Origin of the sequence: Paraburkholderia sp. CNPSo 3281 (assembly GCF_024206515.1) — a bacterium.
Classification (GTDB): Bacteria; Pseudomonadota; Gammaproteobacteria; order Burkholderiales; family Burkholderiaceae; genus Paraburkholderia; species Paraburkholderia nodosa.
In genome coordinates, this window is the sequence record NZ_JAMBPS010000052.1 from 1 (window position 1) to 54,574 (window position 54,574).

47 protein-coding genes, 2 pseudogenes and 1 riboswitch are annotated in these 54,574 nt (G+C 67.0%); of the genes and pseudogenes, 35 read left to right on the forward strand and 14 right to left on the reverse strand.

What is annotated here, in order from left to right; translation table 11 throughout:
• The 5 genes and pseudogenes from M3I56_RS32580 to M3I56_RS32600 all read left to right on the forward strand — a co-directional run.
• Nucleotides 1-241: pseudogene (locus M3I56_RS32580) on the forward strand (hopanoid biosynthesis associated radical SAM protein HpnJ); the annotation flags it as partial.
• The gene (gene hpnK, locus M3I56_RS32585; RefSeq protein ID WP_254357545.1) at nucleotides 241-1,140 is read left to right on the forward strand and encodes a hopanoid biosynthesis-associated protein HpnK; all 900 of its coding nucleotides are present in this window, start codon (nucleotides 241-243) and stop codon (nucleotides 1,138-1,140) included. The pseudogene M3I56_RS32580 and the gene hpnK, both read left to right, overlap by 1 nt.
• Entirely contained in the window at nucleotides 1,137-2,225 is a 1,089-nt protein-coding gene (locus M3I56_RS32590) for a lysylphosphatidylglycerol synthase domain-containing protein (protein WP_254357509.1), read from the forward strand. The genes hpnK and M3I56_RS32590 overlap by 4 nt, the downstream gene beginning before the upstream one ends.
• Nucleotides 2,226-2,303: 78 nt before the next feature.
• Nucleotides 2,304-2,885, forward strand: a complete 582-nt coding sequence (locus M3I56_RS32595) for an outer membrane protein assembly factor BamE (RefSeq protein ID WP_254335794.1) — start codon at nucleotides 2,304-2,306, stop codon at nucleotides 2,883-2,885.
• A 34-nt stretch (nucleotides 2,886-2,919) separates the two neighbouring features.
• Nucleotides 2,920-3,957 (forward strand): patatin-like phospholipase family protein, encoded by a 1,038-nt coding sequence (locus M3I56_RS32600; protein WP_254357510.1) that lies wholly within the window; start codon nucleotides 2,920-2,922, stop codon nucleotides 3,955-3,957.
• A 22-nt stretch (nucleotides 3,958-3,979) separates the two neighbouring features.
• Here M3I56_RS32600 and M3I56_RS32605 read toward each other — a convergent pair whose 3' ends face one another.
• The 3 genes from M3I56_RS32605 to M3I56_RS32615 all read right to left on the reverse strand — a co-directional run bounded on the left by M3I56_RS32605 (nucleotide 3,980) and on the right by M3I56_RS32615 (nucleotide 5,420).
• The gene (locus M3I56_RS32605) at nucleotides 3,980-4,318 is read right to left on the reverse strand and encodes a type II toxin-antitoxin system PemK/MazF family toxin (RefSeq protein WP_254357511.1); all 339 of its coding nucleotides are present in this window, start codon (nucleotides 4,316-4,318) and stop codon (nucleotides 3,980-3,982) included.
• 7 nt (nucleotides 4,319-4,325) lie between these two features.
• Entirely contained in the window at nucleotides 4,326-4,670 is a 345-nt protein-coding gene (locus M3I56_RS32610) for an AbrB/MazE/SpoVT family DNA-binding domain-containing protein (protein ID WP_254357512.1), read from the reverse strand.
• Nucleotides 4,671-4,799: 129 nt separating this feature from the next.
• Nucleotides 4,800-5,420, reverse strand: a complete 621-nt coding sequence (locus M3I56_RS32615) for a histidine phosphatase family protein (protein ID WP_254357513.1) — start codon at nucleotides 5,418-5,420, stop codon at nucleotides 4,800-4,802.
• Between the two features lie 57 nt (nucleotides 5,421-5,477).
• Nucleotides 5,478-5,623: riboswitch (cobalamin riboswitch) on the forward strand.
• Nucleotides 5,624-5,662: 39 nt separating this feature from the next.
• Here M3I56_RS32615 and M3I56_RS32620 point away from each other — a divergent pair.
• The 14 genes from M3I56_RS32620 (at nucleotide 5,663) to M3I56_RS32685 (ending at nucleotide 20,484) form a co-directional block, all read left to right on the forward strand.
• A complete protein-coding gene (locus tag M3I56_RS32620; RefSeq protein WP_254357514.1) occupies nucleotides 5,663-5,881 on the forward strand; it encodes a CbtB domain-containing protein in 219 nt (72 codons plus the stop codon).
• A 13-nt stretch (nucleotides 5,882-5,894) separates the two neighbouring features.
• Nucleotides 5,895-6,647, forward strand: a complete 753-nt coding sequence (locus tag M3I56_RS32625; RefSeq protein ID WP_254357515.1) for a CbtA family protein — start codon at nucleotides 5,895-5,897, stop codon at nucleotides 6,645-6,647.
• Between the two features lie 317 nt (nucleotides 6,648-6,964).
• Nucleotides 6,965-7,654: an ABC transporter permease gene (locus M3I56_RS32630; RefSeq protein ID WP_028204762.1), complete on the forward strand. Its 690-nt coding sequence runs from the start codon at nucleotides 6,965-6,967 to the stop codon at nucleotides 7,652-7,654.
• A 13-nt stretch (nucleotides 7,655-7,667) separates the two neighbouring features.
• Nucleotides 7,668-8,381, forward strand: a complete 714-nt coding sequence (locus tag M3I56_RS32635) for an ABC transporter permease (RefSeq protein WP_028204763.1) — start codon at nucleotides 7,668-7,670, stop codon at nucleotides 8,379-8,381.
• Nucleotides 8,382-8,401: 20 nt separating this feature from the next.
• Entirely contained in the window at nucleotides 8,402-9,193 is a 792-nt protein-coding gene (locus tag M3I56_RS32640) for an ABC transporter ATP-binding protein (protein ID WP_375541829.1), read from the forward strand.
• 160 nt (nucleotides 9,194-9,353) lie between these two features.
• Nucleotides 9,354-10,325, forward strand: a complete 972-nt coding sequence (locus M3I56_RS32645; protein WP_254357546.1) for a GlxA family transcriptional regulator — start codon at nucleotides 9,354-9,356, stop codon at nucleotides 10,323-10,325.
• A gap of 230 nt (nucleotides 10,326-10,555) precedes the next feature.
• The gene (locus tag M3I56_RS32650; RefSeq protein ID WP_254357517.1) at nucleotides 10,556-11,773 is read left to right on the forward strand and encodes an aspartate aminotransferase family protein; all 1,218 of its coding nucleotides are present in this window, start codon (nucleotides 10,556-10,558) and stop codon (nucleotides 11,771-11,773) included.
• 42 nt (nucleotides 11,774-11,815) lie between these two features.
• A complete protein-coding gene (gene aruF / locus M3I56_RS32655; RefSeq protein WP_254357518.1) occupies nucleotides 11,816-12,895 on the forward strand; it encodes an arginine/ornithine succinyltransferase subunit alpha in 1,080 nt (359 codons plus the stop codon).
• Nucleotides 12,892-13,926 carry an arginine N-succinyltransferase gene (gene astA / locus M3I56_RS32660; protein WP_254357519.1) on the forward strand — a complete coding sequence of 345 codons (1,035 nt, stop codon included), beginning with the start codon at nucleotides 12,892-12,894 and terminating at the stop codon, nucleotides 13,924-13,926. Before aruF ends, astA begins: the two co-directional genes overlap by 4 nt.
• Nucleotides 13,927-13,928: 2 nt before the next feature.
• Nucleotides 13,929-15,392 carry a succinylglutamate-semialdehyde dehydrogenase gene (gene astD / locus M3I56_RS32665; RefSeq protein WP_254357520.1) on the forward strand — a complete coding sequence of 488 codons (1,464 nt, stop codon included), beginning with the start codon at nucleotides 13,929-13,931 and terminating at the stop codon, nucleotides 15,390-15,392.
• A 9-nt stretch (nucleotides 15,393-15,401) separates the two neighbouring features.
• Nucleotides 15,402-16,742 carry an N-succinylarginine dihydrolase gene (gene astB, locus M3I56_RS32670; protein WP_254357521.1) on the forward strand — a complete coding sequence of 447 codons (1,341 nt, stop codon included), beginning with the start codon at nucleotides 15,402-15,404 and terminating at the stop codon, nucleotides 16,740-16,742.
• Nucleotides 16,726-17,778 (forward strand): succinylglutamate desuccinylase, encoded by a 1,053-nt coding sequence (astE, locus tag M3I56_RS32675; RefSeq protein ID WP_254357522.1) that lies wholly within the window; start codon nucleotides 16,726-16,728, stop codon nucleotides 17,776-17,778. The genes astB and astE overlap by 17 nt, the downstream gene beginning before the upstream one ends.
• Nucleotides 17,779-17,976: 198 nt before the next feature.
• Nucleotides 17,977-18,777 (forward strand): ABC transporter substrate-binding protein, encoded by an 801-nt coding sequence (locus M3I56_RS32680; protein ID WP_028204772.1) that lies wholly within the window; start codon nucleotides 17,977-17,979, stop codon nucleotides 18,775-18,777.
• Between the two features lie 321 nt (nucleotides 18,778-19,098).
• A complete protein-coding gene (locus M3I56_RS32685; RefSeq protein WP_254357523.1) occupies nucleotides 19,099-20,484 on the forward strand; it encodes an EAL and HDOD domain-containing protein in 1,386 nt (461 codons plus the stop codon).
• Between the two features lie 64 nt (nucleotides 20,485-20,548).
• Here the strand turns inward: M3I56_RS32685 and M3I56_RS32690 are convergent, their stop codons facing one another.
• A complete protein-coding gene (locus tag M3I56_RS32690) occupies nucleotides 20,549-21,991 on the reverse strand; it encodes an HDOD domain-containing protein (protein ID WP_254357547.1) in 1,443 nt (480 codons plus the stop codon).
• Nucleotides 21,992-22,039: 48 nt separating this feature from the next.
• Nucleotides 22,040-24,013: a bifunctional diguanylate cyclase/phosphodiesterase gene (locus M3I56_RS32695; RefSeq protein WP_254357524.1), complete on the reverse strand. Its 1,974-nt coding sequence runs from the start codon at nucleotides 24,011-24,013 to the stop codon at nucleotides 22,040-22,042.
• 318 nt (nucleotides 24,014-24,331) lie between these two features.
• On the opposite strand from M3I56_RS32695, the gene M3I56_RS32700 reads away from it, so the two are divergent.
• From M3I56_RS32700 to M3I56_RS32720, 5 genes are all read left to right on the forward strand, one after another.
• Nucleotides 24,332-25,714, forward strand: a complete 1,383-nt coding sequence (locus tag M3I56_RS32700; protein WP_254357525.1) for an EAL and HDOD domain-containing protein — start codon at nucleotides 24,332-24,334, stop codon at nucleotides 25,712-25,714.
• Between the two features lie 162 nt (nucleotides 25,715-25,876).
• Nucleotides 25,877-26,440 carry a peroxiredoxin gene (locus M3I56_RS32705; RefSeq protein ID WP_028204776.1) on the forward strand — a complete coding sequence of 188 codons (564 nt, stop codon included), beginning with the start codon at nucleotides 25,877-25,879 and terminating at the stop codon, nucleotides 26,438-26,440.
• Nucleotides 26,441-26,577: 137 nt separating this feature from the next.
• Nucleotides 26,578-27,045: a hypothetical protein gene (locus M3I56_RS32710; protein ID WP_254357526.1), complete on the forward strand. Its 468-nt coding sequence runs from the start codon at nucleotides 26,578-26,580 to the stop codon at nucleotides 27,043-27,045.
• An 83-nt stretch (nucleotides 27,046-27,128) separates the two neighbouring features.
• Nucleotides 27,129-27,671: an outer membrane protein assembly factor BamE gene (locus M3I56_RS32715; protein WP_254357527.1), complete on the forward strand. Its 543-nt coding sequence runs from the start codon at nucleotides 27,129-27,131 to the stop codon at nucleotides 27,669-27,671.
• Between the two features lie 43 nt (nucleotides 27,672-27,714).
• Nucleotides 27,715-27,978 carry a hypothetical protein gene (locus M3I56_RS32720; RefSeq protein ID WP_254357528.1) on the forward strand — a complete coding sequence of 88 codons (264 nt, stop codon included), beginning with the start codon at nucleotides 27,715-27,717 and terminating at the stop codon, nucleotides 27,976-27,978.
• A 51-nt stretch (nucleotides 27,979-28,029) separates the two neighbouring features.
• Here the strand turns inward: M3I56_RS32720 and M3I56_RS32725 are convergent, their stop codons facing one another.
• From M3I56_RS32725 to M3I56_RS32745, 5 genes are all read right to left on the reverse strand, one after another.
• The gene (locus M3I56_RS32725; protein ID WP_254357529.1) at nucleotides 28,030-31,329 is read right to left on the reverse strand and encodes an efflux RND transporter permease subunit; all 3,300 of its coding nucleotides are present in this window, start codon (nucleotides 31,327-31,329) and stop codon (nucleotides 28,030-28,032) included.
• 4 nt (nucleotides 31,330-31,333) lie between these two features.
• Nucleotides 31,334-34,456, reverse strand: a complete 3,123-nt coding sequence (locus M3I56_RS32730; RefSeq protein ID WP_254357530.1) for an MdtB/MuxB family multidrug efflux RND transporter permease subunit — start codon at nucleotides 34,454-34,456, stop codon at nucleotides 31,334-31,336.
• Nucleotides 34,457-34,462: 6 nt separating this feature from the next.
• A complete protein-coding gene (locus M3I56_RS32735; RefSeq protein WP_254357531.1) occupies nucleotides 34,463-35,827 on the reverse strand; it encodes an MdtA/MuxA family multidrug efflux RND transporter periplasmic adaptor subunit in 1,365 nt (454 codons plus the stop codon).
• 399 nt (nucleotides 35,828-36,226) lie between these two features.
• Nucleotides 36,227-37,063 carry an IclR family transcriptional regulator gene (locus tag M3I56_RS32740; RefSeq protein ID WP_254357532.1) on the reverse strand — a complete coding sequence of 279 codons (837 nt, stop codon included), beginning with the start codon at nucleotides 37,061-37,063 and terminating at the stop codon, nucleotides 36,227-36,229.
• 473 nt (nucleotides 37,064-37,536) lie between these two features.
• On the reverse strand, nucleotides 37,537-39,084 hold the full coding sequence (locus M3I56_RS32745; RefSeq protein WP_254357533.1) for a class I adenylate-forming enzyme family protein: 1,548 nt from the start codon (nucleotides 39,082-39,084) through the stop codon (nucleotides 37,537-37,539).
• A gap of 276 nt (nucleotides 39,085-39,360) precedes the next feature.
• Between M3I56_RS32745 and M3I56_RS32750 the strand changes: the two are divergent.
• Nucleotides 39,361-39,766, forward strand: a pseudogene (locus tag M3I56_RS32750) (LysR family transcriptional regulator).
• Nucleotides 39,767-39,906: 140 nt separating this feature from the next.
• Nucleotides 39,907-40,656, forward strand: coding sequence for an SDR family oxidoreductase (locus M3I56_RS32755; RefSeq protein WP_254357534.1), 750 nt, complete (start codon nucleotides 39,907-39,909; stop codon nucleotides 40,654-40,656).
• Between the two features lie 69 nt (nucleotides 40,657-40,725).
• On the opposite strand, the gene M3I56_RS32760 is transcribed toward M3I56_RS32755, so the two are convergent.
• A complete protein-coding gene (locus tag M3I56_RS32760) occupies nucleotides 40,726-41,928 on the reverse strand; it encodes an ammonium transporter (protein ID WP_254357535.1) in 1,203 nt (400 codons plus the stop codon).
• Nucleotides 41,929-42,334: 406 nt separating this feature from the next.
• On the opposite strand from M3I56_RS32760, the gene M3I56_RS32765 reads away from it, so the two are divergent.
• Nucleotides 42,335-44,116, forward strand: coding sequence for an ATP-binding protein (locus M3I56_RS32765; protein ID WP_254357536.1), 1,782 nt, complete (start codon nucleotides 42,335-42,337; stop codon nucleotides 44,114-44,116).
• Between the two features lie 43 nt (nucleotides 44,117-44,159).
• Here the strand turns inward: M3I56_RS32765 and M3I56_RS32770 are convergent, their stop codons facing one another.
• Together M3I56_RS32770 and M3I56_RS32775 are read right to left on the reverse strand one after the other, a co-directional pair.
• Nucleotides 44,160-44,489 (reverse strand): hypothetical protein, encoded by a 330-nt coding sequence (locus tag M3I56_RS32770; RefSeq protein ID WP_254357537.1) that lies wholly within the window; start codon nucleotides 44,487-44,489, stop codon nucleotides 44,160-44,162.
• Nucleotides 44,490-44,634: 145 nt separating this feature from the next.
• Nucleotides 44,635-45,216 (reverse strand): DJ-1/PfpI family protein, encoded by a 582-nt coding sequence (locus M3I56_RS32775; protein WP_028204790.1) that lies wholly within the window; start codon nucleotides 45,214-45,216, stop codon nucleotides 44,635-44,637.
• A 59-nt stretch (nucleotides 45,217-45,275) separates the two neighbouring features.
• Between M3I56_RS32775 and M3I56_RS32780 the strand changes: the two genes are divergently transcribed.
• The 5 genes from M3I56_RS32780 (at nucleotide 45,276) to M3I56_RS32800 (ending at nucleotide 50,227) form a co-directional block, all read left to right on the forward strand.
• Nucleotides 45,276-45,812, forward strand: a complete 537-nt coding sequence (locus M3I56_RS32780; protein ID WP_254357538.1) for a GNAT family N-acetyltransferase — start codon at nucleotides 45,276-45,278, stop codon at nucleotides 45,810-45,812.
• A gap of 2 nt (nucleotides 45,813-45,814) precedes the next feature.
• Nucleotides 45,815-46,267, forward strand: a complete 453-nt coding sequence (locus M3I56_RS32785) for a hypothetical protein (RefSeq protein WP_254357539.1) — start codon at nucleotides 45,815-45,817, stop codon at nucleotides 46,265-46,267.
• Between the two features lie 125 nt (nucleotides 46,268-46,392).
• Nucleotides 46,393-46,848, forward strand: a complete 456-nt coding sequence (locus M3I56_RS32790; protein ID WP_254357540.1) for an Rrf2 family transcriptional regulator — start codon at nucleotides 46,393-46,395, stop codon at nucleotides 46,846-46,848.
• Between the two features lie 105 nt (nucleotides 46,849-46,953).
• Nucleotides 46,954-47,598 (forward strand): NAD(P)-dependent oxidoreductase, encoded by a 645-nt coding sequence (locus tag M3I56_RS32795; protein ID WP_028204794.1) that lies wholly within the window; start codon nucleotides 46,954-46,956, stop codon nucleotides 47,596-47,598.
• Nucleotides 47,599-47,704: 106 nt separating this feature from the next.
• Nucleotides 47,705-50,227 carry a mechanosensitive ion channel family protein gene (locus M3I56_RS32800; RefSeq protein WP_375541828.1) on the forward strand — a complete coding sequence of 841 codons (2,523 nt, stop codon included), beginning with the start codon at nucleotides 47,705-47,707 and terminating at the stop codon, nucleotides 50,225-50,227.
• Between the two features lie 23 nt (nucleotides 50,228-50,250).
• On the opposite strand, the gene M3I56_RS32805 is transcribed toward M3I56_RS32800, so the two are convergent.
• Nucleotides 50,251-51,507, reverse strand: a complete 1,257-nt coding sequence (locus M3I56_RS32805; RefSeq protein WP_254357541.1) for a CaiB/BaiF CoA-transferase family protein — start codon at nucleotides 51,505-51,507, stop codon at nucleotides 50,251-50,253.
• Nucleotides 51,508-51,693: 186 nt separating this feature from the next.
• On the opposite strand from M3I56_RS32805, the gene M3I56_RS32810 reads away from it, so the two are divergent.
• The 3 genes from M3I56_RS32810 to M3I56_RS32820 all read left to right on the forward strand — a co-directional run.
• Nucleotides 51,694-52,647, forward strand: a complete 954-nt coding sequence (locus M3I56_RS32810) for an IclR family transcriptional regulator (RefSeq protein ID WP_254357542.1) — start codon at nucleotides 51,694-51,696, stop codon at nucleotides 52,645-52,647.
• A gap of 34 nt (nucleotides 52,648-52,681) precedes the next feature.
• Entirely contained in the window at nucleotides 52,682-53,872 is a 1,191-nt protein-coding gene (locus M3I56_RS32815; protein WP_254357543.1) for an acyl-CoA dehydrogenase family protein, read from the forward strand.
• 36 nt (nucleotides 53,873-53,908) lie between these two features.
• Nucleotides 53,909-54,574, forward strand: a 666-nt coding sequence (locus M3I56_RS32820) for a nitronate monooxygenase (protein ID WP_254357544.1), incomplete at its 3' end; no start/stop codon positions are given.

Here is a 54,574-nt window from a genome sequence, read left to right on the forward strand (position 1 = left end):
AGAGAACAAGACCATCAACCTGGTGAGCAAGGAAGGGGTGCAGCTCGCGGCGATCGGCTATGCGCATCTGTCGCGCGACGAGATCTATCACCACCTGGAGCAGTTCTATCGGCAGTTCTATTTCCGGCCGTCGAAGATCTGGGAGATCGTGCGCGAGATGCTCACGAGCTGGGACATGATGAAGCGGCGTCTGCGCGAAGGCGTGGAGTTCTTCCGCTTCCTGCGCGCGCACGAGGCATGATGGACCGCTCCTCTCACGATGCGCGCGCGCTCATCTTCACCGCCGACGACTTTGGCCTGCACGAGCGGGTCAATGCGGCGGTGGAGCGTGCGCATCGCGAGGGTGTGCTCGACTGCGCGAGCCTGATGGTGGCCGCGCCCGCCGCGCTTGATGCCGTGGCGCGGGCGCGCCGCACGCCGGGTTTGCGCGTGGGGCTGCATCTGGTGCTGGCCGATGGCGCGGCGATGCTGCCGCGCGCGCAGATTCCCGCGCTCGTCGATGCGCAAGGGCGTTTCGGCGACAACATGGTCCGTGACGGCGTGCGTTTCTTCTTCCTGCCGCATGTGCGCAGGCAGCTCGCGAAGGAAATACGCGCGCAGTTCGACGCGTTCGCGGCGACCGGGCTCGCGCTCGATCACGTGAACACGCACAAGCATTTTCATCTGCATCCCACGGTGCTCGCGCTGATCCTCGAGATCGGCCGCGACTATGGTTTGCGCGCGATGCGTCTGCCGCTCGAGGCAGGCGCGCCGTTCGCGCTCAAGCCCTGGCTCGCGCTCGTGCGTGCGCGGCTCGCGCGTGCGGGCGTCGCGCACAACGACTACGTGGTCGGCATCGCGAAGACGGGCGCAATGGACGAGGCCGCCGTGCTCGACGCGCTCGCGCATCTGCCCGCGCAGGGCGTGGGCGAGATCTACTGCCACCCGGCGCTCGCCGATGAAGCGCACGACGGGCCCATCACGCCGTCGATGCAGACGTATCGCCACGCCGACGAATTCGGCGCGCTGATCTCGCCGCGCGTGGCCGCAGCGCTCGCGCAGTCGGGCGTGCGCCGGGGCGGCTTTGCCGACGTGTTCTTCGGCGCGGCTTCAGGCTGCGACCCCTCCGCGTCACGCGGCCCCGAGGTGCAGGTGTCATGAAGTGGCTGAAATGGCTGGGCCTGCCGGTCGGGATCGCCATCCTGATCGGTCTCGTCGTCCATAACGGCGCGCACGACGTGCTGCGCGTGATTGGCACGGCAGGCCCCATGCTGCTCTGGCTCGTGCCGTTCCACGCGCTGCCGCTCCTGCTCGACGCTCATGCGTGGCGCCTCCTGCTCGACAAGCGCGCACCGCTCAGCTTCCTCTGGTGGACCGCGACCGTGCGCGAGGCCGTGAACCGGCTGCTGCCCGTGGTCGGCGTGGGCGGCGAGCTCGTCGGCATTCGCCTCGCGCGCTGGAAGGTGCGCAATGCGAGCGAGGTCACGGCTTCGGTGATCGTCGAGGTGTTCGTGACGATCGCCGTGCAATATGCGTTCTCGGCGCTGGGCGTCGTGTTGATCGTCGCCGCAACCGGCGACGGCGGTTCGCTGCGCACCATCATCGCGATCTCGCTAGCGCTCGTGCTCTCGGCGCCGCTGCCCGTGCTCGCCGTGTTCCTGCTGCGTCGCGGCGGCGTTTTCCATGCGATCGAACGCTGGGCCGCGCGGCTGCTCGGCACCGAAAATCCGCTCATGCTCGGCCTCGACGGCAAGCAGCTCGACGCCGATCTCGACGCGCTGATGTCGCGCACGGGCCTCATGTTTCGCGCTTTCTTCTGGCAGCTTGGCGGCTACATGCTCGGGGCGTTCGAGACGTGGTGGGCGCTTGCGCTGCTCGGCCATCCGGTGACGGTCGGCGACGCGCTCGCCATCGAGGCCATCACCCAGGCCGTGCGCCATGCCGCCTTCATGGTGCCCGCCGGCCTCGGCGTGCAGGAAGTCGCCGTGGTGCTGCTCGCGCAGCTCTTTGGCGTGAGCCAGGACGTGGCGTTCTCGCTCGCGCTCGTCAAGCGCATGCGCGAAGTGGTGTTCGGCGTGCTCGCGCTGCTTTCGTGGCAGGCCGCGGAAATCGTCCGCACGCGTCGCGCAGTGCGCCACGGTGTGCAGCCCGCCGCTCAGCCCGCCGATGCGCCGCCCGCCGTGGCGAGCGTGTCCGCAAGTGCGGGCCGCCCGAAGCAGGACTCACAGCACGACCCGGTCCATTGACGGTACATTGTGGGCATGTCGATGCGCGCCGGATCGGCGCGCGTAGACGCAAGCCCATGTTGATGCGTTAGCAAGGACATGAAGCCCACGTTTTCACTCACGCGTTCGCTCGCGCTCGCGTGCGCCGCCACGGCGGCGTTCACGCTTTCCGGCTGCGACGATCGCCAGTTCGATGCCATGCTCGACACCATCCGGCAGGGATTCAAGGCGTTCTTCGATTCCGTGAAGCCCGACGCGCTGCTGCTCAAGGGCCTCACGCCCGGCGTTTCCACGCTCGAGCAGGTACGCGAGCAGATGGGCAAGCCCGAGACCGAGCGCGTGTTCGACGATGGCTCGCGCCGCCTCGAATATCCGCGCGGCCCGCAGGGCCTCAAGACCTGGATGGTCGACATCGGTCCGAACGGGCGGCTCGTGGCCATTACTCAGGCGCTTACGGCGGAAAACTTCGCGAAGATCCGTGTCGGCATGAGCGAGGACGAGGTGCGGCGATTGCTCGGTAAGCCCGGGCAAGTGGCCGGCTACCGCTTGAAGAAGGAGACGGTGTGGAGCTGGAAGTGGCTGGAAGGGGGCGTGACGCCCGAAGCGTATTTCAACGTGCATTTCGGACCGGACGGGCGGGTCACGACGACCTCGCGCTCGGACATCATCCGCGGTCGATGACTCAGTTGACCCAGAACCACGCAAGGAGGCGCGCATGATGAACCGGCGACGGCCCAAGCGCTTGGGACTCGTGCTCGGCGGCGGCGCGGCGCGCGGCTGGGCGCATATCGGCGCGATTCGTGCGCTCGAGGAAGCGGGCATCAAGCCCGACGTGGTGTGCGGTACGTCGATTGGCGCGCTGGTCGGCGCCGTGTATGCGAACGGCGATCTCGACTGGCTCGAGGACTGGGTGGGCAAGCTCACCTGGCAGACCGTGGTGCGCTTGCTCGACTTGCGTTTTTCGGGCGGCCTGCTCGGCGGGCGCAAGGTGATCGACCTTTTTGCGCACCGGTTCAACGGCCGCTCGATCGATGACCTGAGGCTGCCGTTCACGGCGGTCGCCACCGAACTCGACACGGGGCGCGAGGTCTGGCTGCGCGAAGGCGGCGTGGTGGACGCCGTGCGCGCTTCGATCGCGATTCCCGGCATTTTCACGCCGATCTGGCATGACGGCGTGTGGCTCGTGGATGGCGGACTGAGCAACCCGGTGCCGGTGTCCGCCGCGCGCGCGATGCGCGCGGACACCGTGATCGCCATCGACCTCAATCACGACATTCTCAACGGCCGCGACCTGGGCGGCGCGATCGACACGATGCCGCGCGAGTTGCCCGTGGAGGCGAGCGACGCGGCGAGGGCGGCATCGGCCGCCGGGGCGCTCGGCAGCGTCGCCAATGGTGCTGACAGCAGCGAAGCGGCGCTTGAACCGCTCCTGCGCCGCAACGGCAAGCGCTTCCCGCGCTGGCTGCAGCCAGCAGGCCCCGGCGCGGCTGGCGGGCCGGACGTACGCGTGGCGCCGCCGCCTAGCACGCGCGTGCCTTCCGTGTTGAGCTCGGTGGCCCAGAGCATCGACATCATGCAGGTGCGCATTACGCGCAGCCGCCTTGCAGGCGAGCCCGCCGACCTGCTGATCCAGCCGCGCCTGGGCGGCATGGGGATCTTCGACTTTCATCGCGCCGCGCCCGCCATCGAGGAAGGGCGCGCGGCCGTGCAGTACATGATGCCGGCCATCAAGGCGCAGCTAGGGCTGGACTAGGGCGCTTCTCGTGCGCTGCTGGCTACAGGTCGAGAATGCCGGCGACGGCGAATTTCGCCGCCTCCAATTCTTCGGCTGTCGCCGTTTCTCCTTTGTGCCGCCAGACTCTGCCAGCCAGCGACAGCGTGGTGATCTGGTCGGCCATCGCGACGCAGGGTCTGGCAAGGCCGCTGATGGGGATTTCCGACTCCCACCCGTGAATCGTGCTGGTGATGGGCAGCCCGACGAAGCGGCCAGTGAGTTCGTTGAACTCCGCGTCGGTGAGGACGAGGGCAGGGCGGTAGCCGTCCTGCTCGCTGCCTGCACGCGGCCCGACGTTGAGCCAGAGGATGTCGCCTGCGTCTGGTGTTCCATTCTTCATGCGTTCCTTACCATGGGTCGAAACGCGTGGGGTCATCGGGTCCGCCGATTTCGGTCCCTTGCGGCTGGCCGAAGTCGACGAGCGGGTGCGGCTCAAGCTTCCTCTCGCGCAACTGCTGCAAATAGCGCTCGCGCGAGAAGCGCCGGATCGCCGTGTGCGGGCGAACCGTGAGCGACCCATCTTCGACTTCCATCTCGACCTCCTGCCCCTCCGCCAGAGCAAGCTTGCTGGCAAGGCTGGCCGGAATGCGCACCGCAAGGCTGTTGCCCCAACGCTTCAGGGTTTGTATCGCCATTTCGTCCTCGTACTGAACTAGCCGTCTGGCCAATAACGTATTGAGCTTGATGTCCATACCTGATCGCGGTGTATCTACGTAGTTGATACATTTCCGATGCTAGGCCTCGAATAGGCGTGTGTCAACGTGTTGATACGCGTAGCTTTGCGGCGCATGGACGTAGATCAAGGAATGGTGTCCCCAACCTCAATCCACCACGGCGAGCCACACCCAGCCGTGCTGCATGCGGCGTAGCGCCGTCATGGAAAGCGGCGCGATTTCGATCGAGCGAAAACTTGATGACAGCGCGCCCAGCGCGTGAAGAATCGCCGCCCGGATCACGCTTGCGTGCGTGAAGGCGATCAGGTTGTGGCCCGAGTCGGGCACCGCGTCGAGCCAGGCGCCGACGCGCGTGCGGACATCGTCGAACGATTCGCCGCCGCCTGGCGGCCGAAAGCCTGGATCACGCGTCCAGGCCGCAAGGGCTTCGGGCACTTCGCGCGCGAGATCCGTGAGGCGCTGGCCTTGCCACGCGCCGAAGGCGGTTTCGGCGAGCGCGTCAGCTGGCGTTGCCCCCGCGAAGCCTGCCGCGTGTGCGCTCGCGCGGGCGATCGCGGCGGGACTCGTGAACGCGCGCGGCACCTCGGCGTTGCGATTGCCACCGGCCAGCCGCGCGTGCCAGCGTTCGCGCCAGGCGGCAAGCGCCTCGAGTGCGCGCGCATCGAGCGCTTCTTCGGCGTCATCGCCCGCTACAGGCGCTTGCGGGAATGTTCCCGAGCGCAGCGCGGCACTCGCCGCATGGCTCACCAGCCAGACTGTCGTCGGCATGCTTTTCCTTATGCTTCACTACTCTGTGGCTGACCTATCCAGGTGACATCCGGGCCGCGGCCAGCCGTCGCAGCGCGTAGAATACAGGCTCCACGACACGCGGAAGCCGGTGCAAGTCCGGCGCGGTCGCGCCACTGTAACTGGTTGCCGTCGATTGAATCGAAGCAACGGAAGTCAGACCTGCGCGTCGTGAACCACTCTTTCAACGACTAGCGGGGCGCGTAACCCCAGGAGAAGTCAGCATGTCCGAAACCTCATTCCCCTTGCAGCACGCACCGGCCGCGCCGGCGCCCATTCCGCTGCGAGAGATCCTGCCCTGGGCGATCTTCGGCGGCCTCATGCTGCTGCTGGCCTTGTACTTCGTGGGCGCCGAGCAGGGCGCCACGTCGATCTTCCCGGGCATGTACGTCCACGAATTCGTTCACGACGGCCGCCATCTGCTCGGCTTTCCCTGCCACTGACCGGGAGCCGGATATGGTTGGCAAGTTGCTGTTACGCGGCATGCTCGCAGGCATCGCCGCGGGACTCCTTACGTTCGGCTTCGCGAAGATCGCGGGCGAGCCGCAGGTCGATCAGGCGATTTCCTTCGAAGAGAAAGCCGACGCCGCGAAGGGTGAGGCACCCGAGCCCGAGATCGTGAGCCGCAAGACCCAGGCGAGCATCGGTCTCTTCACTGGCGTGATGGTCTATGGCGCGTCGATCGGCTGCCTCTTTGCGCTCGTCTTCGCATATGCGAACGGTCGCGTGGGGCGTCTTGCGCCGCGTGCGCTCTCCGCCTGGCTCGCGCTCGCGGCGTTCGTCGCGATCTACCTGGTGCCGAACATCAAATATCCGGCGAATCCGCCCTCGGTCGGCGACCCGGAGACAATCGGCTATCGAACCGGGCTCTTCTTCCTGATGATCGCGATCTCGATCGCCGTGTCGGTGTTCTCGCTCAAGGTGCGCGCCGCGTTCGTGCCGCGCCTTGGCGTCTGGAACGCTTCGATCGTGGCGCTCGTGCTGTTCGTCGTCGTGATCGGCGCGATCCAGCTCGCGCTGCCGACGATCAACGAGGTGCCCGCCGCCTTCCCGGCCGTGCTGCTGTGGAAGTTCCGCACGGTGTCGATCGGCATGCAGGTCATTCTCTGGACCACGATCGGCCTGCTGTTTGGCGCACTCGCCGAAAAGCTGCCTGGTGCGAATGCCCGTGCGGGCGGCGCACGCGGCACGCAAACGCGCGCCGCTTAAGCTCCGCCGGGTCGCAGCGCGCACGCCGCGCACCTATCGAAAAAGCGACCCCAAACTTGCGTAAATGCCCCGCGCGCCTCGCGTGCCGGGGCATTTTTTTTCGCCTTTCAAAAGCATCGCGCCCGCGGCTGCGTGGGCCCGATCCGCCCGCATCCGTGCGTCGCGTCGCAATGCTGCACTGCAATATCCGCGCCGCGCGAGTTTGAGCAATCCATTTTGCACTGAGACGATCCGCGCCAGTTCATCGGTTTCGACGGCGCTCAGGTGCCGCGCGAGGCCGCCCGAAACGACAAAACGAATATGTTCCGGAGACGCGCGTGATCCTTTACGGCTTTGGCCCGGTGCTGCTCGCCGGCACGATCCAGACCATCGAGCTTTCGCTGCTCTCGCTCGGCGTGGCTGTGCTGCTCGGCCTGGCCGGCGCGGCGGCCAAGCTCTCGTTCAACCGGCCGCTCGCGGCCGTGGCGACCGCCTACACGACACTGATCCGCTCGGTGCCCGACCTCGTGCTGATGCTGCTGCTCTTCTACAGCATCCAGATCGGCGTGAACGAGGCCACCGACGCGCTCGGCATGGCGCAGATCGACATCGATCCGTTCGTGGCCGGCGTCGTCACGCTCGGCTTCATTTACGGCGCGTACTTCACCGAAACCTTTCGCGGCGCGTTTCTCGCGGTGCCGCGCGGCCAGCTCGAAGCGGGCCATGCCTACGGCATGAGCGGCGCGCGCGTGTTCGCCCGCATCCTCTTTCCGCAGATGATGCGTTTTGCGCTGCCCGGCATCGGCAACAACTGGCAGGTGCTCGTCAAGGCGACGGCGCTCGTCTCGATCATCGGTCTCGCCGATGTCGTGAAGGCCGCCCAGGACGCGGGCCGCAGCACCTTCAACCTGTTTTTCTTCCTCGTGATTGCGGCGCTCATCTATCTCGCGATCACCACGCTCTCGAACTTCGCGCTCGTCTGGCTCGAACGCCGCTATTCGGTGGGCGTGCGTCACGCGCAACTCTGAGGAAAAGGCCGTCATGAACGAAATCATTCAGCAATTCGGCCGCGCGTTCCTCTACTGGGACGGCGAGCATGTCTCCGGCCTCGCGATGACGCTGTGGCTGCTTGTGATCTCTGTCGCCTTCGGCTTCGTGTGCGCGGTGCCGCTCGCCGTGGCGCGCGTGTCGAGCCGCCGCTGGCTCTCGCTGCCGGTGCGCTTCTACACCTACGTGTTTCGCGGCACGCCGCTCTACGTGCAGTTGCTGCTCATCTACACGGGCGTGTACAGTCTCGCGTTCATCCGTTCGGAGCCGCTGCTCGACGCGTTCTTCCGCAGCGGCCTGAACTGCGCGGTGCTCGCGTTCGCCCTCAACACCTGTGCGTACACGACGGAGATTTTCGCGGGTGCGATTCGCGCCACCTCGCATGGCGAAGTGGAAGCGGCGCGCGCCTACGGTATGAGCCCGTTCACGATGTACTGGCGCGTGGTCCTGCCTTCGGCGCTGCGCCGCGCACTGCCGCTGTACAGTAACGAGGTGATCCTGATGCTGCACGCGACCACGGTGGCCTTCACCGCGACGGTGCCCGATATCCTCAAGGTCGCGCGCGACGCCAACTCGGCGACCTACCGCTCGTTCGAGTCGTTCGGCCTCGCTGCGCTGATCTACTGTGCGGTATCGTTCGTGCTGGTGGCCGCGTTCCGCCGCGCCGAAAAACGCTGGCTCGGCCATCTCGCCGTGCGCACCCGCTGATTCATCGCAAACCGGAGACCATCTTGGCTCAGACGCAATCCTCAGATAGCAAGCTCGTCGCGCGCGACATCCATAAGCGTTACGGCGACAACGAGGTGCTCAAAGGCGTCTCGCTCGACGCGAAGAAGGGCGACGTGATCAGTATCATCGGCGCGAGCGGCTCGGGCAAGAGCACCTTCCTGCGCTGCATCAATTTCCTCGAGAGGCCGAACGCGGGCGAGATCGTCGTCGACGGCGAGGTCGTGCGCACGAAGGCGGGCCGCAACGGCGACCTGGACGTGGCCGATCACAAGCAATTGCAGCGCATCCGCACCAAGCTCGCGATGGTGTTCCAGCACTTCAATCTCTGGTCGCATATGAACGTGCTCGAGAACGTGATGGAAGCGCCCCTGCACGTGCTGGGCGTGCCGCGCAAGGAAGCCGAGGACCGCGCGCGGCAGTATCTGGAGAAAGTGGGTCTCGCGCCTCGCGTGGAGAAGCAATATCCCTCGCATCTTTCGGGCGGTCAGCAGCAGCGGGTGGCGATCGCGCGCGCGCTCGCCATGCATCCCGACGTGATGCTGTTCGACGAGCCCACCTCCGCGCTCGACCCCGAACTCGTGGGCGAAGTGCTCAAGGTGATGCAAAAGCTCGCCGAAGAGGGCCGCACGATGATCGTCGTCACCCACGAAATGGGCTTTGCGCGCAACGTCTCGAATCATGTGATGTTCCTGCACCAGGGGCGCACGGAGGAAGAGGGCGCGCCCGGCGATGTGCTCGGCGCGCCGAAGAGCGATCGTCTGCGCCAGTTCCTCTCGGGCAGCCTCAAGTAAGCGGCGCGGTTCGCATCGCGCTTTCGTTTTATTGCCTTCGATGGTTCGTCAAGCCGTTCCCCCCTCTGCTTCCGTTCCTGCCGCGCCCGGCGGCCAGGCGCCGCTCGCGCGCGCCGGCCGCACGACCCAGGTGGCGATCGTCGCGCTGCCGCCCGTTTCGATGTCGGGCGTGGGCCCGATTGTCGACGCGCTCAATCTCGCCAACGAGATTGACGGCCGCGCGCTGTACCGCTGGCAGATGTGCTCGTGGAACGGCCGCCCCGTGCCGCTTGCGGGCGGCGCGCAGTGGCCCGCCGACTGCGCGTTCGGCGACGCCGTTTCAGCCGACTGGCTCATCGTCGTCACCGAGCGCTACCAGCAGTTCGCCGACTACCGGCTCTTTCTCGCGAGTCTCGCGCGCGTGGGGCAGCGCACGCCACTCGTCACGGGCATTCACCATGGCATCTGGTGGCTCGCGATGGCCGGACAGTTGCAGGGTTATCGCGTGGCCGCGAACTGGGAGACGTTCCAGCAGTTCGCCGAGCAGTTCGAGCGCACCATCGTCACACAGCACATCTACGAAATCGACCGCGACCGCGCGACTTGCGCGGGCGGCCAGGCCACGCTCGACTTCATGCTCGCGATGATCGGCCGCGACCACGGCCCGGAACTCGCCGAGCGCATTGCCGACGCGCTCGGCGCAAGCACGCTGCGCAGCGGCGACGAGCGCCAGCGTATTCCGTTCGTGACCGCGCCCGGCGAGCGGCACCCGCGCCTGAACGACGCGCTCAAGCTGATGGAGGCGAATATCGAGGACCCGCTCACGACCGACGAGATCGCGAATCTCGTGGGCGTGTCGCGGCGGCAGCTCGAGCGGCTCTTTCGCCAGTACCTCGGCGCGATGCCGTCGAAGTACTACCTGGGCCTGCGCCTTGCCAAGGCGCGCTCGCAGTTGCAGCGCACCAGCAAGTCGGTGGTGCAGATCAGTCTCGCGTGCGGGTTTTCTTCAGCGGCGCATTTTTCGAATGCGTACCGCGAGCGCTTCGGCGTGACGCCGCGCGAGGATCGCCGCAACTGGATCGAGCGCCTGCACGGCGGGGCCGCCGCCGAGCCGCGCGCGGGCGCGCTCGTCGAGCCGCCGGAAGTTCAGTGAACCTGGCCGCGGCGCAGCAAGCGTCCGGACCTTGCAGGTTCCGTACGAAAAAACGCGTCGCGCCTGCGCAAGACGTTTGCGCCGAGCTTGCCTACACTGCACAAGTGTCGACGGGACTTGGCGCTTGAGCGCTTAGTCCCGTCCCATGCAAAGCCACCTGAGCGAAAGGGCACGGCCCCAACGCACACCGACCCCGAATTCGACACGCACTGAGTAATAGAGGAATCGCCATGAACGACCAGACTGTGAGCCGCAAGACCTTCGACGAAGTGATGGTGCCGTGTTTCTCGCCCGCGCCGTTCGTGCCGGATCGCGGGGAAGGCTCGCGCGTGTGGGATACCGAGGGCCGCGATTACATCGACTTCGCCTGCGGCATCGCCGTGACCTCGCTCGGCCACGCGCACCCGGAGTTGCTGCGCGTGCTCGAGGAGCAGGGCAGCAAGCTTTGGCACATCGGCAACGGCTACACCAACGAGCCGGTGTTGCGTCTTGCGCGCCAGCTCGAAGCACTTACGTTCGCCGACCGCGCGTTCTTCGCGAACTCGGGCGCGGAGGCCAATGAGGCGGCGCTCAAGCTCGCGCGCCGCGTGGCGTTCGATCGGCACGGCGCCGACAAGTTCGAGATCATCTCGTTCACCCAGTCGTTCCACGGCCGCACGTTCTTCACCGTGAGCGTGGGCGGCCAGCCCAAGTATTCGGAAGGCTTCGGCCCCGTGCCGGGTGGCATCACGCACTTGGAGTACAACGATATCGAAGCGGCGAAGCGCGCCATCGGCGCGCAGACCTGCGCTGTGATCGTCGAGCCGGTGCAGGGCGAGGGCGGTGTGATTCCCGCCGATCCCGCGTTCCTGCGCGCGCTGCGCGAAGCGTGCGATGCGCACGGCGCGCTGCTGATTTTCGACGAAGTGCAAACGGGCGTGGGCCGCACGGGCCACTTCTACGCTTACGAAGATACGGGCGTCACGCCCGACATCCTCACGACGGCCAAGGCGCTCGGCAACGGCTTCCCGATCGGCGCGATGCTCACGACCGAAGCGATTGCGGCGCACTTCAAGGTGGGCGTGCATGGCACGACCTATGGCGGCAATCCGCTGGGCGCCGCGATTGCGGGCAAGGTGGTCGAGTTGGTGAGCGATCCGGCGCTGCTGGCGGGCGTGCGCGCGCGCGGCGAAGCGATTCGCGGCAAGCTCGCGAAGCTCAACGAGCGTTTCGACATGTTCAAGGAAGTGCGCGGCAAGGGGCTTCTGATCGGCGCCGAACTGAATGCGCGCTTCGCGGGCCGCGCCAAGGACTTCAACGGGGCGGCCGCGAATCGCGGCGTGATGATGCTGATTGCCGGGCCGGACGTGCTGCGCTTCGCACCCTCGCTCATCATTCCCGAAGCGGACCTCGACGAAGGCTTTGCGCGCTTCGAGCAGGCCTGCGCAGATGTGATCGGCGCACGCTAAATCGTAACCCAGCCGCAACCCAGCGCACACACAGGACCGACGATGCTATTCGTTCGCCCCGCCAGGCTTTCCGATCTCGACGCGATCGCCCACATGGCGCACACCGCGCAGCCGGTGCTGCATTCGCTGCCGCACGACCGCGCGGCGCTGGAAGCGCGCATCGCGCTTTCAGAAGATTCGTTTCGCGCGGACGTGGACTTTCCCGGTGAGGAGTTCTATCTGTTCGTGCTCGAAGATTCCGCCACGGGGCGGCTCGTCGGCACCTCGAGCATCGTGGCGGCGGCCGGCTACGCCGAGCCGTTCTACGCGTTTCGCAACGACGCGCTCATTCATGCGTCGCGCGAGCTGCACGTGAACCGCAAGATTCACGCGCTGACGATGTCGCACGAACTCACGGGCAAGAGCCGCCTCGCGGGCTTCTACATCGAGCCCTCGCTGCGCGGCGACGCGGCCGCGCATCTCATGTCGCGCGCACGCATGATGTACGTCGCGATGAACCGCCGGCGCTTCACGCCCGAAGTGTTCTCGCTGCTGCTCGGCGTGACCGACGAGACGGGTGCCTCGCCCTTCTGGGAGGCCGTGGGTCGCAAGTTCTTCGGGCGCGATTTCAAGGACATCGAACTGGCCTCGGGCGGACGCAGCCGCACCTTCATCGCCGAGGTCATGCCGGCTTATCCGCTCTATGTGCCGCTGCTGCCGGAGCCGGCGCAGCGCGTGCTCGGCGAGCCCGATCCGAGCGCCTTGCTCGCTTACGAGATCCATCTGGAAGAAGGCTTCGAGCCGGATCGTTACGTCGATATTTTCGATGCGGGCCCGGTGCTGACCGCGCAGGTGGACCGCACGGCCTCGGTCGCCGGCAACGAGACGCGCACGGTGCGCGAAGTGGCGCTCGCAACGAACCTGGAAGGCGCGGCGTATCTGGTCGCGAGCCAGCACGCGGGCGAGTTCCGCTGCGTGCTCGCGACGCTGCCCGAAAGCGAGAAGGGCGCGGGCATCATCGCGCCGCTCGACGCGAGCGCGCGCGCCGCGCTCGGCGTGCAGGACGGCGAGCCGGTGCGCTGTGCGCCGCTATATCGCGCCACCCCGCAAACAGAGGATGCCTATATGGGAGACGCACAATGATCGTGGTACGCGTCGTGCAAACGGGCGACGTGGACGCGCTCGTCTCGCTCGCTCAGGAAACGGGCCCCGGCCTCACCACCTTCAAGCCCGATCGCGAGGCGCTCAAGGCGCGCATCGAGCGCGCGCGGCGCACGCTGGCGGGCGAGGCCGAACTGCGCGAAGCCGGCTACTTCTTCGTGATGGAAGACACGGCCACGGGCGACGTGGCCGGCGTATGCGGCATCGAATCGGCCGTGGGACTGGAGCAGCCGTTCTACAACTACCGCGTGAGCACGGTGGTGCACGCAAGCCAGGAGCTCGGCATCTGGACGCGCATGCGCGCGCTCAATATCTCGCACGATCTCACGGGCTATGCCGAGGTGTGTTCGCTCTTTCTTTCGCCGCGCTATCGCACGGGCGGAATGGGCAGCCTGCTTTCGCGATCGCGCTTCATGTTCATCGCGCAGTTTCGCGAGCGCTTTCCCGAGCGCCTGTGTGCGGAATTGCGCGGCCATTTCGACGCTCAAGGCACGTCGCCGTTCTGGCGTGCGGTCGGTTCGCACTTCTACCAGATCGATTTCAACGCTGCCGACTACCTCAGCTCGCACGGGCGCAAGTCGTTCCTCGCGGAACTGATGCCGCGTTATCCGGTGTACGTGGAGCTGCTGCCCGAGGAAGCGCAGGCTTGTGTCGGCCTCACGCATGCCGACACGATTCCCGCGCGCCGCATGCTCGAAGCCGAGGGGCTGCGCTACGAGAATCACGTCGATATCTTCGACGCGGGCCCGGTGCTCGAATGCCATATCGGCGACCTGCGCACGGTGCGCGAGAGCGTGGTCGTGCCGGTCGAGATCGGTGAGGCGCATGCCGAAGCGGGTGTGCGCTCACTCGTATCCAACACGTCGCTCGGCGATTTCCGCGTGGGATTCGCGCCGGGCGTCGTCTACGACGGCGTGTTCACGCTGAGCGCCACGGAAGCGGCGGCGCTGAACGTCGCGGCGGGCGATCCGGTGCGCGTGCTCGGCCCCGCGCAAAAGCATCAAAAGGGATGACCATGAACGAGCTTTACATCGATGGACAATGGTGCGCGGCCTCGGGCCCCGCGTTCGCTTCGCGCAACCCTGGCACGGGCGAGACCGTGTGGAGCGGCAATGCCGCGAGCGCCGAAGATGTCGATCGCGCCGTGAATGCCGCGCGCCGCGCGTTCGCCGCGTGGGCGCAAACGCCGCTCGAAGTGCGCTGCGAGTTCGTGAAGCGCTTCGCCGCTCTCGTCACCGAAAAGAAGGAAACGCTCGCCCAGGCCATTGGTCGCGAGACCGGCAAGCCGCTCTGGGAAGCGCGCACCGAAGCGGCGTCGATGGCCGCGAAGGTCGCGATCTCGATCACCGCCTATGGCGAGCGCACCGGCGAGAAGCGCGCGCCGATGGCCGACGGCGTGGCGGTGCTGCGCCATCGCCCGCACGGCGTCGTCGCCGTGTTCGGTCCGTACAACTTCCCGGGCCATCTGCCCAACGGCCATATCGTGCCGGCGCTGATCGCGGGCAACGCCGTCGTGTTCAAGCCTTCGGAACTCGCTCCCGAAGTGGCGCGCGTAACGGTCGAACTTTGGCGCGAAGCGGGCTTGCCCGCGGGCGTGCTCAACCTCGTGCAGGGCGAGCGCGACACCGGCATTGCGCTTGCGAATCACAGACAGATCGACGGGCTCTTTTTCACGGGCAGCTCGGACACGGGCACGCTGCTGCATCGCCAGTTCGGCGGCCGGCCCGAGATCGTGCTCGCGCTGGAGATGGGCGGCAACAATCCGCTCGTCGTCGCGCCGGTCGAGGATATCGATGCCGCCGTGCATCACACGATCCAGTCGGCGTTTCTTTCGGCGGGGCAACGCTGTACGTGCGCGCGCCGCATTCTCGTGCCCGCAGACGCATTCGGCGAGCGCTTCCTTGCGCGCTTCGTCGAAGTGAGTGCGCGCATTACCGTGGGTGAGTACGACGCCGAGCCGCAGCCCTTTATGGGCGCCGTGATTTCGGCGCGCGCGGCGGGCAAGCTGATGAGCGCGCAGGCGCAGTTGCTCGAGCGCGGCGCACGCGCCTTGCTGCCGATGGAGCAACGCGATCCGGCGCTCGGTTTCGTGACGCCGGCGATTCTCGACGTGACGGGCGTGGCGGACCTGCCCGACGAAGAGCACTTTGGCCCGCTCGCGCAGGTGATCCGCTACGCGGGTTTCGACGACGCCATTGCGCAAGCCAACAACACGGCGTACGGCCTCTCGGCGGGCCTGCTCGCCGACGACGAAGCGCTGTGGCAGCGCTTCACGCGCGAGATCCGCGCGGGCGTGGTGAACTGGAACCGGCCGACCAACGGTGCGTCGAGCGGCGCGCCGTTCGGCGGCGCGGGCCGCTCGGGCAACCACCGGCCGAGCGCGTTCTACGCCGCCGACTACTGCGCCTACCCGATGGCCTCGGTCGAAAGCGCGCAACTGCAGATGCCCGCGAGCGTTTCGCCGGGTCTTCACTTCTAAGGAACGACGATGCAAACCCTTGAAGCCAACTTCGACGGACTCGTCGGCCCCACGCACAACTACGCCGGGCTGTCGTTCGGCAACGTCGCCTCGCAGAGCAACGACAAGTCCGTCGCGAACCCGCGCGCCGCGGCGCAGCAGGGCTTGCGCAAAATGAAGCGGCTCGCCGACCTCGGCTTCGCGCAAGGCGTGCTGCCGCCGCAGGAGCGGCCGTCCATCCGGCTGCTGCGCGAGCTGGGCTTTGGCGGTAAGGATGCCGAAGCGATTGCGCGCGCCGCGAAGGACGCGCCCGAACTGCTCGCCGCGGCAAGCTCCGCGTCGGCCATGTGGACCGCGAATGCGGCCACGGTGAGCCCTTCGGCGGATACGCCCAACCGGCGCGTGCATTTCACGCCCGCGAACCTGTGCAGCAAGCTGCATCGCGCGATCGAGCACGAGGCGACGCGCCGCACGCTCGCCACGGTGTTCGCGGACCCGTCGCACTTCGTCGTGCACGAGGCGCTGCCGGGCACGCCCGCGCTCGGCGACGAAGGCGCGGCCAACCATACGCGTTTTAGCGCGCAGTACGGCGAGCGCGGCGTGGAATTTTTCGTGTACGGGCGCAGCGAATATCGCCGAGGACCGGAGCCCAGGCGCTTCCCGGCGCGGCAGACGTTCGAGGCGAGCCGCGCCATTGCGCAGCGCCACGGCCTGACCGATGCGGGCACCGTATTCGCGCAGCAGAATCCGGACGTGATCGACGCCGGTGTGTTCCATAACGACGTGATCGCCGTGGGCAACCGCAGCACGCTGTTTTGCCACGAGCGTGCGTTCGTCGACCAGAAAGCGGTCTACGACGAACTGCGCACGAAGCTCGCGGCGCACCACGCGCCGTTCCACGTGATCGAAGTGCCCGAAGCGCGCGTGAGCGTGGCCGACGCGGTGTCGTCCTATCTTTTCAACAGCCAGCTGCTGAGCCGAGCGGACGGCACGCAGATTCTCGTCGTGCCGCAGGAAAGCCGCGAGAATCCGCACGTGGCGATCTACCTCGACGAACTGGTCGCGAGCAGCGGGCCGGTGAACGAGGTGCTCGTGTTCGACCTGCGCGAGAGCATGAAGAACGGCGGCGGACCGGCGTGCCTGCGTCTGCGCGTGGTGCTCAGCGAGGAAGAACGCGCGGCGACGGCGCCTGGCGTGTGGATGAACGACGCGCTCTTCACGCGCCTCGACGGCTGGATCGAGCGGCACTATCGCGACCGGCTCGCGCCGCAGGATCTGACCGATCCGACACTGCTCGTCGAGTCGCGTACGGCGCTCGACGAACTCACGCAGATTCTCGGCCTCGGATCGCTCTATGACTTCCAGCGCTGATACCCCGCTCGAGGACTTTCTCGCGTACACGCTCGCGGGCGCGCGCCCAGCCACGCCCGAGGCGGCCCGCGGCGAATGCGCGGGCGGCGTGCGCTGGCAATGGCTCGACGAGGGCGTGCTGGAGCTGGAACCGGCACACGTCGACGACACGACGCGCAGCGTGCTGGTTTCGGCGGGCGTGCACGGCGACGAGACCGCGCCGATCGAGCTGCTCTCGCAACTCGTGGCCGACATCGCGGCGGGCCGCTCGCCGCTCGCCTGCCGCGTGCTCGCGGTGCTCGGCAATGCCGGCGCAATGCGCGCCGGCGAGCGCTATCTCGACGACGATCTCAACCGCCTGTTCGGCGGCCGCCACGCGCGCGTGCCGGCGAGCCGCGAGGCGCCGCGCGCCGTGGCGCTCGAAGCGGCGGCGCAGCGCTTCTTCGCGAAGGCCGCGAGTTCTGCCGATGCGCCCGTCGCGCGCTGGCACCTCGACATGCATACGGCGATCCGCGCTTCGGCGTTCGAGCAGTTCGCGCTGCTGCCGCACACGGGCGAGCCGCCCGCGCGCGCGATGCTCGAATGGCTCGCCGACGCGCGCATCGCGGCCGTGCTGATCCACACCGAGAAGGGCGCGACCTTGTCGTCGTTTACGGCGGAGACGTGTGGCGCGCTCGCCTGCACGCTCGAGCTTGGCAAGGTGCGTCCGTTCGGCCAGAACGATCTGGCTCGCTTCGCCGGCGCCGATGCTGCCGTGCGCCGTCTCGTGGCTGGGGAATTGTCGTTGCCAAAGGGTGCGCAGATGCCGCGCATCTTCACGGTGATCGGCCAGATCACGAAGCAGAGCGCGGCGCTCAAGCTCAACGTGGCCGCCGACGTGCCCAACTTCACGCCGTTCCCACGCGGCGAGGTGCTGGCGGAAGACGGCGCCTACCGCTACGTCGTGCAGCACGACGAGGAGCGCATCGTGTTTCCGAATCCCGGCGTGAAGCCGGGCTTGCGCGCGGGCCTGCTCGTCGTCGACACGACCCGGGAGACGCTCGCCGCGCTCGCTTGAGCGCCGGCGCCATCGCGGTACAATCGCGCCCTCGCGGTTGCTGCGGCGCACCACACACGGTGCGCGCGCTTGAGCCGTGTTTTTGGCGCAGCGATCCTGTGCCGGCGCCGGGAAGCCGTTTTTTAGCGGCGAATCGAACCATGAAGCTGCCTGAACGGGCTTCGCCGGCGCACCCAATCTGACTGGAAAGAGACACTGATGAAGACGAACTGGAACAAGCTGGCAACGCTCGCATTCTGCGCGGCCGCCATGACGGCAGGCGCGGCAGGGGCCGCACACGCCGCCGATATCAAGGAAATCCGCTTTGGCGTAGAGGCGTCGTACGCGCCGTTCGAATCGAAGTCGCCCGCAGGCGAACTGCAGGGCTTCGATATCGACGTGGGCAATGCCGTCTGCGCGAAGCTCAAGGCAAAGTGCGTGTGGGTGGAAAACTCGTTCGACGGCCTGATTCCGGCGCTGCAGGCGCGCAAGTTCGCCGCGATCAATTCCGACATGTCGATCACGGACCAGCGCCGCCAGGCCATCGACTTCACCGACCCCATCTACGCGATTCCGAACCAGATGATCGCGAAGAAGGGCAGCACGCTGCAGCCCACGCCCGAGTCGCTCAAGGGCAAGCACGTGGGCGTGCTCCAGGGCACGATCCAGGAAACCTACGCGAAAGCGAAGTGGGCGCCCGCAGGCGTCGACGTCGTGCCGTACCCGACGCAGGACCAGATCTACGCGGACCTCGTTTCGGGCCGCCTCGACGCCTCGTTTCTCGACGCCGAAGCCGCCTCCAAGGGCTTCCTGAACAAGCCGCAGGGCGCGGCCTTCGCGTTCGCGGGCCCGCAGGTCGTGGACGTGAAGCTGCTCGGCGAGGGCGTGGGCTACGGTGTGCGCAAGAACGACGCGGCGCTCAAGGCCGCGCTGAACGGCGCGCTCAAGGACCTGAAGGCGGACGGCACGCTCGACCACATCGCGGCGAAGTATTTCGACGTGAAGGTCGTGCTCAAGTAATCGGCAGTTGCCGATAGACCGACCGGCTGGACGCAATCCAGCCGGTCGGTTTTTTTCGCGCCTTTGCTTCGGATTGCGTATCAAATCATGCATGCGTCGAGCGCTAACGCAATGCCCGCGACGCATGTGGCACTGCAAAAACCACAAAAAATCCAGCGAATCGCGCAGAACTTCATTTCCGCGCCTTACTTGCCAGGATAAAATCGACACAAGAAAGTGCCGCGTCCGGCGCGCCATGTGTGCGAAGCGCAAACGGTTGCGGCATGCCAAGAAACAAGACCAGGGCGCCGCCATGCGCGCGGCGCCGCGCGGGGGACCCCCATGAGCTTCAACGCCGCAGACCGGCCGCAGACGACAGGAGTCGCGGGCAGCACGCAGTCGCCGGAACACGCCGGCCCGCCCATCGACGTGTATTTCGCGCGCCAGCCGATACTCGACCGGGAGGGCCTCCTCTGCGCGTTCGAGACGTCGCCGCGCCTCGTGGACCGGCGCGAAAGCGCCGAAATCGAACAAGAGGCCGAAGCGGCCGCCAAAGACCAGGCCTCGGGCCTGACGCCCAAGCCTTCCGCCACGAGCACTGCGCTCCTCAAAGGCTTCGCCGCGCCCGTCTTGCGCGCCTCGCTCGCGGGGCATCCCGCCTGGCTCGACATGACGCGCGACGCGCTTTTTCACGACGGCCTGCAGCGCGTGAGCCCCGAGCGCGTCATGTTCGAGTTGCCTGTGGACATCGGCGCGGATCCGGATCTGATCGCGCGGCTCGTCGAGTTGCACCGCCGCCGCTACCGCTTCGCGCTCGATCATGTGTCGAAGGCAGATGAGTCGCTTGCGAAACTGCTGCCGTATGTGGACGCCATCAAGATCGATATCCGCGAGATCGCGCCCACGGTGCTGCCGAAGTTCGCGAGCGTGATGAAGGCGGCGGGCAAGCTTCTCGTGGCCATGGGCGTCGAGACCCAGGAAGACTATCAGCGCGCGCACGACCTCGGCTTCGACCGCTTCCAGGGCTACTTCTTCGCGAAACCGCACGGCGGCGCGCGCCGCTCCAGCGCGCCGCGCCAGGCGTTGCTGAACCTGCTGCATCTGCTTGCGGCCGAGCCCACGGTCGCGCAGCTCGAAGCGGAGCTGAAGCTCAACCCCGTGCTCGTGATGCATCTGATGCGGCTTGCCAACTCGGGCAGCATGAACATCGGCCGCAAGGTGACGACGCTGCGCGAGGCGATCAATGCGACCGGCACCAATGCCATCGCGCGCTGGACGCAGTTGCTGCTTTACGCGGACGGCCGCAAGATCGCCGCCGAAGACGACCCGCTGCTGCAACTCGTCGCCACGCGCGCGCGCTTCATGGAAATCGCGGTGACGCAGCTTGCCCACGCACACCTCGAAGACGAAGACGCGGCGTTTCTCGTAGGGGTGTTCTCTTTCGTCGAGGCGGTATTCGGCGGCCCGCTCGAAAGCACGCTCGAAGTGCTCACGCTGGCCAAGCCGATCCGCACGGCGATCGTCAAGCGCGAGGGTGCGCTCGGGCGGCTGCTCGAACTTTCCGAGGCGCTGGAGCGCGCGGACTGGGCCCGCGTGGAGGCGCTGTGCGCGGAACTCGAGCCGCTCGACGCCGCGACGGTCGCGGCGATCTCGCTCACGGCCGCGGAATGGGCGGGCGCGTCCGGCCGCGACGCGGAAGACGAGGGGCTGGAACGGATCGAAGATTGAGCGGGCGGGGCGGTGCCGCGAAGCGATGCGGTGCGCCCCGGCTCAGTCGGGACTCAGTTGAGAGTCAGGCGGTCTGCGGAACGTGCGTGAAGAAGCGCGCGAGCTGCTGCGCGAGATCGTTCAACGCGCTCATCTCTTTCTGTGAAATGCGGCGCGGCTCCTGGTTCACGAGCCAGTCGCCATACATCAGCGCGACGGGCTCGACGCCAGGGGCGCCCACCGGCAGCAGGACGAACGCGCGCGCGTCGTCGAAGCTCGAGCGATACCAGCCGGGCAGGCGCGCGAGAATCTTCGCATCGCGCGCATTCTCGATGAAGATGCCGACCTTGTTCGCGATGGCGAGGTGAAACACGTCGGGCTGGAACGCGGCGGAAAACGCGAGCTTGGGCAGCACATCGCCCATGTGCGGGCCGAAGCCGTGCTGCGCCTCGAACATATTCGCCCCGCGTCGCACGAACACCACGCTGCGTGCGAAACCCAGGCCCGCGAGCACGGTTTCGGTTGCGAGCGTGAGGGCGGTGCTCAGTGCGCTGTCGGCCGGCAATGCGCGCAGGTCCTCGACGCCGGCCGCGATGCGCGCCTCGGGATCGAGCGCTTCGCGGGCGATGGCGTCGGCGTTGGCGCGCAATTCGACGATCTCGCGCATCACGCCGTCTTCGGCTTCCTCGCGCGCGAGCGCGAGGCTCATCTGCACGAGCACATCGGCGTCGGTCGAGAGCGCGCGGCCGTAGTGCTGCGCGAGTTCGGCGATATGCGTCTCGCGCATCTCCTCGGAGAGGCCCTGCGTGGTCAGCACGCGCGCAACTTCCGTCGAATAGTTGGTGATGGCGCGCAGCCACTGCACGTCGCGCGGTTCCTTGTCGGCCGGGTCGTAATGGCGCATGCCCTCACGGATCGTGTCGGGCAGGCGCCAGCGCGTGGCGGCTTCGAGGCCGAGTTCTTCGAAGGTCACGCCGAGCACTTCGAGGCAGGCCTCGTCGTCGCTCGAGCCTTCATCGATCTCGCGGCGGATCTGGTCCCACTCGGGTTCGAGATAGAACACCACGAGCAGCTTGCCCACCTGGCGCATCAGCGTGCAGACCACGGCCTCTTCGCCCGCGCGCAGGTCGCCGTGCTCGGTGAGCTTGCGCGCGACGCAGCCTGAGAGCATGGTGCGGTTCAGTTCGAGCTTGGCGTCGATGCGGCGCGGCGCGCTGTGGTGAAAGTGATCGACGATCTTCAGGCCGACGACGAGATGGCCGACCGCGTCCATGCCAAGGACCATCAGCGCGCGCGTGACGGTCGTGATGTTGCCGCCGAACGCCATGTACATGGCCGAATTCGCGAGACGCAGCACTTTCTGCGTGAGCGCGAAATCCGAGAGCACGACCTTCACGAGTGCGCTGAAATCGTAGTCGTCGTTCGTCATCGCCGCGACCGTGGTGCGCAGCGATTGCGACAGCAAGGGGAAGTCCCCGCGTTCATTCATGCGGGCCCACAAGCGGTCTAGCAGGACGGCCTTTACCATCTGAACCATGTCAATTTCGCGAAAGCCCTGCTGTTTGCGATGCCCGCATCATTGCACCTCGTGCACGTGCAACGCACCCGAAACGAAGCGTTGCTGCAATTCTTCTGAAGGCAGCGCCTTGCAGACGAGCCATCCCTGGATATGCTCGCAACCCATGTTCGTCAGCAGTTCGCGCTGCGCCTCCGTCTCCACACCCTCGGCCACGAGCTCGAGATCGAGCGTACGCGCGAGCCCCACCACCGCGTTCACGATCGCCTGATCGTTGCGCGAAGTGATGAGGTTCTCGACGAAGCTTCGATCGATCTTCAGCTTCGAGAGCGGGAAGCGCTGCAGGTACGCAAGACTCGAATACCCCGTGCCGAAGTCGTCCACCGCGAAGCGAATGCCAAGCGAGGTGAGCTCTTCGAGCAGCGTTTTCGCATGCTGCGGATCGTGCATGAGCAGGCTTTCGGTGATCTCGAACACGAGCCGGCACGGATCGACTCCGGTGAGCTCGATCGCCTCCTCGACACTTTCCCTGAAACGCGGATTGCGGAACTGCTGGGGCGAGACATTGACCGCCACGTACTGCAGCTCGATGCCTTGCTCGTCCCATTGGGTCAGTTGCATACAGGCAGCCTTCAAAACCCAGTTGCCGAGATAATTAATCAGGCCGACCGATTCCGCAAGGGGAATAAATGTTGAAGGCGGCACGAGACCGTGCAATGGATGTTGCCAGCGGATCAATGCTTCCACGCCGACCACGCCGCGCGACGCGCTGCTCGTGATGGGCTGGAAGTGTAGCGAGAATTCGCCGTTGCGCACACCGTCGTAGAGGTCCGACTCCAGCTTCAGGCGCATGGCGTCGGTGGGATCGTCAACGGGCACGTGCAACGTCAGCGTGTTGCCGCCGATCGCCTTGGCCTGCTGGAGCGCCTGGTCCGCGCGGCGGATGAGCGGCGTGGTGTCGGCGCTGGCATCGGCGTCGCCCGCACCGGACGCACCCGGTTGCTGGTCCGGATGGAACGCAATGCCGATGCTCGCCGAAAGGTGCACGGGCTGATTGCGAAACGAGTACGGCTGCAGGATCGAGGTGAGCAGGCGCCGGCCGAGCGCTTCGGCGGCGGCGCGCACTTCGTCGGGCGCGGCGTGGCGTTGCGGCGTGATCAGAATGGCGAACTCGTCGCTGCCGATGCGCGCGATCATTTCGCCCTGCAGCGCGAGGTGGGTGAGTCGCCGCGCGGTCTCGCGCAGCAGCTCGTCGCCGGCGTCGTAGCCGAGCGCGCGGTTCACGCGCTGATAGTCGTCGAGGTCGAGCAGCAGCAGCGCCACCGGCACGCCGAAATGGTCCGCGTCGGCCTGGGCGCGCTGCAGCGCGGGCGCAAGCGCGGCCTGGTTGGGCAGACCGGTGAGCGGGTCGTGATGGAGCGCGTGGGTGAGCGCGGCCTCGGTGCCTTGCCAGCCCGAGACGTCGAAGCCCGCCACGGCGAAACCGGCCGTCTCGCCATACTGGGCGCGCTGCACGCGCAGCTCCACGGGCAGCGGGTAGGTGAGCGCCTTGACGAGATCGACCGTGTCTCTTTCCACCGCGCCGCTGTGCGCAGCGCGCGCGATGAGCGCCTCGAGGCGCTCGTGATGCTCGGGCGTGACGATGTCGGCGAGCGTGGCGCCGAGCAGGAACTCGCGGTGATAGCCCGCGAAGCGCAGGCTCGCGTCCGAGACGTAGAGAAAGTGCAGCCTGGCGTCCACGTGCACGAGGAAGTCCACCGCGGCGGCCGTGTTCTCGAACGAGCGCGATACGGCGTCGGCGTAGTCGGGTTCGGCTGCGGCAGGCGAGGGCGGCACGAGCGGTGCGGCGCCTTTGTCATCGGCTGCGTCGGCTACCTGCGCTGCGTGCTGTCCCTGCGCGGCATGTGGCGCGTTCGCGTCGCGAGGCATGGGCGGGTCGCCGGCAATACCCTCGAGGCCGGCAAGCGCGTAGAGCCGGTCGACGACCGTGCGCAACCAGCCCTGGCGGGGCGCGGAGATCCTGTTCGCTTCCATGTCTGTCGCTGGCAACCCTTTGTTTGTCTGTGGCGTCCCGGCCGGTTTCCGTATCCGGCTGAAGCCGCCCATCAGAGCAAGTTATCGACCCGGGACGAGAAATCTTTAGCCGCGGCGACCGAAAAAACACCTAACGCCTAAACGTGACGGGAGATCGGTGCGGCGGCGTCCAGATTCGGTTAAAGTGGCGCCGGTCGAGACGCCGTTCGCCATGCGCGATGGGTCGGCGCGCGTGAAGCGCCCGTCTTGCGGGCCGCAGGGGCGGCCCGGCGCGTCGGCGGCCATTACCGGCCATTCCATCCGTACGAGTCATCCGCCATGTCCGATTCATCGTCAGCGTTTGCCGCGCCGGCAAGCGAGGCTGCGCGAGACGATGCGGGCAGGGGCACCCCTGGTTCCGCGCCTTCTACGCCGTCAGCTTCACAACCCGGCCTTGCGCCCGGGTCATCAACCGGTCCGCAGCCGTTCGTCTATCTCGGGCGGCAGCCTATTCTCGATCGCAATGGCGTGCTCAACGCCTATGAGCTGCTGTTCCGCGGCGGTGCGCAGAACCGCGCGGACGTCGACGACGATGCGCTCGCCACGGCCCAGGTGATGACGCGCACGATCGGCCAGCTCGGCGTGCCCGCGGTGCTCGGCCGTCACTACGGCTATGTCAACATCAGCCGCGAGTTGCTGTTCGACGACATCGTGCATCTGCTGCCGCCGGGCCGCTTCGTGCTGGAGGTGCTCGAACACGTGCGCTTCGACGCCGCGGTGCTGGAGCGTCTCGCGCAACTGCGCCGCGCCGGCTACCGCATTGCCTTCGACGACGTGTGCGAGATCACGGAGAACCTGCTGCGCGCCTTGCCTTACGCGGACATCATCAAGGTCGACCTGCTGCAGACCGAGCGCGCGGCGCTGCCGGGACTGGTCGCGAGCCTCGCCGCGCACGGCAAGACGCTGATCGCCGAGAAGGTCGAGACGGGCGAGGACTTCGAACTGGCCTCGTCGCTCGGCTTCGAGCTTTTTCAGGGCTACTTCTTCGCGCGCCCGCAGGTGCTGCGCGCGCCGCGCGTGCGGTCGTCACGCCTTGCGCTCGTGCGCCTGCTCGCGCTGGTGGCCAACGACGTCGGCACGGCGGAACTCGAGCGCGAACTGCGCAGCCACCCGGGCGTAGTGGTGCAACTGTTGCGTCTCGTCAATTCGAGCGCGTACTCGCCGGGGCGGCCGATTTCGTCGCTGCGCGAAGCGGTGCTCGCGGCGGGCACGCGCCAGATCGCGCGCTGGGCGCAACTGCTGCTCTACGCGAGCGGACGCGACCTGCCCTGGGGCTCGGACCCGCTCGTGCAGCTCGCGGGCACGCGCTCGCACTTCATGGAGCTTGCCGCGCGCAGCCTGAGCCCGCAGGACCCCGATTTCGCCGATGCCGCCTTCATGACCGGCATCTTCTCGCTCGTGCACGTGCTGGTGGGCTCGACCCCCGAGCACACGCTCGATCGTCTCGGCCTCGCGCGCGAGATCGTCGAGGCCGTGGACGGTCATCGCGGCGAACTCGGCGCGCTGCTGCGCATCGCCACCGCCGCCGAGCGCGGCGATCACGATGGCGCGCAGCGCCTCGCGCGCGAGGCGGGCGGGATGTTCAACGCGCTCACGCCGCCGCTGCTTGGCGAACTGAACCTGTGGGCCGGCGCGTGGTTCACGGCCTATGCCGAGGGTTGAAATCAGGTTGTAAGCCTTGCGCCGGGGCGCGCGCTGCGAGTGCCGCAATTGTGTGATCCAATATTGGTATCGCCGCGGCGTCATGCGTCTCATTTGCATGATGGGCAAGACCCGCGGGCAAAACGCGCGCCGGCGTGGCGATTCAACTCGAGGGCATTTGACATGAAACCGAGGTTCTTTGCGGCGGGAGCCGCGGCGCTCGTCTGCGCCGGGCTTGCGCTCTTTACGCTGTCTGCACAGGCGACACTCAAGCCGGGCGATTCCGCGCCCGACTTCACGACTCAGGCATCGCTGGGTGGCAAGACCTACACCTATTCGCTCGCTTCGGAGCTGAAGAAGGGGCCGGTGGTCGTGTACTTCTATCCGGCCGCGTTCACGAAGGGTTGCACGATCGAGGCGCACGAATTCGCTGAAGCGGTCGATCAGTACAAGCAGTACGGCGCGACCGTGATCGGCGTTTCGCACGACAACATCGACACGCTCACGAAGTTCTCGGTGAGCGAGTGCCGCAGCAAGTTCCCGGTGGCCGCCGACGAAGACTCGAAGATCATCAAGTCGTACGACGCGTCGATGCCGATGCACGAGTCGATGGCCAATCGCGTGTCGTATGTGATCGCGCCGGACGGCAAGATCATCTACGAATACACGAGCCTGTCGCCGGACCAGCATGTGACGAACACGTTGCGCGCCTTGAAGGAATGGGCCGCGCAGCATCCGCAGCAGTAGTTATTTCGAGTTATCGCGAGTCATCGCGAACCTCAGCAGGAAACGAGGCCCGCCACGCGCGCGGGCCTCGTCGCGATCTGTCCCGCTCGTCCCTCCACATTTGTCCTGGCCTTTCTCCCGCCGCACGGAATATCCGCATGCCGATTGTCGTCGTTCTTATTGCCTTCGCCGCGCTTGTCTACGGCGCGTACTGGTCCTTCAACGCCATCGCGGCGCAGTTCGGCACGGGTGTCGCCATGGGCGCAGCCGTGCTTGCCGCGGCGCTGTTCGTCGCGCTCATCGCCTGGTGCTGGCGCCGGATGCGCGACGTGGCGCCCAATGTGCGCGGCGAAGGCGACTGGACGCATCGCGTGGCCGGCGCGTGGGGCGAGGCCCGTCTCGCGGCGGGCAAGCGCTTCTGCGAGCTGGCGCAGGGCGGCGCGCATGGCGCGTATATCTTCGCCGACCTGCAAGGCGCGCAGCCGGCGAGCGATGTCAACGGCTGGCACGTGGCGCTGCGTGTCGCCGATCCGAAGCACCCGCTCTGGCAATTGCCGATGCAAAGCGAGCGTGAGGCGAAGCGCTGGGCGCGCATTTTCAGGCTCGCGATTGCGCAGAAGCTGTGAACGTGGCAACCGCGCCGAACGATCCGGCCGCACCGCTGTCTCAACGACTTCCCGGCGGTCCTGGCCGGCAACGCAAACTGGATATGTCACGAAAACCCTGGATCGCGGCGGCCTTGATCGCCGTCTGCGCCACGCTGCTCGCGGCGTGCGACCAGCAAAAGGTCGCTGACGCCGTCAACGCGATCAAACCCGATTCGATGGCGTTCGGCGGCCTGCGTATTGGCGTTTCGACGGTCGAGGACGTGCGCCGGCAGGCGGGCAAGCCCGAAATGGTGTGGGAGGACGACGACGGCGCGCAGCGCCTCGAATACCCGCGTGGGCCCAACGGCCTCACCACGTGGATGCTCGACTTCGACGCAAACGGCAAGCTCGTGGCGATGACCCAGGCGCTCACGGCGCAGAATATCGCCCAGGTCGTGCCGGGCATGCCGCAGGACGAAGTGCGGCGCCTGCTCGGCAAGCCGGCCACGGTAGCAAAATACGCGTTGAGCCACGAGGAAGTGTGGAGCTGGCACTGGGCCGAAGGCGGCGTGGCGGGGGACGGCATGTTCAACGCCCATTTCGCGCCGGATGGGCTCGTGATCAGGACGTCGCGCTCGGACGCACCGGGTCACGAGCAGCATTGAGGCGGCGAGCGCATCGATCGCGCCAGCCGCAAGGAGGAAGCAGATGAAACGTATTGCGTTGCTATGGCATGTGGTGAAGGGCGATGCGCGCGTGCTGTGGCACGCGCTGCGTCAGCCGGGGCGCCCCGTGTGGCTCGTGCCCGCCACGGCGCTGCTCGCGCTCTATGCGCTCGACCCGTTCAATATCGCGATGCCGGTCGCCGGTGTCGTGGACGACGGCATCATCGTGCCGCTGTTGCTGCATCTGATCGTGCGTTGCCTGCCCGCGCATTTGCGCCAGCGCGAGCCTCGACGGGCACGCGCATAAAAATACGGCTGAAGCCACGCTTCAGCCGTTTTCTGCTGCAAGACCGCCCACTCACTCCGCCTGCGCCGCGGGCGCTGCGCGACCGCGCTTCGCATCCCACCACACGCGCAGCCGGTCCATGTAAAGGTACACCACCGGCGTCGTATAGAGCGTGAGCATCTGGCTCACGATCAGCCCGCCCACGATCGAGATACCGAGCGGCGCGCGCAGTTCCGCGCCTTCGCCGCGCCCGAACGCGAGCGGCAGCGCGCCCAGCAGCGCCGCGCAGGTCGTCATCATGATCGGCCGGAAGCGCAGCAGGCAGGCCTGATAGATCGCATCGCGCGAACTCAGCCCCTCACGCGACGCCTGGATCGCGAAGTCCACCATCATGATCGCGTTCTTCTTCACGATGCCGATCAGCAGAATCACGCCGATCAGCGCGATGATGCTGAACTCCGTCTTGAAGAGCAGCAGCGCGAGCAGCGCGCCCACGCCCGCAGAGGGCAAGGTGGAGAGAATCGTGAGCGGGTGGATGTAGCTCTCGTACAGAATGCCCAAAACGATATACACGGCTGCGAGCGCCGCGAGAATCAGGAGCGGCTGGTTGTCGAGCGACTGCTGGAACGCCTGCGCCGTGCCCTGGAAGCTGCCGTGAATCGTCGCGGGCATGCCGATCTCGCCCATCGTGTCGTAGATCGCCTGGGTGGCGTCGGAGAGCGATTTGCCGGGCGGCAGGTTGAACGAGATCGTCGAGGCCACGAACTGGCTCTGGTGGTTCACCGAAAGCGGCGTCGTGCCGGGGCCGAACGAGGCGATCGACGAGAGCGGCACCATGGTTTCCTTCGACGTGGAGACGGCCGCGCCCGACGACGCGCTCGACTTGCCGCTCGCGGCGAGCGAGTTGGTCGCGAGGTTGCGCGCGGAGTCGGTGGCGATGGTCGCGGCGCTCGATGCGGTAGTGGCGGCCGTGCCGCCCGTCGAGGCGGTGGTCGGGCCCGTCACCGTGCCTGCCGTCGCGTTGGTGCTCTGCGCGCCGCTTGCCGTGCCGCCCGAGGTGCTCACCCAGATCTCGTTGAGCATGGTCGGGCTCTGCCAGTACTTCGGCGCGACTTCCATCACCACGTGGTACTGGTTGAGCGGGTTGTAGATGGTCGAGACCTGGCGCTGGCCGAACGCGTCGTAGAGCGTGTTGTCGATCTGCGAGGGCGTGATGTGCAGCCGCGCGGCGCTCTGCCGGTCGATGTTGATCATCGATTCGAGGCCGCCTTGCTGCTGGTCCGAATTCACGTCGGCGAGTTCGGGGCGCGCCTGCAACGCCTCGGTGAGCTTCGGCCCCCACTTGTAGAGGTCGCCGGTGTTGTCCGCGAGCAGCGTGAACTGGTACTGCGCGTTCGACTGCCGGCCGCCCACGCGGATGTCCTGCACCGCCTGCAGGAAGGTGCGCGCCCCCGCCACGTTCGAGAGCGGCCCGCGCAGCTGCGCGATCACCTCATCGGCGGAAAGCTTGCGCTCGCTCTTGGGCTTGAGCGAGATGAACATGAAGCCCGAGTTGGTCGCGCGCCCGCCGGAAAATCCCGCGACCGATTCCACTGCCGGATTCGCCTGCACGATGCGCATCATCTCGGAGAACTTCACCTTCATCGCCTGGAACGAGGTGGCCTGGTCGGCCTGGATGCCGCCGACGAGGCGCCCCGTGTCCTGCTGCGGGAAGAAGCCCTTGGGCACGACCACGTAGAGCGCGACGTTCAGCGCGATGGTCGCGACGAGCGTGAGCAGGATGACGATCGGATGTGCCAGCGCCCAGCCGAGCGTGCGCTCGTAGCCGCCCTGCATGCGCAGAAAGCCGCGTTCGAGCCATTGCGCGAAGCGGCCTTCCTCCTTCTTCTCGTGCGCTTCCTGGAGCAGGCGCGAGCACATCATCGGCGTGAGCGTGAGCGAGACGACGAGCGACACCGCAATGGCGAGCGAAAGCGTGAGCGCGAACTCGCGGAACAGGCGCCCGACGATGCCGCCCATCAGCAAAATCGGCAGGAACACGGCGACGAGCGACACGCTGATCGAGAGCACCGTGAAGCCCACCTCGCGCGCGCCGAGCAGCGCCGCCTTCATGCGCGGCACGCCGTTTTCGATATGCCGCGAGATGTTCTCCAGCACGACGATGGCGTCGTCCACGACGAAGCCGGTCGCGATGGTGAGCGCCATCAGCGAGAGATTGTCGAGCGAGAAGCCCATCAGGTACATGGCCGCGAAGGTGCCGATGATCGAGATGGGCACGGCCACGCTCGGAATGAGCGTCGCGCGCCAGTTGCGCAGGAACAGGAACACCACCATCACGACGAGCGCCACGGCGATCATGAGCGTGCGCTCGGTGTCCTTGAGCGAGGAGCGGATCGTGACGGAGCGGTCGGACGTCGGGATCACCTCGACGTCGGCGGGCAGCGACGCCTTGAGTTGCGGCAGCATGGCGACCACGCGGTCGACCGTCTCGATGATGTTCGCGCCCGGCTGACGGTAGAGGATCACGAGCACGGAACGTTTGCCGTTGGCCAGCCCGATGTTGCGCAGGTCTTCCACCGAATCGACTACTTCGCCCACGTCCGAGAGTTTCACGCCCGCGCCGTTGCGGTAGGCGATCACGAGGTCCTTGTACTGGCTCGCCTTGCTCGCCTGGTCGTTGGTGTAGAGCTGAAAGCGCTGCGGGCCGAATTCGATATCGCCCTTGGGACTGTTGGCGTTGGCCGAGGCGAGCGCCGCGCGTACGTCTTCGAGGCCGATGCCGTAGTGAAACAGCGCGTGCGGCTCCAGTTCCACGCGCACGGCCGGATTCGCCGAGCCGCTCACGTCGACTTCGCCCACGCCGTCCACCTGCGAGAGCGACTGCTGCAGCACCGTGGCCGCCGAGTCGTAGAGCTGGCCCGCGCTCAACGTGGGCGAGGTGAGCGCGAGAATCAGAATCGGCGCGTCGGCGGGGTTGACCTTGTGGTAGGTCGGGTTCTGCCGCAGGCTCGTGGGCAGGTCCGCGCGCGCGGCGTTGATCGCCGCCTGCACGTCGCGCGCCGCGCCGTCGATGTCGCGGTTCAGGCCGAATTGCAGCGTGATGCGCGTGCTGCCCACCGAGCTTTGCGAGGTCATCTCGGTGACGTCGGCGATCGAGCCGAGGTGCCGCTCCAGCGGGCTCGCCACGCTGGTTGCCACCGTTTCGGGGCTCGCCCCCGGCAAGGTGGCCTGCACGGAGATGGTCGGAAAGTCCACCTGCGGCAAGGGCGCGACCGGCAGCTTCGTGAACGCGAAGAGGCCGGCCAGTGCGATGCCGATGGCGAGCAGCGTGGTCGCGACGGGGCGCGAGATGAACGGGCGCGAGAGATTCATCGCGTCAGCTCTCCGGTGAAGACGACGACGCGCCTTGCGAACCGCTGCCGAAGCGCTGGCGCAGACGCTGTGCGATCCGGTCGAACGCAAGGTAGATCACAGGCGTCGTAAAGAGCGTGAGCGCCTGGCTCACGATCAGACCGCCCGCGATCGCGATGCCGAGCGGCCGGCGCAGCTCGCTGCCCGCGCCGTAGCCGAGAATCAGCGGCACGGCGCCGAGCAGCGCCGCCATCGTCGTCATCATGATCGGTCGGAAGCGCAACAGACACGCCTGATAGATCGCCTCGCGCGGCGATTTGCCTTCGTGGCGCTCGGCCTCGAGCGCGAAGTCGATCATCATGATGGCGTTCTTCTTCACGATGCCGATCAACAGCACGATGCCGATGATGCCGATGATGTCGAGATCGTGCCCGGTCAGAATGAGCGCGAGCAGCGCGCCGATCCCGGCCGACGGCAGCGTGGAGAGAATCGTGATCGGATGCACGAAGCTCTCGTACAGCACGCCGAGCACGATGTACATCGTGACGATGGCCGCGAGGATCAGGAACAGCTCGTTGGACAGCGACGCCTGGAACGCGAGCGCGGCGCCCTGGAAGCGCGTCTGGAACGAGCCCGGCAGGCCGATGTCCTTTTCCGCCTGCTGAATCGCCTTCACTGCCGCGCCAAGCGAAGAACCCGGAGCCAGGTTGAACGAGATCGTCGTGGCCGGGAACTGCGAGAGATGCGTGACGAGCAGCGGCGCGGGCCGCTCGTGGAACTTCGCGATGGCCGAGAGCGGCACCTGGCCCGTGCTCGAGGTCGAAGAGGGCAGGTAGATCGAGTTCAGCGCGTCGGTGTAGTGCTGCATCACCGGATCGGCTTCGAGAATCACGCGGTACTGGTTCGACTGCGTGAAGATCGTCGAGATGATGCGCTGGCCGTAGGCGTCGTACAGCGCGTTGTCCACCGTCGCGGGCGTGATGCCGTAGCGCGCCGCGCTCGCGCGGTCGATCTCGATGAACACGGAGCTGCCCTGGTCCTGCAGGTCGGTCGCGACATCCGCGAGTTCGTGCAGTTGCTGCAAACGCTGCACGAGCTTTGGCACCCAGGTCGTGAAGTCCTGGAAGTTCGGCGTCGTGAGCATGAACTGGTACTGGGTCGGGCTCACCGTCGAGTCGATCGTGAGGTCCTGCACCGGCTGCATGTAGAGCGTCGCGCCCGGGACGTGGGCCACGCTCTTTTGCAGGTCGCGGATGATCTCGCTCGCCGTTTCGCTGCGGTCGTCGCGCGGCTTCAGGTTGATCAGCATGCGGCCGCTGTTGAGCGTGATGTTGGTGCCGTCCACGCCGATGAACGAGGTGAGGCTCTCGACGTTCTCGTTCTTGAGGATCTCCGCGGCGAGCGCCTGCTGGCGCTCGGCCATCGACGTATAGGACACCGACTGCGGCATTTGCGTGATGGCCTGGATCACGCCCGTATCCTGCACGGGGAAGAAGCCCTTGGGCACGATCACGTAGAGAATGCCGGTGAGCACGAGCGTGATGAGGAACACGATCATCGTGAGGCGCTGGCGCGCGAGCACCCATTCGAGCGCCACGCCATAGCGGCCGATCACATAGTCGAAGAACGCATGCACGCGCGCCTCGAAGCGGTGGCTTTCGGGCGGCGGCGTGTGGCGCAGCATCTTCGCGCACATCATCGGCACGAGCGTGAGCGAGACCACGGCCGAGATCACGATCGTCACCGCGAGTGTGATGGCGAATTCGTGGAACAGGCGGCCCACCACGTCGCCCATGAAGAGCAGCGGAATCAGCACGGCGATGAGCGACACAGTGAGCGAGATGATGGTGAAGCCGATCTGCTTGCTGCCCTTTAGCGCCGCTTCGAGCGGTGTTTCGCCATCCTCGACGTAGCGCGCGATGTTCTCGATCATGACGATGGCGTCGTCCACCACGAAGCCTGTCGCGATGGTGAGCGCCATCAACGACAGGTTGTCGAGCGAGAAGCCGCACAGGTACATGACCGCGAGCGTGCCGATGAGCGAGAGCGGCACCGAAAGGCTCGGAATGATCGTGGCGTAGATGTTCGCGAGGAACAGGTACATCACCAGCACCACGAGCACCACCGACATCAGCAGCTCGAACTGCACGTCGCGCACCGAGGCGCGGATCGTGGTGGTGCGGTCGGTGACGATCTGCACGTCGAGCGAAGAAGGTAGCGCTTCCTGCAACTGCGGCAAGAGCGCCTTGATGCTGTCCACCACCTGGATCACGTTCGCGCCCGGCTGGCGTTGCACGTTCAGGATGATCGCAGGCGTGCCGTCTGCCCACGCGCCGAGCTTGGTGTTCTCCGCGCCCTGCACGATGTTCGCGACATCGGTGAGCATGACGGGACGGCCGTTGCGGTAGGCGATCACGGCGTCTTTATACGCGTCGGCGTCGGTGAGCTGGTCGTTCGCGTTGATCGTATAGGCGCGCGTGGGGCCGTCGAAGTTGCCCTTGGGCGTGTTGACGTTCAGGTTCGAGATGCTCGTGCGCAGGTCGTCGAGGTTCAGGCCGTAGGCCGCGAGCGCGCGCGGATTCGCCTGGATGCGCACGGCCGGGCGCTGGCCGCCCGAAAGGCTCACGAGGCCCACGCCCGCCACCTGCGAAATTTTCTGCGCGAGGCGGGTGTCGGCGAGATCCTGGATCTGCGTGAGCGGCAGCGTCTTCGAGGTGATCGCGAGCGTGAGGATCGGCGCGTCGGCCGGGTTGACCTTGGCGTAGATCGGCGGCGCGGGCAGGTCCGAGGGCAGCAGGTTGCCGGCCGCGTTGATGGCGGCCTGCACTTCCTGTTCGGCCACGTCGAGCGGCAGGTCGAGGCTGAACTGGAGCGTGATGACCGAGGAGCCCGCCGAACTCTGCGACGACATCTGGTTGAGCGACGGCATCTGCCCGAACTGACGTTCGAGCGGCGCCGTGACCGAGGACGTCATCACGTCCGGGCTCGCCCCCGGGTAGAAGGTCTGCACCTGGATGGTCGGGTAATCGACTTCGGGCAGGGCGGAAAGCGGCAGAAAGCGCAGCGCGACGAGGCCGACCAGCATGATCGCCGCCATGAACAGCGCCGTGCCGACCGGCCGCAGGATAAAGGCGCGGGATGGATTCATGCTGGCTTACTGGGCTTGCGTCTGCGAGGCGTGGCGGTGGCCATGACGCGCGCCCGAGGCCGCGCCGGCCCACGATGCGCCTTTCGCGCCCGCGGCTCCCGACGCCCCCTTCGCGTGTTGCGGATGCTCGGCGGGAATCGTGATCTTCGCGCCTTCGCGCAGACGGTCGGAGCCGTCGGTCACCACGCGCTCGCCCACGGCGAGGCCCGAGGCGATGCTGGTGCGCTCGGCATCGACGGGGCCGATCTTCACGAGCCGCACCGTCACCGTGTTGTCGGGCTTCGCGACATAGACGTACTGCCCCTGCGAGCCGTTGAGCACGGCCGAAGTGGGCACGATCACGGCGTCGTGGATCGTATCGACGAGCAGGCGCGCGTTCACGAACTGATTCGGAAAGAGCCCTTGTTCGTGGTTCGTGAAGCTCGCGCGCAGCTTGACGGTACCCGTGGTGGTGTCGATCTGGTTGTCGATGGTCTGGAGCGACCCGGCTTCGAGCATCGTTGTGTTGCTGCGGTCGTAGGCCGTGACCGACATTTTCGTGCCCGCGCGCAGCTGCTTCATGATGGGCGGCAGGTTGTCCTCCGAGGTCGTGAAGATCACGCTGATCGGCTCGAGCTGCGTGAGCACGACGATGCCGTTGGTGTCGCTGGGCGTCACGTAGTTGCCCGGATCGACCTGGCGCAGGCCCACGCGGCCCGATACGGGCGCCGTGATGCGCGCGTAGGTGAGGTCGAGCTTGTAGGCATCGACGCTGGCCTGATCGGACTTGACGGTGCCCTCATATTGCTTGACCAGCGAGGCCTGCGTGTCGACCTGCTGGCTCGCGATCGAGTCTTGCGAGAGCAGCGTCTGGTAGCGCTTGAGGTCGAGGCGCGCCGTGGCGAGCAACGCCTGGTCGCGGGCGAGCTGGCCTTCGGCGTTGGCGAGCGAGATCTGGTACGGGCGCGGGTCGATCTGCGCGAGCACGTCACCCTTTTTCACCATCTGGCCTTCCTGGAAGTACACGTCCTGAAGCGTACCGGATAGTTGTGTGCGCACCGTGATGTCGGCAAGCGGCGTGACCGTGCCGAGGGCGGTGATGACGACGGGCATGTCGCCGGCCTTCGCCGTGGCCACGCTCACTGGCTGCGGCAGGTTGGCCACGGCTCCCGGACCGCCGCGACGCATTTGCGCGCCGGCCGCCGGTGTCGCGTTGCCGCCCGAGAGCGCCTTGTTCCACGGCTGCCAGCGCGCGAGCACGATGCCGGCGATCACGATGACCACACCCAGCGCGATGAACTTGCCCTTGCCGCGCCTCGCGGCGACCGGAGCGGGGGACTGCGGCGGCGTATCTTTACGGGGGGAATCCGGGCGCTTTTCTTGTTGATCCATCGGTCAGGTCGGTAACAGGTTCTCGAAGCGGGTTCTCGAAGGCTCTTGGCTGAGCTCACTACAGGGTGCCGGCCGCGAAGTTCTCGCAGAAGCGCGCACAGCAGCGCACGGAGCCGGCGCAGCGGGCGCGCGCCGATGCTACGCAGGTCCTGCACAAGCAAGATGTCAGGACGCGCCGCGCTGCGGCCCGGGTGCCGCGCCATGCGCTCACGGGCATGGGCGGCGTCGCTGGCGGCCGGCTGGCGTTACGGGCGAAGGACGGCGGCGCAGCAGGCTCTTGCCGCCAAAAAACATGATGCTACGTTGCCCGCTTCGTTACAGTCCAGTGCCGTTTCTTTCGAGACGTTACGAGCGTTACACCCTTCGTGTGTTTTTTGTAAGGCGCCGGCTCGCGCGTTGTCAGGTCGCGTGGGGCAGGCGCAGGGCGCCGCCGATTTCGTCGACGATGCGCGCGACGCATTCGCGCATCAGCGGCACGACGTGGCTGACGAGCCACTCGCGCGGGCACTGCTGCGCGGCGCCGCCGCAGTTGATGGCGTAGATCTCGCCGCTGGGACCCGCGAACGCCGTCGCAATGGCGTTGAGTCCCTCGTACCACTCGCCGATCGCGAGCCCGTAGCCGTGGGCGGCGGTCTCGGCGAGCGCGGCGTCGAGCCGGCTGCCGAAGACGCCCCAGTCGTTGCCGGTCGAGGTCTGCAGCGCGGCGGTGAGTTCGGCGCGCGCGTGCGGATCGAGCGCGGCGAGGTAGGCGCGCCCGACGGCGGTGCGGCCCATGTCGATGCGCGAGCCGACCTCGAGGCGCGTGACGAGCACGGCGGTGCGCGGGCGGATCGCGTCGATCACGACCATCTCCAGACGGTCGCGCACGGTCAGATGCACCGAGAGCGCGGTGCGCTCGGCCAGCCGCGTGAGAAAAGGCCGCGCCCGGCTGCGGATGTCGGAGTTGCGCAGGAAGCCGTTGGACAGCGCAAGCACCGACGAGGTGAGCACGAAGCGTTCGCTGTCAGGCAGCCGGGCGAGAAAGCCCGTGCTCACGAGCGTGCCGGTGAGGCGCGAAAGCGTGGGCTTGGGAATGCCCGTCAGCTCGGTCAGTTCACGGTTGCTGAGCGGCGCGTCGGCGGCCGCGACGCAGCGCAGGACGGCAAGGCCGCGCGCGAGCGCGGTCACTTCGTCGGCGCCGCCGTCTTTATCTCGCGGAGTGTCGTCGGGATGGCGCGAATCGGGCGCGGAAGTCATTGGCGGGACAATTTTCCGAAACAGGATTTCAGTTTTGAGATTTCGCGCGAGGCGTTACAAAGTCAGCGCGGACGTGCCGCGCGGTACAGTCATTTGCGTTCGATCAACGCGGCGCTCCCTAAATTAGGGTGCAAATTTTCAGACGATTGTAATAGATGCCAGAAGCTCGACGATTGGCGCATTTTGGCGAGATTTTGCTTGACTTAGTCAGCATGTCGGTAAAAAATGGAATCCGATTTCGGTAATACGCCTCAACCCCGCAAAATTGCGGGGTTTTAATGTGCCTTGCGCTATGCAATTCGCATAATTGCGCATCTTTTTCCGATGGCATGGCGCAGCCGAATACCGTCTCTCAGGTTCTAGCACGGCCCTCGGAATGGCTAGAACTTTTCAAGGCGCCACGTGCAAACGTGGCGCTTTTTTTTCCGCCGGCGGCAAACGGACGAACGGGCAAACCCGCGATTAGCGGCCGGTCAGGCGACCTCGCCGCTAAAGCGCTCCCGCAACTCACGCTTGAGCACCTTGCCGATCGGGCTGCGCGGTAGCGCGTCGACGATCACCAAGTCGGCAAGTCGTTGCATCTTCCCCAATTGCCCGTTGGCCCAGTCGGCGAGCGCGTCGGCGGTCAATGCCGAACCGCGCCGGAGCGTGACGAACGCCACCGGCGTTTCGCCCCAGCGTGCCGATGGCACGCCGACCACCGCCGATTCAAGGACTTCGGGGTGGCGGGCGAGCACCTGTTCCAGATCGCTTGGGTAGATGTTGAAGCCGCCCGAGATGATCATGTCCTTCTTGCGGTCCATCAGCACGAGGAAGCCGTCTTCGTCGAAGCGGCCGACATCCCCGGTCCGGATGAAGCGCCGGCCATCGCCGTCGTACCACTCGGCTTGCGCCGTCTGGTCCGGTTGCCGGTAGTAGCCGGTCATCATGGCGGGCGAACGCCCGACGATTTCACCGGCTTCGCCGGCCGCGACCTCGCGCCCCTTGGCATCGATCAGGCGCATTTCATGGCCGTTCAACGGGCGCCCAACCGTGTGCAGCTTGCCGGGAAACTCGTCCGCGCACAGCTCGCATGACGCGCCGCCTTCGGTCATGCCATAGAACTCGGTGAGCTTGCCGGGCCATCTGCGCAGGGCGTCCGCCTTGAGTGCCGCCGCGAACGGCGCGCTCGTGCAGAACTTCGAGTGGAAGCTGGACAGGTCGTAGCGATCGAAGTCCGGATGGCCGAGGATGCGCTGGTATTGCACCGGCACCAGCATGGTGTGCGTGACGTGTTTGCGCTCGGCGAGCTCGAGGTATTGCTTCGCATCGAACCTGGGCATGAGGACAACCGTTCCGCCGAGCGCCAGCGTCGGGAAGAAGCTCACCAGCGTGGTGTTCGAATAGAGCGGCGTCGCGATCAAGGTGACGCACTCCGGCCCGTATCCGCGCTCGAGGCTTCGCAGCGTATAGGCGTAGCGCATCGCGTGCGACTGGACGATCCCTTTGGGCGCGCCCGTCGTGCCGGACGAGTAAATGATGTTGAACGCCCACTCCGGTCGAACCTCCACATGCCGGGGCGCGGCGCCCACGGGTGCGAGCCAGGTATCGTATTGCCCGGCTGCGCTGATGTCGATGACGCGCAGCGCGGGCGGCAGCGTGACGCCCGCAAGCAGCTGGCAAACCGCGTCGTCGGCGAAGAGGATCTGCGCCCGGGAGTTTTCCAGCATGGCGACGAGGCTGTCCGGATGCGTGGAGGGCGATAGCGGGGCGACCGCGAGTCCTGCCCGGAGCGCGCCGAAGAAGACGTCGGCATAGGAGATGGAACTCGACGCACAGATGGCGACGACGTCTTCGGGTGCCAGTCCGTCACGCTGGAGCGCGGCAGCGCAGCGGTCGATCAGCGCATCGAGCGCGGCGAACGTGACCGTCTCGTCTTCGCAGACAATGGCCACGCGCGCGCCGTGTTCCGCCGCGCGTTGGCGAATCATGGCGGTCAAGTCGACGAACGGGGACTCGGGTGACGGGGACTTCACGGACATGGCCTCATACCTCACTGAAAAGATGGCTTGGCGATGGAGTGCTACGGTGCTCGTGCGCAATGATCTCCGTTCTGATGGGCGCGGCTCGCTTCATGGTTTGTGAACGTGCGTTCGATTTTCTGCCCGGTCATTACGCCCGGCAACGACAATTTTGTTGGACAGTCCGTCAAGGCGCCTTTGACAGTTTGCCGCGCAAGGCGGCGGCGCCATGTGATCTGGTTCATACCCCCGTTTCTGCCATACCATCGCGTGATCACCCGTTCGATGGAGTCGCACATGCTCTCCGAAGAGGAACTGGCGTTGCTCGACGCCATCCGCGAAACCGGCAGCCTGTCGCGCGCGGCGGCACGCCTGAACAAGGCGCCTTCCACGATTTCGCATGCCGCGCGCCAACTCGAGGCGCGCTTCGACGCGCTGCTCTTCGACCGCCGGCGCTACCGGCTGCAGCTCACCCCGGCCGGGCATCTGCTCGCCGAGGAGGGTGCCGCGGCGGCGCGCGGCGAGGCTCATCGAGCGCGGCGAACTGGTCGAGAAGGTCACGGCGAACCCGCGCGAGCCGAACGTGCTTTACGTGGCGTGGCGCGGTGAGCACGCGGGGCGCGCACTGCACTGGTGGATCGACAGGCTGCGCGAGCTGCGTCTTGCGAGGCGCCTCGTGGAAGGGATCGAGATCACGGGCTGAGGGCGGCTGCCCGCACAGAAGCGCAAACGTTCGATAGCTTCGAACGTTTGCGCCAGGACCGTCGTACGGCAGGCAGCGCGCCGCGCGGCAATATGGCATCACAGTCTCAGATCGAGACTATCCCCTCCAAGGAGAACGTCATGAACCGCTTTGCAAACAAAACTGTCCTCGTCACCGGCGGAACCAGCGGCATCGGCCTCGCTGCCGCGCAAGCCTATGCCGCCGAAGGCGCGCACGTCATCGTCACGGGCCGCGACGAAGCCGGCCTCGAAGCCGCGCGGCGCGCGCTCGGCCCGAACGCGCACGCGTGGCGCAACGACGCGGCCTCGATCACCGGCGCGCGCGAGCTGGCCGCCGCCGTGCGCGACGCCGGCCTGCGCCTCGACGCGGTGTTCATCAACGCGGGCGTGGCGAAGCTCGCGCCGTTCGAGCAAGTGGACGAAGCGCTCTGGGACGTCACCTTCGACACCAACGTGAAGGGCGCGTACTTCCAGATTCAGTCGCTCCTGCCGGTGCTGAACGACGGTGCGGCCATCGTGCTCAACGGCTCGATCAACGCGCATATCGGCATGCCCACGTCGTCGGTATATGCGGCGAGCAAGGCCGCGCTGATCTCGTTCGCGAAGACGCTCTCGGCCGAACTGCTGCCGCGCGGCATTCGCGTGAACGTGGTGAGCCCAGGTCCCGTGAAGACGCCGCTCTACAACAAGTTCGGCATGGACGCCGCCGCGCTCGCGGCGGCCGAGGAATCGATTCGTGGGCTGGTGCCGCTCAAGCGCTTTGCGACGGCGCAGGAGATCGCCTCGACCGTGCTGCATCTGAGCGCCGCCGAGTCGGCCTTCATGATCGGCACCGAGGTGATCGTCGCCGGGGGCATGGGCCAGCTTTGATGGCCCGTGAGTGATGCGTACGGAGTGCGGGCGGCAGGGCGCCGCCCGCATGAGCGTCTTGCGCGCCGGTCAGGAAACCGTTTCGCGTTCCGGCGTGGCCGTGATCTTGTGGATCGACAGGTCGGTGCCGTTGAATTCCTGTTCGCGATCGATGCGCAGGCCGACGAATTTGCGCAGCAGGCCGTACACCACGAGGCCGCCAAGGAAGGCGATCACGATGCCCGCAAGCGTGCCGACGATCTGCGCGCCGAGCGAGACGCCGCCGAGCCCGCCGAGCCAGTGCTGGCCGAAAATGCCCGCGGCGATGCCGCCCCACGCGCCGCACAGGCCGTGCAGCGGCCACACGCCGAGCACGTCGTCGATGCGCCAGCGGTTCTGCACGCAGGTGAACATATAGACGAACAGCGCGCCGGCGACCGCCCCCGTCACGAGCGCGCCGAGCGGATGCATGATGTCCGAGCCCGCGCACACGGCCACGAGCCCCGCGAGCGGCCCGTTGTACGTGAAGCCCGGATCGTTGCGGCCCGCGAACCACGCGGCGAGCGTGCCGCCCACCATCGCCATGAGCGAGTTGACGGCGACGAGACCGCTGATCTTGTCGATGGTCTGCGCGCTCATCACGTTGAAGCCGAACCAGCCCACCGCGAGCACCCATGCGCCGAGCGCGAGGAACGGGATGTTCGAAGGCGGATGCGCGGCGATACGGCCGTCGCGCGTATAGCGGCCGTGGCGTGGCCCGAGCAGCAGCACGGCCGGCAGCGCGATCCAGCCGCCGAACGCGTGGACGACCACCGAGCCCGCGAAGTCATGAAACGGCACGCCGAACCCGTGCGTCATCGCATCCTCGAAACCGAGGCGGTTGTTCCACACCATCCCCTCGAAGAACGGATAGATGAAGCCGACGATCACGAAGGTCGCGAACAGCTGCGGATTGAACTTCGAGCGCTCGGCGATACCGCCCGACACGATGGCCGGAATGGCCGCCGCGAAGGTGAGCAGGAAGAAGAAGCGCACGAGCGCGTAGCCATTGTGCTCGGCGAGCACGTCGGCGTGCGAGAAGAACTGCACGCCGTAGGCGAGCGTATAGCCGATGAAGAAGTAGGCGATCGTCGAAATCGAAAAATCGACGAGGATCTTCACGAGCGCATTGACCTGGTTCTTCTTGCGCACGGTGCCGAGTTCGAGAAACGCGAACCCCGCATGCATGGCGAGCACCATGGCGGCGCCCAGTAGCAGAAATAGCGTGTCGGTACCGGTTTTTAGATTGTCCATCTGGCGTACCCAGTTTGCCCAAAATGGGCGCATAGTCAGCAAGATGCGGGCCAGCTTCAGCGCCAAACTGGTGAATTTGCGGCCGCAACAGGCGTCAAGCCGGTGCGGTCGTGCACCGATGCGGAAAAATAGTCAGTACCGTGTCGTCGGTCTGGGGGCTGGTATCTGGGGCGCATGCACCACGTTTCGGCACAATCTCGGGGCCTGCGCGCAAAGGTGGGGAAATCGCGCGCCAGAATAGGGCGTTTATTTCGATTGTCCTTTCTATATCAATGAATTGTCGGCAAAACGAAATGATTTCACGTTTTCGTGAGGGCAAACTTCGGGCGCACATAGGGCGCAAACGCCGACATAATGGCCAGATTGCCACCTCACGCACGTCCGGTCGCCCGGTACCCGCCACGCAATGCGCCTCACGACCAAAGGGCTTCTGCTGATCGCGATTCCCGCCGTCTTCGAACTGAGCTTGCTGTCGGCCATCGTGAAGGCCGAGACCGACGCCGCCGCCGCGGAGCGCTGGGGCCAGCACAGCCAGGCGGTGCTGGCGCAGGCGTCGCGCGTGCTCGAACCGGTACTGGTCGAGTCGGTCAAGCTGCGCGGTGCGGTGGCGGCCAACGACATGAGCTACTCCACACCGGTTTCGATGTGGATGGACGTGGACCGCCGCATCGACCGGCTTGTCGATCTCGTCGCCGATAATCCCTCGCAGGTCGAGCGCGCCGTGCAGATTCGCCACGCCGTGCAGAACTATCGCCAATGGTCGGACCGCGTGCAGGACCTGCTGCGCTCGGGCCGCCGCGCCGACCTCGCCGAGCGCTTTCGCGCGCTCATGGCTGCCGACGTCCTCGACCGCGTGCGCACGCAGATCGTCTCGCTCCAGACCGAGGAGCGCCGCCTCGACGTATTGCGGGTGTCCGCCGCCGAAGCGGCGCGCGCCCAGCAGCAGACCCTCGTGATGACGGCCGTGCTCGGCTCGATCGTGCTGGTCGCGCTCGCCGTCTGGGTGTTTGCGCGCGGTGTGCGCGGGCGGCTCGACGCGCTTTCCGACAACGCCAACCGGCTGGCCGCAAACGAACCGCTCGCACCGCTCACGGCGGGCAACGACGAAATTGCCGAACTCGACCTCACGCTGCACCAGATCAGCCAGCGACTGATCGAGGCCGAGCGGCTGCGCCTCGGTTTTCAGGCCGACCTCGCGCGGCGCGCGGACCAGCTCGCGCGCATCAACGAAAACCTGCGCCAGCAGACTCAGGAAAACGAGATGTTCATCCACGGCGTGTCGCACGATCTGCGCGCGCCGCTCGTGAACCTGCAGGGCTTCTCGCGCGAGCTCAATCACGCGTGCAACGACCTGCGCGAGCGCATCGCGCATTCTTCGCTTTCACCGCAGGCGCGCGCGCGCATCGAGCGCACCATCACCGAGGATATCGGCGAGGCGCTGCGCTATCTGCAAACGGCCGTGCTGCGCGCATCGCACATCATCGACGCGCTGCTGCGGCTCGCGCGCGTGGGACGCGTGGAGTACCGGCGACAGCGCGTGAGCGTGCAGGAGCTCGTGCAGCGCGTGGTCGACGCGATGCACGCGTCGATTCGCGCACGCGGTGCGCAGGTGAGCGTGCAAACGCTGCCCGACGTATGGGGCGACCCGACGGCGCTCGAGCAGGTGTTTGCAAACCTGATCGGCAACGCGCTCAACTATCTCGATCCGGCGCGCGACGGGCGCGTCGAGATCGGCACGGCTCATGCGCCGCCGGGCGTGGAGTCGCTGCAGATTTTCTATGTGCGCGACAACGGGCTCGGCATTCCCGAGGTGGGCTTGCCGCGGCTCTTTCAGGCGTTCCAGCGCATGCACGGCAACATGACGCCGGGCGAGGGCATCGGGCTCGCGCTCGTGCGCCGCGTGGTCGAGCGGCACGGTGGACGCGTGTGGGTGGAGTCGACGGAAGGCGAGGGGACGACGTTCTATCTGTCGCTGCCCGATGCGCTTGCGGTCGCGCCGCCTTTGCCCGGCGACGCGGAGCAGATCATCAGCGCGCTCGAACGCGCGGAGCGTTCGGAAGCTTCGCCTGGTGGCCCTGCGGAATATGCTGCGAGCGATGGCTCGGGTGGCGCGAACGCGAAGGGGAGCGTGCGAAGCGAGTTGCGGGCGGCGTCCGCGACGGCGTTGCGACCGCCGACAGGCGCTTAGACACTTCCAGTGACGCTTCCGGGCAAGCGCACTCGCGATGCGCTCAGCACGCGCTGAAGATGCGGCGCGGCTTGAGCAGGCGGCTCGCGCGAAATGTCCAGATGGTGCCCACGCCGGCGAGCGCCAGCGAAATGGCCAGCATGGTGTGATGACTGACGGCGATGCCGAACGGCTCGCCGAGCGGCAAGACGAAGCTGCGCACGAGCATGAGCAGGGCTGCCCACAGCGCAAACGCCCCCAGCAGGAGCAGACGCGTGCCGTGCACGTGGCGCGCCCGGTCGGTCAAGCTGCCTTTGCGGCCGCTGCGGCTGCAAAAAAAGAGGATCGCCGCCAGGGCGATCGCGAGTATCACCAGCCAGTCCGTTAGTTCCACGACACGCACTCCGCACTCCAGAACAATTGGCGGCTATTCTGGCCAGCGGCGCGGTGCAGTGATATCGGACCAGTCCGAATTGGCGGTCGGCGCGCGCCGCGCCCCGTGCGAAACAGGGGCGACGCGCGACTGGATCAGCGCTCGCTCACGGCTCGATGCGTGTGCCGAGGAGCGCGAGGAACTGGCGCAGCCATTCGGGATGAGCGGGCCACGCCGGCGCGGTGACGAAGGGGGCGTCCGTCACGGCGCTGTCGATGGCGATGTCGGCGTATTCGCCGCCCGCGAGCCGCACCTCGGGCGCGCAGGCCGGATAGGCCGAAATGCGCTTGCCGCGGATCACCTCGGCCGCGGCGAGCAGCTGGGCCGCATGGCAGATCGCCGCGATGGGCTTGTTCGCCTGGGCGAAGTGACGCACCATCTCGATGACCTTCGGGTCGAGGCGCAGGTATTCGGGCGCGCGCCCCCCTGCGATGGCGAGCGCGTCGTAGCTGGCGGCGTCGATTTCGTCGAAGGTCGCGTTGAGCGCGAACTGGTGCCCCGGCTTTTCGGTGTAAGTCTGGTCGCCCTCGAAGTCGTGGATGGCGGTCTTCACGCGCTCGCCGGCCTTCTTGCCCGGGCACACCGCGTCGACGCGGTGGCCGACGGCCTGCAGCGCCTGGAACGGCACCATCGTTTCATAGTCTTCGGCAAAATCGCCGGTGAGGAACAGGATCTTCTTGACGGCCATCGTTTGTCTCCAGAGGTGGACGGTGGAACAGATCGTGCGCGTGGGCAGTCTACTCCATCATGTTTGACGATTTCGCAAAGCACGGCGTCGCGGGCGACGCACTGCAAACCATCGACTGGCGTTGCTACGTGCCGGGCCGCGATGCGAGCGCGCTGGCCGTCTTGTTTCGCGCGTCCGTGACCACGCTCGCGGCCTCGCGCTACGACGCGGCGCAGTGCAGCGCGTGGGCCGCGGCCGCCGACGATCTCGCGGACTTCGACGCGCGCCTTTCACGCGGCGTCACGCTCGTGGCGCACTGTGACGGCGCGGCAGCGGCGTTCGGGCAGCTCTTTCCGCTCGATCACGTCGAGTGGCTTTACGTCGCGCCGGCATGGTCGCGCCGCGGCCTCGCGACGGCGTTGCTGGCGCGGCTCGAAGCGCTCGCGCGCGAGGCGCGCTCGACGGTATTGAGCGCCGATGCGAGCGCCGTGTCGCGGCCGGTCTTCGAGCGCGCGGGCTTTTCGCTCATTTCGTCGGAATCGGTGTTGCGCGACGGCGTATCATTGCCGCGTTTTCATCTATGCAAGCCGCTTCATGCGGCGAATTTTTCAGGATGACCATGTATTCGAAGGTTTCGACGCAAAGGCTGGCGCTTGCCTCCCTGCTCGTGTGTGCGGCGTTCGCCGCCGGCTGTAACAAGCACGACGCGCCCGATCTGGGCAAGCAGTCCGCCGACGCCGTAAAGCAGGCTACGCAGGACGCCGCCAACCAGGCCGCGCAGCAGGCGGCGCAAACGCTCGGCAAGGCCGCGAGCTTCGTCAATCAGCAGCTCGGTGTGGCGCAGCAGAAGCTCGATTCCGCGGCCTCGCAAGGTCAGCAGGCGAGCGCATCCACGGCTGAGCTGGCTTCGGCGGCGCAGGGCCAGTTGCGCGGCGCGGCAAGCACGGCGCAAGCCTTGCTCGGGCAGGCCGCCGCGACCACCGGCACCGGTTTGACGAATGCGGGGCACTCGTTGCAACGCTGGGCGAGCAACGCCGCCGCGTCGGCGCCGGCATCGGATGCCTCGAAGTAATGCCGCAGCCGTGCAGGCTGCGGCTGCCGGCTTGACGCTCTGAATTAATGTAATTACGATGGTTACACTTTTTGGCGCCGATGGCTCGATCCATTCGCGCGCCGCTCAGCAGTGGCAGGTTCGCCGTGAATACGAGTAGCCGTTTCGCTTTTGCCGTTCACGTGCTCGCGCTACTGGCGCAGCAGGAGGGCGTGCCGCTGTCGTCGGAGATCATCGCGGGCAGCGTGAACACGAATCCCGCGCTGATTCGCCGGCTCCTGTCGATGCTTGCCAGCGCGGGCCTCACGACGTCGCAACTGGGCGCGGGCGGAGGCGCGCTGCTGGCGCGCGAAGCGCAGGCGATCACGCTGCTCGACGTCTACCATGCGGTAGACGACGCGCAGTTGTTCGCCATGCACCGCGAGGAGCCGAATCCGGCGTGCCTCGTCGGGCGTCATATCCAGCAGACGCTGCGCGGGGTGATCGACGACGCACAGCGCGCCATGGAGGCGTCGCTCGCCACCCGCACGCTCGCGGACGTCGTCGACGACATGGAGCGCAGCGAGCGCAAGCTCGAACGCGCGCGGGCGCGGCGAGCCTGAGCGGAACGCGCGCTGCCAGATTCATCAGCGGGGCATTGCCCCGTTTTTTCACCCCTGAAATGTAACTTCATTAGTTACATAAATACGGAAAACAGGAGTCAGTTCATGAGCAAGACACTGAAAATCGCCCTCTTTGGCGCAACGGGCATGGTCGGCTCGCGCATCGCCGCCGAAGCGGCGCGCCGCGGCCACCAGGTGAGCGCGCTGGTGCGCCAGCCCGAGCGCGTGGCGGCCGCACCGAACGTCCACGCGGCGAAGGCCGATCTGCTCGACGCGGCGAGCGTCGCCGCCGCGGTGCGCGGCCACGATGTGGTGGCGAGCGCCTACGCGCCGCCCAAAGATCAGCTCGGCGACCTGCTGGTCGCGAGCCGCGCGCTCGTGGAAGGCGTGCGCGCCGCGGGGCTCAAGCGTCTCGTGGTGGTGGGCGGCGCCGGCTCGCTGGAGGTGGCGCCCGGCAAGCAGCTCGTCGATACCGAAGGCTTCCCCGACGCCTACAAGGCGATCGCGCTCGCCCATCGCGAGGCGTTCGACTACTACCGCACGGTCACCGACATCGACTGGACCTTCTTCGCGCCGGCCGCGATCATCGCTCCCGGCGAGCGCACGGGCACGTTCCGTACTGGCGCCAATACGCTGATCGCCGATGCGAAGGGCGAGAGCCGCATTTCGGCCGAGGACTACGCGATCGCCTTCGTCGACGAGCTGGAGCAGGGCCGCTTCATTCGTCAGATCACAACGGCGGCCTACTGAGGCGCGAAGCGGCGCCCCCTGCGCGCTGACAAACTGTTACGCACGCGCGAGGCGCGGCGAGGCGGAGTGCGGCTAAACTGGAACGTCCTGTTTTTGCCCCTCCGCCATGAATTCCAGCATCGGACGCGATGGCGCGGGCGCCGGGCCGTCGCGCATGCGCTTCTACCCGGCGGATCGTGCACTACTTTCGCGCGCCGCGCCGGCACGCTGGTGTGTTCGTGCGCTCGTTCGCGCGCTCATGCTCCTCGCATGCCTCGCGGCGTGCCTCGCCATGCCGCTGCGGGCCGCCGCCCAAGCCGTGCCGGCACCTGTGCTGCCCGTGCTCAAGAGCATCATCACCGGGGCGCCGGCGGCTGCCTCGGGGGCTTCGGCGGCCGAGGCAGCCTCGGCGCCGTCACCGGCGAGCCAGGCTGAGTTCACGCGCTCGCTCGACAGCGTCATTACCACGCTCGACAACGAGCGCCAGCGCACCGCGCTCCTGAATCAGCTCAAGAAGCTGCGCAGCGCATCGCAAAACGTGGCGCCCGCGCCCGCTTCGGGCGCGGCGGCGACCTCGGGGCTGCTGGGCGCGATCGCATCCGGGCTCGCTTCGGTCGAGGCGGACGCGCGCCGCGGCCGCAGTCCGTTTCACTACTGGGCGGGGCGCTTCAGGGCAGCCGGCATCGAGCTTTACGACATCGCCTCGGGCGGCGAGGGCGAAAGCCTCGGCCGTATTGTGTTCGATCTGTTCGCCATGCTGGCCGGCTGGGGCGCGTGCGCCGCGGTGCTGCGCTGGATCGAGCGGCGCCTGCTCAGGCGTTTCGATGTCGAGACCGGCCTGCGGCCCGATCCACGCACCACCGATCTGCTGATTTTCGTCGTGCATCGCGCGGCGCCATGGATCGTGGCGTTCGTCGGCGCGCTCGTGGTCGAGCGCTCGCTACCGGACGCGCTCGGGCGCACGCTCGCCCTCGTGATCGCCTACGCGATCGTCGCGGGCGCGGTGTTCTCGTCGATCTGCCTGATCATGTTTTCGCTGTTCGGCTCGGGCCACCGGCGCGCGGCCGTGCGCCTGCTGATCGCGCGCTCGCGCCGGCTGCTCTTTGCGATCGGCGTGCTGGCCGCGCTTGGCGACGCCGCGACCAATTTCGAAGTCGCGCGCCAGTTGGGCGCGAACCTGGCCGCACTGGTGAGCACTGCCGCGAACATGGCGGCGGCCGTGCTGACGGCGGTGTTCGCGATCGGCTTTAGGCGGCCGGTCGCGCATCTCATCCGCAACCGCAGCTATTCGCTGCGCCACGGTCACAAGGCGCTCACCGAAGTCCTCGACGTGCTCGCTTCGCTCTGGCAACTGCCGATGCTGCTGCTCGCCGGCGCTTCGATCGTCGCCACGTTCGGCGGTATCGGCAGCCGCGACGACGTGCTGCAGATCTCCGTGGTCTCCGCGCTCCTGCTCGTGCTCGCGTTCTTCCTCTCGGCGGTCGTGCTGCGCATCACGCGCCCGAACCCCGCGCGCGTGCGGCGGAGCTCGCCGTATCTGCGGCGCCTGTTGCGCTTTGCCGGCACGCTGCTCGTGGTGTTCATCTGGTTCGCGTATTTCGAATCGTGCGCGCGCCTCTGGGACATTTCGCTCGCCGCGATCATCGAGGCGAGCGTGGCCGCGCGCGGCATCGCGCACGCCATCTTCGCGATCGTGTCGACCGTGTTTCTCGCGTGGCTCGTGTGGATTACGGTCGATACCGCGATTCTCGAAGCGCTCAATCCAAGCGGTCCGCGCACCAAGGGCCGCGCGCCCAGCACGCGCGCGCGCACCATGCTGCCGCTCGTTCGCAACGCGGTGCTCGTGACGATCCTCACCATCACCGGCATCGTCACCGCGGCGAATCTCGGCATCAACGTCACGCCGCTGCTCGCCGGCGCGGGCGTGATCGGTCTTGCCATCGGCTTTGGCGCGCAGTCGCTCGTAGCCGATCTCATCACCGGTCTTTTCATCATCATCGAGGAGACAATTTCGGTAGGCGACTGGATCGACATCGACAACGGCCATGCGGGCACGGTCGAGCATCTGTCGATCCGCACCGTGCGGCTGCGCGACGGGCAGGGCGCGATCCACGCGATTCCGTTCTCGCAGATCAAGATCGTGAAGAACCTCTCGCGCGACTTCGCGTTTGCCGTGTTCGAAGTGCGCGTGCCGTTCTCGGTCGATCTCGATACGGTCACGCGTATGATTCGCGAGACCGGCGCGGAACTCGTGGCCGACTTCCGCTATCGCCGCGAGATACTCGGGCCCGTGGAAGTGTGGGGGCTCGACCGGTTCGACCCGAACTGGATGGTCGTGAAAGGGCAGATCAAGACCCGGCCGCTGCAGCAGTGGAGCGTGGCGCGTGCATTCAATGCGCGCCTGAAGCGCCACATGGACGAAGCCGGCATCGAGATGCCGGTGCCGCAGATGCAGGTGCACATGTCCACGCGCAGCGGCGATGTCGAGGAGCCGCACGGCGCGGCGCATGGTCATCCGCATCCGCCTGGCGTGCACGCGGCTGGCGGCGTTGCGCGCGACGCCTCGCACGAGCCGCGGCCCGCACCGCCGCCGACGGCGGGCCCCGAGGGCGCGCCGCCGCAGATTCCCACGGCGGGCAGCCGCGGCTGAACGTCTGCGCCGTGCAGGCCAACTCAAATCACCTTGTCGCGCCGCAGTTGCGCGAGTGCTTCGGCGCTCAGACCCAGCGCGCCGTACACCGCTTCGTTATGCTCGCCGAGCGCCGGCCCGCTGTGCGGCACGCCCGCAGGCCGCCCCTTCACGCGCGGCACCACGCAGGGCGCCGGCACCGAGCCCAGATCCGCATCGGGCAGACGAATGATCGTCTCGCGTGCGATGAAATGCGGGTCCGCGGCGATGTCGTCGATGGTGTAGATCTTCGTGTGCGGCACGCCGGCCTCGGTCAGACGCGTAGTTAGCAAGGCGAAGGGCAGTGCGGCGAAAACCTTTTCGAGACGCGCGTCGAGTTCCGCCGCGTGCGCCACGCGGCTCACGTTGTCGACGAAGCGCGCGTCGTCAGGCACGTCGTGAAGCTCGAGCGCCGCGCACAGCCGCCGGAAGATGGGTTGCGACGACGCCACGAGCGAGACCATCACGCCGTCGGCACTGCGATACATGTTCGAGGGCGCGGTATAGGTCGCGCGGTTGCCGTGGTGGCCGCGCACGAGCCCGAGCTGTTCGCGCTCCACCGCGAGCGGCTCCAGCATGCGAAAGAGCGCCTCGGTGGCCGAAAGATCGATCTCCACACCGCGTGCGGCCGGGTCCGAGCGCATCCGCACCATCTCCGCGGCGATAGCGAACGCGGCGAACAGGCCCGCTACCGTATCGCCCATCGGGAAGTTCATGTGCAGCGGCGCACCGTTCGTTTCGCCGGTGAGTTGCGTGAGGCCGCTCATGGCCTCGAAGATACGCGCGAAGCCGCCGCGCTGCCGGTACGGGCCGGTCTGGCCGAACCCGGTCAGACGCAGCACGACGAGGCGCGGATTGGCCGCGTGCAGCGTCTCGAAGTCGAGCCCCCATTCCTCGAGCTTGCCCGCGCGGAAGTTCTCGACGAGCACGTCCGCCTGCGCCGCGAGCCGCAGCAGCAGCGCGCGCCCCTCGGCCTTGCGTACATCGAGCGTGATGCCGCGCTTGCCGCGGTTCGTCACTTTCCAGTAGAGCGAAATATCGTCCTTGACGGGCTGCAGCTTGCGCAGCGCGTCGCTGCCGTCGGGCAACTCGATCTTCGTGACGTCAGCGCCGAGATCGGCGCACAGCGTGGCGCCGAACGGACCGGCCACGACCGTCGAGAGGTCGAGTATGCGCACGCCGGCAAGTGGCCCTGCTTGCTGGCCTTGTGGCGTGTCTTCTGGCGCGCCGGTGGCGGTGGCGAGAGCGCTGTCCGTGAGCATCGTGTCTCCTCGTGCCGAATGAGAATTGTCTGCCCGCAACAGTAGGCGAGAGACGCGCCTGCGTTCAACTGGCGTACTGCAGAGCGAAACACTATGCTGATTTTCTTGACCCCCGGAAGGCGTTTATCGACCATGAGTTCGTCTAATTCCAGATCGCCCAACCCGCCTCGACGCCCGACTACGCAGATGCAAACGCCCACGTCATCCGTCACCGAAAGCCGCGCCACGCCCTCCGGCGGCGTGCGGCGCCGCACGAGCCGGCCGGATGCCGCTGCCGTGCACGGCGAGGACGGTGTGCATGTGCCGCGCGCTGGCGAACCGCTCTTGCCCGCGCCGCCCGACGCCGAATCGACCGACCGCCAGTTCGCGATCAACCTCGCGCGCGGCCTGCAGGTGCTGCGCGCGTTCACGCCGGCCGAGCCGATGCTCGGCAACCGCGAACTGGCCGACCGCACGGGGCTGCCCAAGGCCACCATCTCACGGCTCACTTACACCCTGACGCTGCTCGGCTATCTGAACCGCAGCGAGAAGTACCAGCGCTACCGGCTCGGTGCCGGTGTGCTGACACTGGGCTATCCGATGCTCGCCGCCATGCAGATCCGGCAGATTGCGCGGCCCTATATGGAAAAGCTCGCACGTGAGACGCGCTGCTCCGTGAACCTCGGCATGCGCGACCGGCTGAACGTGGTCTACGTCGATACCTGCCGCCCGGGGCGCGACAACAACGCGCAACCCGACATCGGCAGCACGCGGCCGCTGCTGGCCACGTCGATCGGGCGCGCGCTGCTGATCGGCGAGGGCGCGAAGGAGCGCGAGGCCGTGCTCAACCGCCTGCGCCTCGACGACCCCGAACGCTACGCCGCCGACTGGCCGCTGTGGGACGCCGACCAGGCCGCCTTCGCCGCGCGTGGCTACACGCTGAGCCGCGGCGACTGGGTCCGCGATATTCACGCCATCGCCGTGCCGGTGCGCCAGCCGCCCGACGACGAACGCATCGCGCTCAACTGCACGATCGTGAGCCGCCGTCTCGCCGACGACTGGATCGAGCGCACGGTCGCGCCGCTGCTGCTCGAAGCGGCGCTGCGCATCGAGCGCGCTTGCGGTGTGACGGATGCGAGCGCGGCAGCGGGGCCGCGCTGATACCGAACGCACGCAACCACCAACAGGAGACTCCATGATTCGCGACGCCGCACGCCTGAACCGCCTGCTCACGCAGCTCTACCGCTTCGTGCTTGACGAGTGCATTCCGCTCGAGGCGGAAATCGACCGCACCGACGTGCTGCCCGAAACGCTTGTCGCACGCATGCGCGAACTGGGTCTCTTTGGCCACAGCATTCCTGAGGCATACGGCGGCGCGGGCCTCACGACCGAAGAGCTCGCGTGCGTCAACATGGTCGTTTCCCAGGCTGCGCCGACCTTCCGTGCGCGCTTTGGCGGCAATACCGGCATCGGCTCCGAGGCGCTGATCGCCGACGGCACCGAGGAGCAGAAGCGCCGCTATCTGCCGCGTCTCGCGAGCGGCGAAATCACGGGCTGTTTCGCGCTGACCGAGCCCGACGCGGGCTCGGACGCCACCGCGCTCACCACCACGGCGCGCCGCGAAGGCGACGACTATGTGCTCAACGACAGCAAGCGCTACATCACGAACGCACCGATCGCCGACCTGTTCACCGTGTTCGCGCGCACGAATCCGGACGATCCAGGTGCGGGCGGAATCTCAGCATTCCTGATCGAACGCGGCACGCCGGGGCTGACGACCTCGGCCGGCTATCGCATGATGGGGCAGCGCGGGTCGCCGGTGGGCGAAGTGCATTTGCAGGATTGCCGCGTGAGCGCGTCGGCAGTGCTCGGCGGCGAGCCCGGGCGCGGCTTCAGGAGCGCGATGAAGGCGCTCAACAAGCAGCGCATCAACCTGGCGGGGCTGTGCGTGGGGCCGGCGATCCGCCTGCTCGACGAGATGCTGGCCCATGCGAAGGCGCGCGAACAGTTCGGCAAGCCGATCGCCGAATTCCAGCTCGTGCAGCAGCTCATCGCGCAAAGCAACACCGATATTCACGCGGCGCGCGCTCTCGTGCTGCAGACAGCCAGCGCGCGGGACCGCGGCGAGGACGTGACGATGGCGGCTTCCATGTGCAAGCTGTTCGCCTCGGAAATGTGCGGACGCGTGGCGGATCGCGCCGTGCAGGTCTATGGCGGCAGCGGGTACGTTGCCGACAACGCCGTCGAGCGTCTCTATCGCGACGTGCGGTTGTTCCGGCTCTACGAGGGCACGTCGCAGATTCACGAGCTCAACATCGCGAAGCTGACGCTGCGTGCGCCATTGCACGACGCGCGCCATCACCAGCTGCATCAGAGCGCCGAGTAGGCACGCAGCGCAACGCCAGCCCATTGGAGACGCCTCATGATCCGACTCGGTCCCACCGCCATCTGCCGCGAACTCGGCGCGCACTACCCGGTGTTCGGCTTTTCGCATTCGTCCGATGTGATCGTCGCGCTCGCCGAAGCCGGCGGGTTTGGCGTGCTAGGCCTCGCGCGCGAGATGCCCGAAGACATAGCGCCGATCATCGCTCAGCTCGAGAAAAGACTCGCGGGCAAGCCGTATGGCATCGACCTGATGCTGCCCGCCGGCGTGCCCGAGCATGCCGATATCGGCGGCGTGCGCGCCGGGTTGCCGGCCGCGCACGTCGAATTCGTTGCGGTATTGCGCGAGCGCTTCGGACTCGCCGCCCCCACGCGGCCGAGCTTCTTCACGACGCAGGTGCGCAGCGAGGCGCTCTTCGATGCGCAGATCGATGCCGTGCTCGCGTCGAAGGCGCGTGCCGTGGCGACGGCGAGCGGCATCCGGTCTGAGCTGATCGCGCGTGCGAAAGCCGCGGGCAAGTACACGATCTCGCTCGTCGGCTCGCCGCGCCACGCGCAAAAGGCGCTCGCGCTCGGTGTCGATGCGCTCGTCGCCCAGGGCGCGGATGCGGGCGGCCACACCGGCCCGATCGGCACCTTCTCGCTCGTGCCGCAAATTGTGGCCGTGGCGGGGGGGCGGCCCGTGCTCGCGGCGGGCGGCATCGGC

Coding starts and splice junctions, on each gene's coding strand:
- M3I56_RS32700 (WP_254357525.1), top strand. CDS start 24,332: ATGTCCGATTCATCGTCAGCGTTTGCCGCGCCGGCAAGCGAGGCTGCG.
- M3I56_RS32600 (WP_254357510.1), top strand. CDS start 2,920: ATGATGAACCGGCGACGGCCCAAGCGCTTGGGACTCGTGCTCGGCGGC.
- M3I56_RS32765 (WP_254357536.1), top strand. CDS start 42,335: ATGCGCCTCACGACCAAAGGGCTTCTGCTGATCGCGATTCCCGCCGTC.
- M3I56_RS32695 (WP_254357524.1), bottom strand. CDS start 24,013: ATGGAAGCGAACAGGATCTCCGCGCCCCGCCAGGGCTGGTTGCGCACG.
- M3I56_RS32690 (WP_254357547.1), bottom strand. CDS start 21,991: ATGGTAAAGGCCGTCCTGCTAGACCGCTTGTGGGCCCGCATGAATGAA.
- aruF (WP_254357518.1), top strand. CDS start 11,816: ATGCTATTCGTTCGCCCCGCCAGGCTTTCCGATCTCGACGCGATCGCC.
- M3I56_RS32740 (WP_254357532.1), bottom strand. CDS start 37,063: ATGACTTCCGCGCCCGATTCGCGCCATCCCGACGACACTCCGCGAGAT.
- M3I56_RS32815 (WP_254357543.1), top strand. CDS start 52,682: ATGATTCGCGACGCCGCACGCCTGAACCGCCTGCTCACGCAGCTCTAC.
- M3I56_RS32755 (WP_254357534.1), top strand. CDS start 39,907: ATGAACCGCTTTGCAAACAAAACTGTCCTCGTCACCGGCGGAACCAGC.
- M3I56_RS32810 (WP_254357542.1), top strand. CDS start 51,694: ATGCAAACGCCCACGTCATCCGTCACCGAAAGCCGCGCCACGCCCTCC.
- M3I56_RS32710 (WP_254357526.1), top strand. CDS start 26,578: ATGCCGATTGTCGTCGTTCTTATTGCCTTCGCCGCGCTTGTCTACGGC.
- M3I56_RS32685 (WP_254357523.1), top strand. CDS start 19,099: ATGAGCTTCAACGCCGCAGACCGGCCGCAGACGACAGGAGTCGCGGGC.
- M3I56_RS32595 (WP_254335794.1), top strand. CDS start 2,304: ATGAAGCCCACGTTTTCACTCACGCGTTCGCTCGCGCTCGCGTGCGCC.
- M3I56_RS32785 (WP_254357539.1), top strand. CDS start 45,815: ATGTATTCGAAGGTTTCGACGCAAAGGCTGGCGCTTGCCTCCCTGCTC.
- M3I56_RS32720 (WP_254357528.1), top strand. CDS start 27,715: ATGAAACGTATTGCGTTGCTATGGCATGTGGTGAAGGGCGATGCGCGC.
- M3I56_RS32610 (WP_254357512.1), bottom strand. CDS start 4,670: ATGGACATCAAGCTCAATACGTTATTGGCCAGACGGCTAGTTCAGTAC.
- M3I56_RS32760 (WP_254357535.1), bottom strand. CDS start 41,928: ATGGACAATCTAAAAACCGGTACCGACACGCTATTTCTGCTACTGGGC.
- M3I56_RS32745 (WP_254357533.1), bottom strand. CDS start 39,084: ATGTCCGTGAAGTCCCCGTCACCCGAGTCCCCGTTCGTCGACTTGACC.
- M3I56_RS32620 (WP_254357514.1), top strand. CDS start 5,663: ATGTCCGAAACCTCATTCCCCTTGCAGCACGCACCGGCCGCGCCGGCG.
- M3I56_RS32590 (WP_254357509.1), top strand. CDS start 1,137: ATGAAGTGGCTGAAATGGCTGGGCCTGCCGGTCGGGATCGCCATCCTG.
- M3I56_RS32775 (WP_028204790.1), bottom strand. CDS start 45,216: ATGGCCGTCAAGAAGATCCTGTTCCTCACCGGCGATTTTGCCGAAGAC.
- M3I56_RS32635 (WP_028204763.1), top strand. CDS start 7,668: ATGAACGAAATCATTCAGCAATTCGGCCGCGCGTTCCTCTACTGGGAC.
- M3I56_RS32730 (WP_254357530.1), bottom strand. CDS start 34,456: ATGAATCCATCCCGCGCCTTTATCCTGCGGCCGGTCGGCACGGCGCTG.
- M3I56_RS32735 (WP_254357531.1), bottom strand. CDS start 35,827: ATGGATCAACAAGAAAAGCGCCCGGATTCCCCCCGTAAAGATACGCCG.
- M3I56_RS32680 (WP_028204772.1), top strand. CDS start 17,977: ATGAAGACGAACTGGAACAAGCTGGCAACGCTCGCATTCTGCGCGGCC.
- astA (WP_254357519.1), top strand. CDS start 12,892: ATGATCGTGGTACGCGTCGTGCAAACGGGCGACGTGGACGCGCTCGTC.
- M3I56_RS32705 (WP_028204776.1), top strand. CDS start 25,877: ATGAAACCGAGGTTCTTTGCGGCGGGAGCCGCGGCGCTCGTCTGCGCC.
- M3I56_RS32795 (WP_028204794.1), top strand. CDS start 46,954: ATGAGCAAGACACTGAAAATCGCCCTCTTTGGCGCAACGGGCATGGTC.
- astE (WP_254357522.1), top strand. CDS start 16,726: ATGACTTCCAGCGCTGATACCCCGCTCGAGGACTTTCTCGCGTACACG.
- astB (WP_254357521.1), top strand. CDS start 15,402: ATGCAAACCCTTGAAGCCAACTTCGACGGACTCGTCGGCCCCACGCAC.
- M3I56_RS32780 (WP_254357538.1), top strand. CDS start 45,276: ATGTTTGACGATTTCGCAAAGCACGGCGTCGCGGGCGACGCACTGCAA.
- M3I56_RS32650 (WP_254357517.1), top strand. CDS start 10,556: ATGAACGACCAGACTGTGAGCCGCAAGACCTTCGACGAAGTGATGGTG.
- astD (WP_254357520.1), top strand. CDS start 13,929: ATGAACGAGCTTTACATCGATGGACAATGGTGCGCGGCCTCGGGCCCC.
- M3I56_RS32715 (WP_254357527.1), top strand. CDS start 27,129: ATGTCACGAAAACCCTGGATCGCGGCGGCCTTGATCGCCGTCTGCGCC.
- M3I56_RS32645 (WP_254357546.1), top strand. CDS start 9,354: ATGTCGGGCGTGGGCCCGATTGTCGACGCGCTCAATCTCGCCAACGAG.
- M3I56_RS32805 (WP_254357541.1), bottom strand. CDS start 51,507: ATGCTCACGGACAGCGCTCTCGCCACCGCCACCGGCGCGCCAGAAGAC.
- hpnK (WP_254357545.1), top strand. CDS start 241: ATGGACCGCTCCTCTCACGATGCGCGCGCGCTCATCTTCACCGCCGAC.
- M3I56_RS32605 (WP_254357511.1), bottom strand. CDS start 4,318: ATGAAGAATGGAACACCAGACGCAGGCGACATCCTCTGGCTCAACGTC.
- M3I56_RS32615 (WP_254357513.1), bottom strand. CDS start 5,420: ATGCCGACGACAGTCTGGCTGGTGAGCCATGCGGCGAGTGCCGCGCTG.
- M3I56_RS32625 (WP_254357515.1), top strand. CDS start 5,895: ATGGTTGGCAAGTTGCTGTTACGCGGCATGCTCGCAGGCATCGCCGCG.
- M3I56_RS32725 (WP_254357529.1), bottom strand. CDS start 31,329: ATGAATCTCTCGCGCCCGTTCATCTCGCGCCCCGTCGCGACCACGCTG.
- M3I56_RS32800 (WP_375541828.1), top strand. CDS start 47,705: ATGAATTCCAGCATCGGACGCGATGGCGCGGGCGCCGGGCCGTCGCGC.